The following is a 51,449-nucleotide window of genomic DNA, read 5'->3' as shown; positions in this document are numbered from 1 at the left end:
CCCTCACCGTCATCCCGGTGAAAACCGGGATCCACCGCGGTGCGTTCGGTTTTCGCCACACGACCGCATCGGGTTTCTGCCGGACGCCCAAACGCACGTCGGTGCGACGCCGTCGCTTGGGCCCAAGATCGAGGCGGTGGGCACCGGTGTGCGCCGTTGCGACGACGCTGCTCCACGTAGCGGCAACGCCAGACGCGCTCGGGCCGCAACACGGTGGCGCAGCCGAGCCCGCCACAACGAAAAAGGCCGCGATCGCTCGCGGCCTTCTTCGTATCGCGTCGACCCGCCGTGGCGGGCCTCGCCTTACACCGCCTGGGCGGGATGGGCGTAGGAGATCGGCGCCTTGGCCGGATCCTTGAAGCTGACTTCTTCCCATGCCGTCACGTCGGCCATCAGGCTGCGGAGCAGCTTGTTGTTGAGCTCGTGGCCCGACTTGTGCGCGGAGTACGCGCCGATCAGGCTGTGGCCCAGCATGTAGATGTCGCCGATGGCGTCCAGGATCTTGTGCTTGACGAACTCGTTGTCGTAACGGAGGCCGTCTTCGTTGAGCACGCGGTAGTCGTCGAGCACCACGGCGTTGTCCATCGAACCGCCGAGCGTGAGGTTCCGCTCGCGGAGCATCTCGATGTCGCGCATGAAACCGAACGTGCGGGCGCGGCTGACTTCCTTGACGAACGATGTCGTCGAGAAATCCATCTCGGCCTGCGAATTGCGCTTGTTGAACAGCGGATGGTCGAACTCGACGGAGAAGCCGACCTTGAAGCCGTCGAACGGCTCGAGCTTGGCCCACTTGTCGCCGTCCTGCACGATCACCGGCTTCTTGATGCGGATGAAACGCTTGGCGGCATCCTGTTCCTCGATGCCGGCGGACTGGATCAGGAACACGAACGGACCCGCGCTGCCATCCATGATGGGCACTTCCGGCGCGGAAAGGTCGACGTACGCGTTGTCGATGCCGAGACCGGCCATCGCCGAGAGCAGATGCTCAACCGTCGAGACGCGGACGTCGCCATGGATCAGCGTGGTCGACAGTCGCGTGTCGCCCACGTTTTCCGGACGAGACTTGAGCTCGACCGGCGGATTGAGGTCGGTACGGCGGAACACGATGCCCGTGTTCGGCGCCGCCGGACGAAGCGTCATGTACACCTTGTCGCCGGTGTGGAGACCGACGCCCGTGGCGCGAATGATGTTCTTGAGCGTGCGCTGCTTGATCATGTTGGGTCAAACCTTGTTGGCAGCAGCCTAAAGTAACCGACATGCTAACACAGTCTTAACCTCGGAATAAACAAACCAGACAGTACAGTTCACGATTCCTTTCACTATCCCTTCAGCATCGGCCGCGACCCGTTCTCATTTCGCTTGCGACTGAAATGCGGGGCGAGTCAAGCACTTGCAAGTAATTGATATCACTTGCAGGTTTTCCTGAGGGGACACGGAGGCGTTCCGCCGCCCGGACGGGAGCGGCGGCGGAACGCCTGTCGATCCTCGCGTCCTGCAGGATCGTCCGCACGTTTTCCTTAACGTGCCCTGGCGTGTCTTTGGATCAGTCGGCCTGGCGACGCAGGAAGGCCGGGATGTCGAGGTAGTCGATCGCCGGCTCCGCGTTCTTCTGCGGGGCCGCCTGCTCGGTACGGACCGACGGCACGGCATCGGCCTGCGCGTAGTCGACGACCTCGTTGCCGGTGCCCGTGCGCAGCACGACCGGGCGCGGACGCTGACGCATCTCGACCTGCTGCTGGACCGGCGGGCGGATCGGCTGCTTCGCCGCGACACCGCGGTTCAGGCCCGTGGCCACGACCGTGACGCGGACGTCGTCCTGCATTTCCGGATCGAGCGAGGTGCCGATCACGACGGTCGCGTCTTCCGAGGCGAAGTCGTGGATCACGCGGCCGATCTCGTCGAACTCGCGCATGGTCAGGTTCGGACCGGCGGTGACGTTGACCAGGATGCCGCAGGCACCGGCCAGGTTGACGTCCTCGAGCAGCGGGTTGTTGATCGCCGACTCGGCGGCGGCCTGGGCGCGATCGTCGCCACGGGCGGTGCCCGAGCCCATCATCGCCATGCCCATCTCGCTCATGACGGTGCGGACGTCGGCGAAGTCGACGTTGATCAGGCCCGGGGCCGTGATCAGGTCGGCGATGCCCTGGACCGCGCCCTGCAGGACGTCGTTGGCCGCCTTGAAGGCGTTCAGCAGCGTCACTTCGCGACCCAGCACCGAGAGCAGCTTCTCGTTCGGCACGGTGATCAGCGAATCGACGTGCTGCGAGAGGTCCTCGATACCCTTGAGGGCGACCTGCATGCGACGGCGGCCTTCGAACGGGAACGGCTTGGTCACGACGGCGACCGTCAGGATGCCCTTCTCCTTCGCCAGCTGCGCGACGACCGGCGCGGCGCCGGTACCCGTGCCACCGCCCATGCCGGCGGTGATGAACACCATGTCGGCGCCTTCGAGCATTTCCTCGATGCGCTCGCGGTCTTCCAGCGCGGCCTGGCGGCCGACTTCCGGATTCGCGCCGGCGCCGAGGCCCTTGGTGACGTTGCCGCCGAGCTGCAGGTGCGTGCGCGAGCCGCAGCTCTTCATGGCCTGCGCATCGGTGTTGGCGACGACGAATTCGACGCCCTCGATGTTGGAGTTGACCATGTGGGCCACGGCGTTACCGCCGCCACCGCCCACGCCGATGACCTTGATGACCGCATTCGGTGCCAGTTTTTCGATCAGTTCGAACATTTCCCGTCCTCCGCAGAACTTTGGTTTTTTTTGGTTTATGTCCCGAGTCCGACTCCTGTCGGCCGCGGGTTGCGGGCCTTCCTCTTGCCCCGGCGCCCCCCTTCCGTCGGGCACCGACTATCCGGTGAAGCGAAACTCAGAAATTCTTGGTGAACCAGCTCCGGAACTTCTCCACCACGCTGCCCACGTTGCCGACCGCGGAACCCGTGTGCCGCGCGCCGCCGCTCGAACGCGAGCCGTGCAGCAGCAGGCCCACGCCCGTCGAATGCAGCTCGCTGGACACGACGTCGCCCAGGCCCGAGACGTGCTGTGGCACGCCGATGCGGACCATCTTGTGGAAGATCTCCTCCGCGAGTTCGAGCGCGCCTTCCATGCGCGAGGCGCCACCCGTCAGCACGATGCCCGCGGCGACGAGGCTCTCGTATCCCGAGCGGCGCAGTTCGTCCTGCACCATCTCGAAGATCTCCTCGTAGCGCGCCTGCACCGACTGCGCGAGCGCCTGTCGCGCGAGACGGCGCGGCGGACGGTCGCCGACGCTCGGCACCTGGATGGTTTCTTCCGCGTGCGCGAGCTGGGCGAGCGCACACGCGTATTTGATTTTGATCTCTTCCGCGTGAGCGGTCGGTGTGTGCACGCCGTACGCGATGTCGTTCGTCACCTGGTCGCCGCCGACCGGCAGCGACTTCGTGTAGCGGATCGCACCCTGCGTGTAGATGGCGATGTCCGTCGTGCCGGCACCGATGTCGACGAGGCACACGCCGAGCTCGAGTTCGTCCTCCGTCAGCACGGCCTTCGCGCTGGCGACGGCGGCGGGCACCAGCTCGTCGACCGAGAGGCCGCAACGCTGGATGCACTTGGAGATGTTCTGCACCGCGCTGGCGGCGCCGGTGACCAGGTGCACGCTGGCCTCGAGGCGCACGCCGCTCATGCCGACCGGATGGCGGATGCCGTCCTGTCCGTCGATGCGGTATTCCTGCGATTCCTTGTAGAGCACCTTGCGGTCGGCCGGGATCGCGACGGCGCTCGCGGCTTCGAGCACCTGCTCGAGATCGGCCGACATCACCTCGCGGTCGCGGATCGCCGCGGTGCCGTGCGAGTTGCGTGTCTCGAGGTGGCTGCCCGAGATCGAGGCGTACACCGAGCGGATGTCGCAGCCCGCCATCAGCTCGGCTTCCTCCACCGCGCGCTGGATGGAATGCACGGTCGATTCGATGTCCACCACCGAACCGCGCTTCATGCCGCGCGAGACGTGCGTGCCGATGCCGATCACCTCGATCGGTTCGCCCGGCTCGTACTCGCCGACGATGGCGACGACCTTCGACGTTCCGATGTCGAGGCCGACGACGAGCTGTTTGTCGTTCTTGTTTCTCATGGTTTAGCTCAGGTTCCGACCTTGGGTGTGGCCGTGGTTTCCGGTTCCGGCCACCGGATGGCGAATCCGTTGGTGTAACGCAGGTCGGCATAGGCGAAACCGCCGTGCCGGCCCGCGACGAGTTGGGGGTAGACGTCGAGGAAGCGCGCGAGGCGACGATCGGCCTGGTCGCGGTCGCCGATCACGATCTCGGCGCCGCTGTCCGTCGTGGCGCTCCAGCTGCCGCGATCGCTCAGGCTGACGCCGACGATCGACAGGCCGGTGCGGCCTTCGAACGCCTTGCGCGCCTGCGCGTAGAAGCTGACCACTTCGGCGAGGCGCGAGTCCGGACCGCGCAGGCGCGGCAGATCGCCCATCTGGTCGGCACCCGGCGCCTCGAACACGAGGCCCTGGCGGCTGATCAGGCGATCCTCGTTCCAGCGCGCGAACGGCTGGCGTTCGTAGATCCGCACCAGCAGCGTGTCGGGCCAGCGCTTGCGCACTTCCACCGACTCCACCCACGGCAGCGAACCGATCGCCTTGCGCACGTCTTCCAGATCGGTGGCGAAGAAGCCCTTGCCCAGACGCGGCAGCACGGCGCTACGGATCTGCTCGGCGCTGACGTGCGCGAACTCCGCCTCGACCTTCAGCTGCGTCACCGGCCAGCGGCCGGCGGCGAACCAGCCCTGCATCACGCCGACCACGGGCAGCGCCACCAGCGTGATGGCGATACCCCAGGCGACGATTCGCGTGGCGGCGGCTCCCTTCATGCCTTCGCACCCTCCCGCTGCATGGAGGTTTCGAGGACGCGCCAGCACAGCGCCTGGTAATCGAGGCCCGCGACGGCCGCGGCTTTCGGGACGAGCGAGTGCGACGTCATGCCCGGCGCCGTGTTGACCTCGAGCAGCCAGTTCCTGCCGTGGCGGTCGCGCATGATGTCGACGCGGCCCCAGCCGAAGCAGTCCAGCGCGTCGAACGCCCGCAGCGCGAGCGCCCGCATTTCGTCCTCGGCGGCGCCGTCCAGACCGGGCACGATGTAGCGCGTGTCGTCGGCGATGTACTTGGCGTTGTAGTCGTAATAGGCGCTGTTCGGCACGATCCTGATGGTCGGCAGCACCTCGCGGCCGAGCACGCCGACGGTGAATTCGCCGCCCTCGTTCGCGTCGCCCTCGATCAGCGTTTCCATCAGCAGGTCGCCCGGATACCGGCGCGCCAGTTCCACGGCGGCGTCGAGGCCCGCTTCGTCGAACACGCGCGTGATGCCCACGCTGGAACCTTCCCAGGCCGGCTTCACGATCAGCGGGAAACCGATCTCGCGCGCGGCGGCATGCACGTCGGCACCGCGCGGCAGCGCTTTGAACTTCGGCGTGGGCAGGCCGAGCGCGATCCACACCTGCTTCGCGCGCACCTTGTCCAGCGACAGCGCCGAGCCAAGCACGCCCGAACCGGTGTACGGAACGCCGAGGGACTGCAGCGCGCCCTGGAGCTCGCCGTTCTCGCCACCCGCGCCGTGCAGGATGTTGAACACGCGCGCGAAGTGGCCGGCGCGCACCGCGTCGAGCAGGGCGGGAATGCCGTCGATCGCATGGGCGTCGACGCCGCTGGCGCGCAGCGCGTCCAGCACGCCCTGGCCGGAATTGAGCGAAACCTCGCGCTCGGCCGAGTTTCCGCCCATGACCACGGCCACGCGGCCGAAGTCGGCGGCGTCGGTGACCAGGCGCGGGAAACGGGTGGTGCTCATCGGTTCGGGGTCCTCAGGTTGCCGGCGTTCGCCAGCTCGATGGCCGCCGCGCCGATGTCGCCGGCGCCGAGCAGCAGGATCAGGTCGCCGTCGCGCGCGAGCGCGGGCAGCGTGGCGCGCAGGTCGCGCGGGTGGTCGACCAGCACCGGGTCGGTCTTGCCGCGCGCGCGGATGGCGCGAGCGAGCGAGCGGCCGTCCGCGCCCGCGATCGGCGCTTCGCCGGCGGGATACACCTCGGTCAGCACCAGCACGTCGACCTCGGCCAGCACGTTCGCGAAATCGTCGAGCAGGTCGCGCGTGCGGCTGTAGCGGTGCGGCTGGAACGCGACGACGAGGCGGCGATCCGGCCAACCGCCGCGGGCGGCGGCGAACACGGCGGCCAGCTCGCGCGGGTGATGACCGTAATCGTCGACGAGCAGCGCATGGCCCTGGTCGAGCGCGATTTCGCCGCGACGGTGGAAGCGGCGACCGACGCCTTCGAAGCGCGCGAGCGCGCGGGCGATGGATTCCGCGTCGACGCCGAGCTGCCAGCCCACGGCGGCCGCGGCCAGCGCGTTCTGCACGTTGTGGCGACCCGGCAGGTTGAGCGTCACGGGCAGCGTGCCCGCCATGCCCGGCAGGTGCAGGTCGAAATGCATCTCGAAACCGACCTGGCGGACGTTCGACGCCGAGACGTCGGCACCCGGTTTGTCGATACCGTAGGTCAGCATGCGGCGCGAGGTGTCCTGCGCCAGCTTCGCGGTTTCCTCGTCGTCGATGCAGAGCACGGCCATGCCGTAGAACGGCAGGCGATGCAGGAAATCGCCGAACGCCTTCTTCACCTGCGCGAAGTCGTTGTTGTAGTTCTCGAGGTGGTCCGCGTCGATGTTGGTCACCACCGCGATCACCGGCGACAGCATCAGGAACGAGCCGTCCGATTCGTCCGCTTCCGCCACCAGGTACTGGCCGGTGCCGAGTCGTGCGTTCGCGCCGGCCGCGTTGAGCTGGCCGCCGATCACGAACGTCGGATCGTAGTCCGCCTCGGCCAGCACGCTGGCGACGAGGCTGGTGGTGGTGGTCTTGCCGTGCGTACCGGCGATCGCGATACCGCGGCGGAAGCGCATCAGCTCGCCGAGCATTTCGGCACGCGGCACCACGGGAATGCGCGCGGCGCGCGCGGCGACGAGTTCCGGATTGTCCTGGCGGATCGCGCTCGACGTGACGATCACGTCCGCGCCGTCGACGTTCGAGGCTTCGTGACCGATGTGCACCTCGACACCGAGGCCGGCGAGACGGTCGGTCGTCGGCGACGGCGCCCGGTCGGAGCCGGACACGCTGTAACCGAGGTTGCATAGCACCTCGGCGATACCGCTCATGCCGACGCCGCCGACGCCGATGAAGTGGACACGGCGGAACGAGGTCATGAAATCTTCGTGGGCGCGCAAACGACCGGGCGTCATGCGGAAACCTCCATGCAGTGACGGGCAATCGTTGCTGCTGCGTCGGGCTTGGCCAGCGTGCGGGACGCATTGGCCGCGGAAAGGATGCGCTGGCGATCCAGCAGCATGTCGAACAGGACGAGCGCGAGCGCTTCGTGCGCCCCGGGTGCGTTGAGCATGGCGTCGGTCGCGATGCGCGCGCCGCCGGCGTTGACCATGGCGCGCGCGTTCACCGTCTGGTGATCGTCGACCGCGTGCGGGAACGGCACCAGCAGCGCTTCGAGGCCCGCCGCGCACAGTTCGGCGACCGTCAGCGCGCCGGCCCGGCACACGACGATGTCCGCCCACGCGTACGCGCCGGCCATGTCCTCGATGAAGGGCACGATGGTCGCCGCCACGCCCGCCTCGGTGTAGGCGGCATTGGCTTCTTCGAGCCCACGCTCGCCCGTCTGGTGCACCACTTCCGGATCGAGGGTGTCGAGGTCGGGATTGGCACGCAGGTGAGCGAGGGCCTTGGGCACGATCAGGTTCAGCGTGCGCGCGCCGAGGCTGCCGCCCAGCACGAGGATGCGCGCGCGGCCGTCGCGCCCCGCGAAGCGCTCCGCCGGAGGCGGCAGCGCGGCGATGCGGGCGCGCACCGGGTTGCCGACCCATTCGCCGTTCGGCAGGACGTTCGGAAAGCCCGTCAGCACCTTCTTGGCGAACCCGGCCAGCTTGCGGTTGGTGAAACCGGCGACGGCGTTCTGCTCGTGCACGACGAGCGGAATACCGGCCAGTCGCGCGGCGACACCGGCGGGGCCGGCGACATAGCCACCCATCGAGATCACGCAGCGCGGACGGAGCTTGCGCAGCAGTCTGAGCGAGTCGAGCAGCGCGCGGACGAGCATGAAGGGGGCCTGCACGCGGGTCTTCATGCTCTTGCCGCGCAGGCCACCGACGGACACCGTGTGCAGGTCGAGGCCATGCGCCGGCACGACGCGGGTCTCCATGCCGCCCTCGGCACCCAGCCAGGCGACGGGCACGCCGCGCGAGCGCAGCTCATCGGCGACGGCGAGACCCGGGAAGATGTGGCCGCCCGTACCGCCGGCCATGATCAGCACGGGGCCGCTCATGCGACACCGCCCGTGGGGGCCGCCGAATCGGGTACCGCGCTCGCCGGCATGCGCACGGCGGTCTGGCGCGCGTCCTCGGCGCGGTTGATCTCGAACGTCGCGCGCAGGAGCACGCCGACCATCGCGCAGGTCATCAGCACGGACGAACCGCCCGAGCTGATCAGCGGCAGCGTGAGGCCCTTGGTCGGCAGCACGCCCAGGTTCACGCCGATGGAGACCATCGCCTGGAAACCCATCATCAGCGAGATGCCGTAGGCGACGTAGCCGGAGAAGCGGTGGCCGAGTTCGACGCCCTTGAGGCCCATGTAGAGGCCACGGCCGACCAGCACCACGTAGAGGAAGATCACCAGCATGATCCCCGCCAGGCCGAGTTCCTCGGCGAGCACGGCGAGGATGAAGTCGGTGTGCGCTTCCGGGAGATAGAACAGCTTCTGCACGCTGGATCCCAGGCCCACGCCCGTCCACTCGCCGCGGCCCACCGCGATCAGCGCCTGCGTGAGCTGGAAGCCGTCGTTGAACGGGTCCTTCCACGGATCGAGGAACGACGTCAGTCGCTTGATGCGGTAGTCCTCGGCGGTCGCCGCGTAGATGAGCGCGGGAACCAGCGGCGTGCCGAGCAGCAGCAGGTTGCGCATGCGCGCGCCGGCCAGCCAGACCATGCCCACCGTGGTGGCGACCACCAGCGCGGCCGAGCCGAAGTCGGGCTGCGCGAGGAGCAGCAGCACGATGAAGCCGGCGACGCCCACGGGCTTCACCACGCCGAACAGTTCGTACTCGACGCCCTCGCGATGACGCACGAGATAGCTCGCCAGGTACGCCACGAGGATCAGCTTCACCGCCTCGACGGGCTGGAAGCTCGTCACGAGCAGGTTCACCCAGCGACGCGCACCGTTGATGCGCATGCCGAAGACCGGCAGGAACACCATCAGCAGCATGATGATGCCGATCAGCAGGAGCAGGAAGCTGTGCTTCTCGAGCGTCTTCAGCTCCGTGCGCATCGCGGCGCCCGCGAGGCACGCGCCGAGCACGAGGAAGACGAGGTGGCGCTTGAGGTAGTAGAACGCGCCCTGGTGCGAGCCGTCGGCCACGGCGATCGAGCTCGACGTGACCATCACGACGCCCAGGGCGGCCAGCGACAGCGCGGCCACGAGCAGCGGGAGATCGAAGCTTCCCCGCGGGCCCTGGCGGCGTTTCGCCTGCTTGTTGCCGAAGCCGAACATCGTTCTCAGCGCACCTTCAGGGTTGCGAGGCCAATGAGCACCAGCACGACGCTGATGATCCAGAAACGGACGATGACCCGCGGTTCGGGCCAGCCCTTCAGTTCGAAGTGGTGGTGGATCGGCGCCATGCGGAAGATGCGCTTGCCGCGCAGCTTGAAGCTGCCGACCTGCAGCATCACCGAGGCGGTCTCCATCACGAACACGCCGCCCATCACCAGCAGCACGATTTCCTGGCGCACCACGAGCGCGACGGTCCCGAGCGCGGCGCCGATCGCCAGCGCACCGACGTCGCCCATGAAGACCTGCGCCGGATAGGTGTTGAACCAGAGGAAGCCGAGGCCCGCGCCGGCCAGCGCGCTGCAGAAGATCGCCAGCTCGCCCGCGCCCGGGATCGCCGGGATGCCGAGGTATTCGGAGAACAGCTTGTTGCCGGCGAGGTAGGCGAAGATGCCCAGCGCGCCGGAGACCAGCACGCTCGGCATGATCGCCAGGCCGTCCAGGCCGTCGGTGAGGTTCACGGCGTTCGAGAACCCGACGATGATGAAATAGCCGATCACCACGAAGAGGATGCCCAGCGGGATCGCGACCTGCTTGAACAGCGGCACGTAGAGCGCCGTCTCGGCCGGGAGCTGGTGCGTGTGGTAGAGGAACACCGCGGCGCCGAGGCCGAACACCGACTGCCAGAAATACTTCCAGCGGCTGGCGAGGCCGCGGCTGTCCTTCAGCACGAGCTTGCGGTAATCGTCGTAGAAACCGATGGCGCCGAACGCGAGCGTCACCGCGAGCACCACCCACACATAGCGGTTGCCGAGGTCGGCCCAGAGCAGCGTGGCGATCGCCACGGCGAAGATGATCAGTAGGCCGCCCATCGTCGGCGTGCCCGCCTTCGACAGGTGCGTCTGAGGACCGTCGCTGCGCACGACCTGCCCGGCCTTGAGCGCGGCGAGCTTGCGGATCAGCGCGGGACCCAGCAGCAGCGACACGGCGAGCGCGGTCAGCGCGGCCATGATCGCGCGGAAGGTGATGTACTGGAACAGATGCAGCGACGTGAAGTGCCGAGCCATCCATTCCGCCAGTTCAAGCAGCATGGGATGCTCCTTCAGCGTACTTCTTCATCGCAGCCGCGACCCGGTCCATGCCGGAGGAACGCGACCCCTTCACGAGGCACGTCACGCCCTCGTGGATCTGCGCGCAGGCGGCTTCGATGAGCTCTTCCTGCGTCGCGAAATGTTGCGCACCCGCGCCGAAGGCCTCGACCGCCGCCGCGCTCTTCGCACCCGTGGCGAGCAGCCGCTCGATGCCACGTTCGCGGGCGAGGCGACCGATGCCGGCGTGCAGCCTGACGGCGTCGGGGCCGAGCTCGGCCATGTCGCCGAGGATGAGCCAGCGCTCGCCGCGCGCGAGCGCGAGCGTGTCGATGGCCGCCGCGGCGGAGCCGGGATTCGCGTTGTAGCTGTCGTCGATCAGCGTCCAGTTGCCGGGCATCGGCTCCAGGTTCAGGCGGCCCGCCATGGCGGGGACCTGCTCCAGGCCCTCGACGATGGTCTCGACGGGCACGCCCAGCGCCGTCGCGATGGCGGCGGCCGCCAGCGCGTTCGCCACGTTGTGGCGGCCCGGCATCGGCAGATGCACGTCGCCATCGCCATGCGGCGTCGACAGCACGAAGTGCGTGCCATCGATGCGCTCTTCGACGATGTCGGCACCGATGTCCGCGCGATGATCGAGCGCGTAGCGCAGGATCGTGCGCGACCCGGCGAGGTTCGCGAAGAAGCCGGCGAAGCGCTCGTCGTCGGCATTGACGATCGCGATGCCATCGGGAGGCAGCGACTGATAGAGCGCGCCCTTGGTTTCGGCGACGCCTTCGATCGTGCCCATCCGCTCAAGGTGGGCGGGCGCGATGGAGTTGACGAGGCCGATATCGGGCCGTGCGATGGCGGCGAGGTAGTCGATGTCGCCCGGCTTGCCGGCGCCCATCTCGAGGACGGCGTACTGCGTGTCCTCCGGCATCGCCAGCAGCGTGAGCGGCATGCCGATCTCGTTGTTGAAGTTGCCGGCGTTCACGTGCGTGCGGCCGTGACGGGACAGGATCGACGCGGTCAGGGTCTTCACGGTCGTCTTGCCGTTCGATCCCGTGATGCCGACGACGCGGACGTCGCGCTGCGCGCGCACCGCGCTGGCGAGATCGCCGAGCGCCGCCTGCGTGTCGTTGACGATCACCTGCGGGATCGGCGCGTCCACGGGGCGCGTGACGAGCGCCGCGACCGCGCCGCGTTCGGCGGCGGCGGCGACGAAATCATGGGCGTCGACGCGCTCGCCGGGCAGCGCCACGAAGAGGTCGCCGGCCCTGAGCGTGCGGGTGTCGATGGAAAAGCCGCCCACGTCCACGTCGGCGCCCTGCAGGCGGCCACGGGTCCAGAGGGCGACGGCGGACAGGCGCATCATGCGCGGACTCCTTTCTTGCCGGATGCCATCGCCTCGCTGGCGACGGCGAGGTCGTCGAAGGGACGCTTGCCCTCCGGACCTTCCTGATAGGTTTCGTGGCCCTTGCCGGCGATCAGAACGACGTCGTCGGCCTTCGCGTCGGCAAGCGCCAGGGCGATGGCCTGCGCGCGGTCGCGCGTCACCATGACGGTTTCGGGATGGACGAAGCCGGCGACGATCTGCGCGACGATGGCATCGCCATCCTCGGTGCGCGGGTTGTCGTCGGTGACGATGACGACGTCGGCGAGACGTTCGGCGATCGCCGCCATGAGCGGACGCTTGCCCTGATCGCGATCGCCGCCCGCGCCGAACACGCAGATCAGCCGGCCCTTCGTATGCGACCGCAGCGCCAGCAGCGCCTGCTTCAGCGCGTCGGGCGTGTGCGAGTAATCGACCACGACCAGCGGCTTGCGGCCGTCGCCACCGAGGCGACTCATGCGGCCGTTCACCGGCTGGAGCGATTCCAGCGCGGCGTGGATGCGATCGAACGGCTCACCCAGCGCGCCGAGCACGGCGGCGACGGCGAGCAGGTTGGCCACGTTGAAGCGACCAAGAAGCGCGCTGCGCACGGTGCGCATGCCCCACGGTGTCGTGAGGTTGAACGACAGGCCCTTCGCCGACGTCACGACGATGTCGGCGCGAACCTCGGCGTCCTTCTCGGTGGCGTCCGTCGCCATCGACGTGCGCAGCTTCGCCACGCCCTCGGGCAGGCCTTTCGCCAGCTTCGCGCCGAACGGGTCGTCGACGTTGACGGCGGCGGCACGCAGGCCTTCGAAGGCGAAGAGCTTCGCCTTCGCGGCGCCGTAGGCTTCCATCGTGCCGTGGTAGTCGAGATGGTCGCGCGTGAGGTTGGTGAACACGGCGACATCGAAGGCGATGGCGTTGACGCGGCCCTGCTCGAGCGCATGCGACGAGACTTCCATCGCCACGTGCGTGGCACCCGCATCGCGGAATTCGCCGAGCAGCGCCTGCATGCGGATCGCATCCGGCGTCGTGCGCTCGCCTTCGGCGATCGCGCCATGCAGGCCCGCACCGAGCGTACCGACCGTCGCCGGCTTTCGACCGAGGAACGCGAGCGCCTGCGCGACGAGCTGCACCGTGGAGGTCTTGCCGTTCGTGCCGGTGACGCCGATCACCTCGAGCGCGGCCGAGGGATCGTCGAAGAAACGTGCCGCGATGGCGCCGGTCTTCTCGCGCAGACGTTCCACCGCGAAGACCGGGACGCCCGCGTCGACGGCGTCGAACGGCGGCTCGGCGAGGATCGCGGTCGCACCGTTCGCCACGGCCTTCGCGGCGAAGGCGATGCCGTGATCCTTCGTGCCGCGCAACGCGACGAACGCGTTACCCGGCTGGATCTCCCGCGAATCGATCGCGAGGCCCGAAACAGCGAGATCGCCGGCGCCTGCGGCGTCGGCGAATCCGTCGAGCAGGTCGGCCAGACGCATCGTCATGGCACCACCTCTTCGGCGGCGCTGTCGTCGGCGGCCGGAGGCGGCGCGTTCGTCGTGCCGATGAGTCCGCCCTGGCTGGGACCGCCCGCGTACCATCGGCCGACGTTGTCCGGCGCGATGTCGAGCAGGCGCACGGCCCCTTCCATCACCTGCGCGAACGCCGGACCCGCCACCGAACCACCGAAGTAGCGACCACCCTTCGGATCGTTGATGACGACGACGGTGACGAGTCGCGGCGCGCTGGCCGGGATCATGCCGACGAACAGCGAGATGTAGTTGTTCGAGTAGTAGCCGCCGACCGAGTTCTTGTGCGACGTACCGGTCTTGCCCGCGACGCTGTAGTTGGCGACGGAAGCGAACCCGTAGCCCGTGCCGCCAGGCGACACGACGGTCTCGAGCATGCGAACGAGCTCGTGCGCGACCTCTGGCGTGACGACCTGCACCGGATCGTTGTCGGCGCCCTTGATGAAGGTCGGGGAGCGCAGCCCACCGCCATTGCCGATTGCGGCGTAACCGGTGGCCAGCTGCAGCGGCGTGACGTTGAGGTTGTAGCCGTAAGCAAGGCGCGACTTCTCGATCGGCTTCCACGTGCGACCCACCGGCAGGTAACCCGCCGCTTCGCCGGGAAAACCGCTGCCGGTGCTGTTGCCCAGCCCGAACGACTTGTAGACGCCGTAGAGGAAATCGGTGTCGAGCGTCATCGCGATTTTCGCGGCACCGACATTCGACGACTTCGTGATCACGCCGGTGGGGGTGAGCGTGCCCCAGTTATGGGTGTCGCGCACCGGATGGCCGCCCATCATCCACGTGCCCGGCGACGTCTCGATGAGCGGCGAGGTCGGCGTGTATTTGCCGCTCGTCAGCGCCGCGGCCATGGTGAAGGCCTTCATCGTCGAGCCCGGCTCCACGACGTCGGTCACCGCGCGGTTGCGGCGCTCGGACGGCGTGCTGCCGCGCACCGCGTTCGGGTTGAACGACGGCAGGTTGGCCATGCCCAGCACTTCGCCGGTGTGGACGTCCATCACCACGATCGACCCGGAATCGGCCTTGTTCTTTTCCAGGGCGTCCTTGAGCGCGCTGTACGCGAGGTACTGGATGCGGCGATCGATCGACAGCGTGAGGTCGCGGCCCGGCTGCGGCTCGCGAAGCAACTCGACGTCCTGCACCACGTGCCCCATGCGATCGCGGATCACGCGCTTCGCGCCCGGCTTGCCGGCCAGCCATTCGTCGAACGCGAGTTCCAGGCCCTCCTGGCCGTGGTCGTCGATGTTGGTGAAGCCGAGGATGTGGCTGTTCACCGCGCCCGACGGGTAGTAGCGGCGGTACTCGCGCTGCGCGGCGATGCCGGGAATCTTGAGGTCGACGATCGCCTGCGCGTCCTCGGGGCGCAGCTGGCGCGCGATGTACATGAACTCCTTGTCGGCGCGCTGCGCGATCTTCTGCTTGAGGTCGTCGGCATCGACGTGCAGCGCTTTCGCGAGCTCCGGAATGCGGTCCTCGTTCTCGAGCACTTCCGGCGGATTGGCCCAGATGGACGCCACCGGCGTCGAGACGGCCAGCGGCTCGCCGTTGCGGTCGAAGATCGTGCCGCGCGACACGGCGATGGGCATCTCGCGCAGGAAGCGCGCGTCGCCCTGGTCCTGATAGAACTGCTTGCGGACCACCTGCAGGTCGAACGCGCGCACGACGAGGCCCGAGGCCGCGACGCAGAGCACGGCGACGATGACAGTCATGCGCTTGCGCGGGCTCGGGCCCTGGCCGCGACGGCGGGTGGGCACGACCGGCTTGCCGTGACGGGCCCTCATCGGCGCACCAGCTGGATGTCCTGCGGCTTCGGCGTGAGCATGCCGAGCTTGCCGCGGGCGTCGGCGTCGATGCGGCTGGGTTCGGCGTAGGTGGCCTGCTCCAGTTCGAGGCGACCGTATTCCACACCCAGGTCGTCTTTCTGCGCCTGCAGCTTCGAGAGCTCGATGAACAGCTGGCGGCTCTCGTGGCGCGTCCACACCACGCCGATCGCGCTGGCGATGACCGCCAGCAGCAGGATCGAGAGGCAGATTGCGCCGAAGACCTTCATGCGAGTTTCTCCGCGATGCGCAGCACGGCGGAGCGCGAACGCGGGTTCGCGGCGACTTCGGCGTCGGAAGGGAAGATGGCCTTGCCCACCGGCTTGAGGCGGGCCAGCTTCGCTTCCGTCGGCGGCGCGCGGCGACTGCCCTGCACGCGTCCTTCGTGCGAGCGGATGAACTGCTTGACCGTGCGATCTTCCAGCGAATGGAAGCTGATAACGGCGAGCCGTCCGCCGACCTTGAGAAGCTCGAGGGCGGCGTCGAGGCCACGTTCGACGGATTCCAGCTCGGCGTTGACGCGGATGCGCAACGCCTGGAAGGTGCGTGTCGCGGGGTTCTTGCCGGGCTCGCGACGACCCACGCAGCGAGCCACCAGCTCGGCGAGTTCGCCGGTGCGCAGGATGGGCGCGGTCGCGCGACGCTCGACGATGGCCTTCGCGATGCGTCGGCTGAAGCGCTCTTCGCCGAAGGTCCACAGCACGTCGGCGATCTCGGTCTCGTCGGCGTCGCGCAGGAAGTCGGCGGCGCTGATGCCGCGCGTCGTGTCCATGCGCATGTCCAGCGGCGCGTCGGCCATGAAGCTGAAGCCGCGGCTGGCGTCGTCGAGCTGCGGCGACGACACGCCCAGGTCGAGCAGGATGCCGTCGAGGCCGCCTTCGAGCGCAGACCACTCGCCCATGGTGGCGAAGTTGTCGTGGCGGAGCGCCACGCGGGCATCGGTGGCGAGACCGGCTTCGGCGACCGCGATCGCGGTCGGGTCGCGGTCCATCAGGTAGAGGCGGCCGGCGTCGGAGAGACGGGCAAGGATCGCCCGGGCGTGCCCGCCCCGGCCGAATGTCCCGTCCAGATAACGCCCGTTCTCGCGCAAGGCGAGGCCCTCCACCACTTCGTCGAGCATCACAGGGATGTGCACATCGCGCCCCGCCGTCGCCACATCCCACTCCCGTTCCACCGAAAACCTCGAATTAGTTCGTCACAACCGTAGTTCCGCCATGTCGTCGCTGATCTCGTCCTCGCCGATCGTCTGGCGGATCTTCGCGAGGTGAGCCTGTTCGCTCCACAGCTCGAACTTGTTGCCCATGCCCAGCAGCACCGCTTTTTTTTCTATGCCCGCCGCCGCGCGCTGACTCGATGGAAGGAGGATGCGGGCCGCCCCGTCGGGTTCGACGATCGCCGCGGCACCCACCAGCTTCATCTGCAACGCGCGATGGACGGCCTTCACGCTGGGCAGCGCGTTGACCTGATCGCGCACCTGCTCCCACTCCGCGTACGGGAAGATCCAGAGGCAACCGGTCTCGAAGGGGTTGTAGGTGACGACCAGACGATTCGCGCAGGCGACGGCCACCTGATCCCGATACGAAGTCGGAATCGTCAGACGACCCTTGTCGTCGACCGTGATGGCTGTCTCGCCCTGGAACATATTCGTTGGTTGCCCCACCAAATCCCACGATTTCACACTGGGGCCCACGATAGTCTCGCCCCCTGAGACTGTCAAGGAATTTTTTCTTGTGAATCAAGGAGAAAGCTCACGTTCATCACCATTTCCAGCCGTTTCTGAGGAACGGGCGCAAGGTGATTGAATCGTTGGGGTTTTTTGCGATGGACTTCGCGCTTTCGGGAGGCAGGTGAAGGGCAATTCACGCAGGCCGATGAACTCACGTTCATGGAAGATGGGGGAAATCGCCGCAGAAACGAGTGAAGCGCGCTGGCGCCCGAATGGGCGCTCGAGGCAAGCACCCATTCGCGCGCCAGCGCTTCCCACATACCGCGAAGAAGTTGGAGTCGGCCGATAAGCCGGGTTCTGTGCGTCTTGCGACGTGACAGTCATTCTTCTCGGCCTGGCGTCGCCGCCAGGCTCTAGCAACCTACCCGGGAACGACGCGGGCCGCGTCATGGTTCCCTTATTTGGTCTTGCTCCGGGTGGGGTTTACCGTGCCGTGCGACGTTAGCCCCGCACGCGGTGCGCTCTTACCGCACCCTTTCACCCTTACCTGATCCCCTCGCGGGGCCATCGGCGGTCTGCTCTCTGTTGCACTGGCCGTCAGCTCACGCTGCCCAGGCGTTACCTGGCACCCTGCCCTGTGGAGCCCGGACTTTCCTCGAAACGCACACGGCGTCTCGCGACTGTCTGGCCGACTCCGTGGGGGAGTATAGCGGGGGGAGGGGGATCGCGGTGCGCGGGCGTAAGGGAAACTGGGCGCGGCGCGGCACGGGTGGGAGATGGGGGATGGGAATGGGGGGCGTGATCCCGGCGAACGCCCGAGGGGACCGGAAGCCGCCCGTCGGCGTCGTGGCCGGCGCGGAATGTCCAGCACCCTCATGCGCCCGCCGGCTCTGTCGCCCCCAATTCCCAACCCCCACCCCCCACCCCCCACCCCCCAACTCCCGCCCCATCCCACCAGCCGCACCCTACAATCCCCCTCCCGCCCCACCCAACGAACCTCCTCATGTCCCAGCCCCGCCCCGGCACCCTGCACGTCGTCGCCACGCCGATCGGTCACCGCGACGACATCGGCGCGCGCGCGATCGAGACGCTGCGGCGCGTGGCGGTGATCGCGGCGGAGGACACGCGACATACGCGTCCTCTGCTCCAGCACCTGAACATCGACACGCCGCTGGTCGCGCTGCACGACCACAACGAGCGCACTGCCGTCGACGGCCTGGTCGAGCGCCTGCGCGGCGGCGACGACGTCGCGCTGGTTTCGGACGCGGGCACGCCCCTGATCAGCGATCCGGGTTTCCGGCTGGTGCGCGCCGCGCGCGCGGCCGGCCTTCGGGTGAGTCCCGTGCCGGGACCCAGCGCGGTGATCGCCGCCCTGTCGGTGGCGGGCCTGCCGAGCGACCGGTTCGTGTTCGAGGGCTTCCTGCCCGCGAAAGGCGGCGCACGGCGTTCGCGCCTGACCGAACTGGCCGGCGAATCGCGCACGCTGATCGTCTACGAGTCCTCGCATCGCATCCTCGAATCGCTGCAGGACATGCGCGACGTCTTCGGCGCCTCGCGCGAAGCGGTCGTGGCGCGTGAACTGACCAAGATGTTCGAAACCGTGCTCGACGGCACGCTGGAGGCGCTGGTGGCGGCGGTGGCCGCCGATCCGAACCAGCAGAAGGGCGAGTTCGTGGTGATGGTGGCCGGCCGCGACGCCGGCGAGGACGAGCGCCTCGCCGAGGGCCTGCGGGTGTTCGGCATCCTCAAGGAGGAACTGCCACCCGCCAAGGCCGCCAAGCTCGCCGCGGCGATCACCGGCGCGCCGCGGAAGGCGCTCTACGGACCGTAGGAGCGCGCCCTGCGCGCGACATCTTTTCGCGAGGAGCCGCAGGGCGGCCGCTTCCGCCTCCACGCCGGCCTCGCAAACCGATGGGCTATGATCCTGTCGTTTCGGCGCCGCCAGGGGCGTCACCGCGCAGCCAAGGAATCCTTTCGATGCGATCGATCCGTGCCACCACCCTCGGCATCCTGCTTTCCGCCGGCCTCGCCGGCTGCGTGACGCAGGGCGGCGTCCAGCATGGCACGGCGCCGTCGGGCGAAGCGACGCAAGCGGCGCAGACGCTCTACATCAAGGGTCAGTTCGACCAGGCGGCGCAGGCGTACCTCGCGCTCGCCGCGCAGGACGCCACGCACCGCGACTACTACAAGCTGCTTGCCGCGGAGTCCTACCGGCAGGAAGGCGCGCTCGACCGCGCCGCGCCGGTCGTCGCCGACGTGCGCCGCTCCCGCCTCGAAGGCGAGGATGCCCTGCGCCTCGACGCCCTGCGCGCCGAGATCGCCCTGAAGAACAACGACGCGAAGACGGCGCTCTCCCTCACGGGCAAGCCGGCGACGCGCGTGTCGCCGCAGATCGACCAGCGCCTCGCCGAACTGCGCGCACGATCGCAGGCCGCCGCCGGCGATCCCTGGAGCGCCGCGCAAACCCGGGTCGAGCTCGACGGGCAGCTCCGCGGCATCGACCGGGAGGAAAACCGCAAGCAGATCCTCGCGTTGCTCACCGGCCTGGGCGCTCAGCCGCTCGCCGACCGCGGCGCCGCTCTCGCGGCGAACGATCCGCTGAAGCCGTGGGTGGTCGAGGCGCAGTCCCAGCTGGGCAGCATCACCCGCTCGCCGGCCGTGCTCGACCAGGCGGTCGGCACCGTCAGCGGCGATAAGGGCGTGCGCGAAGGCTACAAGGTGCCGACCAAGGTCGCGCTGCTGCTGCCGCTGTCGGGTCCGCTCGCCGGCGCGGGCGCCGCGATCCGCGATGGCTTCTTCACCAATTACATCGAGGCGGCGCATACCGACGCGCCGCGCCCCGAGGTGGTGGTGTACGACTCCGGCAACGACGCGGCCCATGCGGTCGCCGCGTACGACAAGGCCGTCGCGGAAGGCGCGCGCTTCGTCGTCGGCCCGCTCAACCGCGACGGCGTCTCCGCCATCTTCGCCAAGGGCGCCCTGCCCGCGCCGATGCTCACGCTCAATTACCCGAACGACAACCGCAACCTGCCGCCGGCGGGTGCGAACGAGTTCGGCATGCTGCCGGAGACCGAGGGTGCCCAGGTCGCCGATCACATGGCCGACCGCGGCATCCGCACGGCGACCGTCATCGTCTCGACGGACGATTTCGCGCGCCGCGCCGGCAACGCCTTCAAGGCCGAGTGGCAGGCGCGTGGCGGCACGCTCGCAGGTCAGGTGACGCTCGATTCGGCGAGCATCGATTTCGCTTCGCAGCTTTCGGAGCCGGTCGGCGAGGATCCGGCGACGAGCGGCGTGTTCATCAGCATGAAGCCCCAGCAGGCGCGCCTGCTCCTGCCGCAGCTGCGCCTGGCCAAGAACACGCTGCCGGTGTTCGCCACGTCGCACGTGTACGGCGGCGGCGACGATCCCTCCGCCGACCGCGACCTCGACGGCGTGGAATTCTGCGACGCGCCGTGGCTGTTCGACGCGCAGCCGGGCCTGCCCCGCCGCGCGGAACTCGGCAACGCCATTCCGGCGACCAAGGGCGTCACCGCGCGCCTGTTCGCGTTCGGCATGGATGCGTGGGGGCTGGTGCCGTACATCGACTGGATGCGCGGCCATCCCGGCAGCTACCTGCCGGGCGCCACGGGCCAGCTGGTCGCCGACGAGTTCGGACGCGTGCGTCGCGTACTCATCTGGGCGCGCTTCGCCGACGGCGTCGCACGTCCGGTCGCGGGTAGTCTCGAGCTCGAAGCGCCGGCCGCGGCCCCGACCGTGGAAAGCGGCGGCGGCTGATCCCTCGCCGGCGCGGGCCTGCAACGAGGTTCGCGTGACAACGAAGATCCCACCCCGCCGCGCCACCGGTGACCGTTTCGAAGCGGCGGCGCGGCGATTTCTCGAAGCCCGCGGCCTGCGCGTCGTGCAGACCAACTTCAACTGCCGTCACGGCGAGATCGACCTCGTCATGCGGGACGGCGACACGGTGGTGTTCGTCGAGGTGCGCTATCGCCGCGGCCAGGCTTTCGGCGGCGCGGCGGCGTCGGTCACCGCGGCGAAGCGACGCCGCGTGATCAGCGCGGCGCACGTATGGATGGCGGGGCGACCCTACGATGCGCGCCGCCCCTGTCGGTTCGACGTCCTGGCGTTCGAGGGCGACCGGGTGGAATGGATTCCGAACGCGTTCGAGGCGTGAACGCGCATCGCTCGGCTCGATCCTGCTCCGTAGGAGCGCGCCCTGCGCGCGACATCGTTTCGCGAGGGCCGCCGGGCCTGAGCTCACAGCCTTAAAACATGTCGCGCGCAGGGCGCGCTCCTACGCCACGAGCATGGGCGATGGGGCCGCTCAGGCGGACGCCAGGAAATCCTCGCGGGTCAGGGTCGCCAGTTCCGCCACGGTGTCGACGACGATGTCCGGCGGGGTCTCTTCGAGTTCCTTGCCGGCGGCCGCCGCGTAGTGACCCTGCTTCACGAACACCGTGGTCACCTTGTCGCCGAGCAGCTTCTTCAGCGCCACCAGGATGCGCGGCTTGTCGTCGACCATCACGTAGTGGTCCGCGGGATAGCGGCGCCGCATGTCGTCGAGCATCTCTTCCTTGTGCACGTAGATCAGCACGTCCTCGCGGAAAAGGTCCCACAACCCCGCGCGGCGGATCTTGCGCGGCTGGAAGACGGTGTCGCCGTCGGACATGATCACTGGCCGACCGAGGGTGCGCAGGTGCGCGATCGCCTCCGGCACGCCAGGAAAGCGGCGCTCGTCGAACGGGTAGTCGAGCAGGAAGAACGACAGCGCCATGTAGGCCGGACTGCTTTCCTTGCCACGCAGCCGCTGCAGGGCGCCGAGGTAATCGGCGTAACCCACCTCGGCGCGGATCGACTTGTCGATGGCCGTGTAGCGTGCGCGCCCGTCCTCTCCGAGCTCGCTCTCGAGGCGCGCCGCCAGATCGGCGCTGAAACGGTCGTTGTCGATCAGCGTGTTGTCGACGTCGAACAGGAAGACGATGGCATCGTGGGTGGACACGGGAAATCCTTGCACGGGAACGATCACCGCTATATGGGGACGCCAAGTGTCGACGGAAGATGCCGCTTGCGTATTGTAGGAGCGCACCTGGGCGCGATGGGTGCTCGCGGCAAGCACCCATCGCGCCCAGGTGCGCTCCTACAGACAGACCTCACGCCCGGCGGGGCGGCACCAGCGAAAGGCGCTTGCCGCCCGTGGCCTTCGGCGCCAGCAGGCGCTCGATCTCGTCCGGCGGCAGCGGCCGGGAATACAGGAACCCCTGCCCTTCCTGGCAACCTGCGCGCACGAGGAACTCGTGCTGGCCTTCCGTCTCGATGCCTTCGGCGATGGTGTGCAGGTCGAGGCTGCGGGCGATGGCCACCATCGCCTCGGTGATCGCGACGTCGTTGCCGTTCGTGGGCAGGCCGGTGACGAACGAACGGTCGATCTTCAGGTACGCCACGGCCGGCAGCTTCAGGTAAGCCAGCGACGAATAACCGGTGCCGAAATCGTCGATGGCAACGGCGACGCCGAGATTGTGCAGGGCCTGCATCGCGCGCTCGGTGTCTTCGCCAAGGCGCAGGATCGCGCTTTCGGTCAGTTCGACGAGAAGACGGCTCGGTGGCACGCCCGTCGCACGCAGCGCCTGACTGATCCCCTGCAGGAAGTCCGGGTGACCGAACGATCCCGCGGACACGTTGACCGCCATGCGCAACGGCGGGAGCCGCGCCTCGTCCCAGCGGACGAGCTGGCGGCAGGCGTGTTCGAGCACCCACTGGTCGATCTGGCGGATCAGGCCGAGGCTCTCGGCGATGGGGATGAACTCGTCCGGGCCGACGTTGCCGCGATCCGGATGGCGCCAGCGGATCAGCGCCTCGACCGCCACGATGCGGCCCGTCTTCATCTCGATGCTGGGCTGGTAGACGAGGTGGAACTCGTTGCGGACCAGCGCCTGGCGCAGCTCGGAGGCGAGCTTGAGGCGGCGGCGCGCGTCCGCGTGCATCTTCGGCGTGTAGAAGCGCAGCGCGTTGCGCTCTTCGGTCTTGGCCACGTACATCGCGGCATCGGCGTTGGCGATGAGCGTGACGGCGTCGTTGCCGTCGAGCGGGTAGCCGGCGATGCCGATGCTCGCGCTGACGAAGAGCTCGTAATCGCCCAGATCGAACGGACGCGAGAGCGCGGCGAGCATGGCCTCGGCCACGAGCAGCGCTTCCTCGCGCGAACGCAGGTCGGCGAGCAGCACCGTGAATTCGTCGCCACCGATGCGGCCCGCGACGTCGTGCGGCGCGAGCTGCGCGCGGATGCGTTCCGCGACGCGCATCAGCAGGGCGTCGCCGATCGCGTGGCTGTAACTGTCGTTGACGACCTTGAAGGCGTCCAGGTCGACGAACAGCACGGCCACCGCGCCGCGCTCGTGCGCGGCGCGCGTGATCGCCTCCGCGCAGCGGCGCTCGAACTCGGAGCGCGTGACCAGGCCGGTGAGCGGATCGTGCGTGGCGAGGTGCTGCAGGCGCTGGCGATCGGCCTTGCGCGCCGTGATGTCCGAGACCACCGCGACGTAGTGCTGCGGACGCCCTTCGCGGTCGCGGATGGTGCTGATGCTCATCAGTTCGGGATAGGTGCTGCCGTCGGCGCGGCGGCTCTCCACCTCGCCCAGCCAGTTCTCCCCGCGAGCGATGTCCTCCCACAGCGTCTGCGGCAGCGGTCGGCCGTCGGGCAGCGTGCGCGTCGCGTCGAAACGCGTGCGCCGAAGCGCGTGCGGCGGGAATCCGGTGAGCTTGGTATGGGCCATGTTGACCGTGGTCACGCGACGATCGGCGTCGGCGATGATCACGCCCTCGGCGATGCTCGCCAGCGCTTCCGCGGCGATCTTGCGCTCCTGCTCCATGGCGACGCGGTCGGAGATGTCGCGCACGATCGCCTGCGACACCTCGCGCGAACCCCACGAGACGAGGCTGCTGTGCGTTTCCACCGGCCGCAGGCCGCCGTCGGCCGTCCGCAGGTGCCCTTCGCCCGCCAGCGCCGATCCTTCCACGAACAGGCTGGACAGTTCGATGCCGATGAGATCGGCGCGGTTGCATCCGAGCCACGTCGCGGCGCGATCGTTGGCGTCGAGGATCCGGCCGCTTTCCTGGTCCACCATGAAGATGGCGTCGGCGGCGCTGTCGAACAGCAGGCTGTAGCGCTCCTCCGTGCCGCGGATGCCGGCCAGGATGCGCTGCGCGAGGCGCAGCCAGAGCAGCGAGGCGAGGGCCGCCACCCCGAGCACCGTGAAGAAGAGGACGCGCCCGAGCCAGGAGGCGCCGTTGGCGATGTAGAGCGAGAACGCCTTCGCCCGTGGTTCGATCGTGTTGTTCAGCGCCGCGATGCGCGCGCGCTCGGCCACGATCGCCTCCGGGGAGGGCGTGCCCGTACCCCAGGCGCGCTCGAGGCGGTTCGCGGTGGCGTCGAGCGCCAGGAGGCTGCCGTCGACGGAGCGCCACTCGGTGACGGCCTCGCGGACGTACGGCAACCCGGAGAAATACTGGAAGATGAAGACCATGCCCGGAATGGCCTCGCGGATCACCCCGCCCCTGGCGAAGGCCTCCTCGACCTCGGCATGCGAGAAGTCGCCGCTGGCGATCGCGTCGCGGGCCCAGCGATCGGCCACGAGGACCGCGTAGTTCCGGCGGAACCCCGCCAGGTCGGAGGGGCGGCCATGACCGGCATATTCGTCCAGGTCGATGACCGCCTGTTTCTGCGCTTTCGACCAGAGACTCTCGCCGTTGAGGAAACCGGCGAGAGTCACCTGGGTCTGGACCGCCACCCACGTCAGGGCCAGCACGAGCCCGACGACAGCCACCAACGCCCATGCCAGGGGCCGGAGGCGCCTGGTCAGGAGTTGATGATGACTGGCTTCGAACCGCATCGAACCCTCATTGATCGATCAAACGGACGTGATAGTGCGCCAGAAGGCGTCCAACTTGCGAGTTACGCGGCCGCCTCGTTCCACTTGCGGACCGTCCCGGCCCCGTCCATGCAGCGATCCAGCGTGATGCTCATGCTGACGTAGCTGCGCCGGACGCATTCCTTGATGTGCTCGATCTGGTCGGCCGGGGGGTTGGTCCCCATCAGCGTGCAGACGATCTCCAGTGCTTCCCACGGATGGGTATCGTCATACGCGGCGTGAAGCTGAAGCCAGCGAAGGCCGGCTTTGCGGCCGGAAATCGGCAAACTTTCCGCGTACGTCTTGCTTTCATAGATCAACTGGGACCAATCGCCGGTCGCCCCCTCCACCGCGTAGTTCGTCGCGGCGATGCCCGCGGCCAGCGAATCGTTGCGGCTCACCTCCTCGCACCAGTCGGCCAGGGCCTGGGTGCCCTTCGGCGGCTCGGCCGACAGCACCTCCTCGCGGGACACCCCCGCGCTCTCCGCCCAGTTCAGCCAGTACTCCGCATGGTTCTGCTCCACCCGGATGTTGCGGACGAGCCAGCGCCGGGCGAGGTCGTCGCCGGCACTGCGGCCGTAACGGGTCTTCAGGAGGCTGTGCGACATGTACCCCGGAAAGCGCTCGATGACGGGCCAGACGCCGACCATGAAGTTACGGGTGGTCTGCGGGTCGAGCGTGGCGGCGCGCATGGCGTCCCACATCTCATGCTCCACGATACCCCGCCGCGCATCCGCACAGGAAGACACCATGTCCTGTGCCCAGATCGGATAGCTGGCGATGTCGGTCTGCGAGCCGGTCAGTTCGAAACGTGCGTTCATATAGATCTCCCTAAAGATCTTCTGCCAATGATGGATAGGCGGACCCGGGCGACCCGCGGCCCGCCCTCCCGGCGCCGTTGCGGCACCGGAAGACCATTAGGGCACATCCCCCCGGCCGCTTTCGTGGAACGGACGGAACCGGGCCTAGTCCATCGGTCATGGACAAAAGTGCGGAGGGGAGGTCTATCGTGGGCTCCCCAACCACCTAGGGATTCGTCCATGGCCACCATCCACCGGCTCCTCGCCGCCTCGATCGCCTGCGGCCTCGCCTCCACGGCCGCCCTCGCGGCCGACGCGCCCTCCGGCATCGACCTGAAGGGCATCGACCGGGCGGTGAAGCCGGGCGACGACTTCAACGGTTACGCCAACGGGGCCTGGGAGAAGACGGCGCAGATTCCCGCCGACCGTGCCAGCACGGGCGTGTTCCTCGAGGTGTTCCAGAAGGCCGAGAAGCGCAACGCCGAACTGATCAAGGCCGCCGGCGAGGGCAACCCGGCGGCGGGAAGCGAGCAGCGCCTGATCGCGGACTACTACAAGGCGTACATGGACGAGGCGGGCATCGAGAAAGCCGGGCTGAAGCCGCTGGAACCGGCGCTGGCCGCCATCGACGGCATCAAGGACAAGACGGCCCTGGCCACGGCGCTGGGCGCGCAGCTGCGCGCCGATGTCGATCCGATCAACGCGACCAACCTCGATACCGAGCACCTGCTGGGGCTGTTCGTGGCGCAGGGCCTCGAAGACCCGTCGAAGAACGTGCCCTACCTGCTGCAGGGCCGCCTCGGCATGCCGAACCGCGATTACTACCTGAAGACCGACAAGGACATGGTCGAGACACGCGAGAAATACGCCGCCTACGTCCAGGCGATCCTGACCCAGGCCGGCACGCCCGACGCCGCGGGCAAGGCGAAGGCCGTCCTCGCGCTGGAGACGAAGATCGCGCAGGCCCAGCTGTCGATCGTCGAGAGCGAGGACATCCACAAGGCGAACAATCCGTGGCCGCGCACCAGCTTCGCGACCAGGGCGCCCGGTCTCGACTGGAACGCCTACTTCAAAGCCGCGGGGCTCGACGACCAGCCGACCTTCATCGTCTGGCAGCCGGCCACCGTGACGAAGTTCGCCGCGCTCGTCGCCAGCGAACCGCTCGACACCTGGAAGGCGTGGCTGCGCTTCCATGCGATCAACGAGAACGCATCCGGACTGCTGCCGAGGGCGTACGACGAGCTCTCGTTCGGGTTCTACGGCAAGACCCTCACGGGCACGCCGAAACAGCGCGACCGCTGGAAGCGCGGCGTGAGCCGCACGAACGTCGACCTCGGCGACGCCGTCGGGCAGATCTACGTGAAGCAGTACTTCCCGGCGTCGTCGCGCAAGGAAGTGCAGGACATGGTCGCCAACATCCTGAAGGCCTTCGACCAGCGCGTCGACACGATCGAATGGATGTCGGCCGCCACCAAGCAGAAGGCGAAGGCGAAGATCGCGACCATCAAGGTCGGCGTCGGCTACCCGGACACCTGGCGCGACTACTCGAAGGTCGTCATCAAGCCGGACGACGCGCTCGGCAACCACGAGCGCGCCGAGCTCGCCGAGTACCGCCACCAGGTCGCGAAGCTGGGCAAGCCCGTCGATCGCAACGAATGGTGGATGACGCCGCAGACCGTCAACGCCGTGAACCTGCCGTTGCAGAACGCCCTCAACTTCCCGGCGGCGATCCTCGAAGCGCCGTTCTTCGATCCGAAGGCCGACCCGGCCGCGAACTATGGCTCGATCGGTGCCGTCATCGGCCACGAGATCAGCCACAGCTTCGACAACACGGGCGCCGAGTTCGACGCCCAGGGGCGCCTCGCGAACTGGTGGACGCCGGAAGACGAGAAGCACTTCAAGGAAGCCGGCCAGAAGCTCGTCGCGCAGTACAACCAGTACGAGCCCCTGCCGGGCCTGCACATCAACGGACAGCAGACCCTGGGCGAGAACATCGCCGACGTGTCGGGCCTCGCGATCGCGCACGCAGCCTACAAGGAAAGCCTGGGCGGCAAGCCCGCGCCGGTGATCGACGGCCTGACCGGCGACCAGCGTTTCTTCCTCGCGTTCGCGCAGTCGTGGCGCAGCAAGACGCGCGACGCGGCCCTGCGCCAGCAGGTGATCGGCGACGGTCACTCGCCCGGTCCCTACCGCGCGCAGACCGTGCGCAACCTCGATCCCTGGTACGACGCGTTCAAGCCGGCGCCGGGCGAGAAGCTGTACCTCGATCCGAAGCAGCGCGTGCGGATCTGGTAGCGTCACCCCCGGCGGATGCGGCGCTCGATCGCGCCGAGCACCGCATCCACGCTCAGTGCGAGCGCGCCGACCAGCAGCGCGCCCTGCACCACGTAGGCGGTGTTGTTGCCGACCAGTCCTTCGACGATGGGCGAGCCCAGCGTGGTCGCGCCCACCGCGGAACCGATCGTCGCCGTCCCCACGCTCACGATGGCGGACAGTCGCACGCCGGCCATGATGGGCCCCGCCGCCAGCGGCAGTTCCACCTCGCGCAGGCGGCGCCAGCGCCCGTAACCCATGCCGTCGGCGGCGTGCAGCGTCGCGGCCGGCACGTGTTCGAGCCCGGCGATCGTCTGACCGAGGACGGGCAGCACGCCATAGAGCACGAGCGCGAGCAGCGTGGGCGCCGCGCCGAAGCCCAACAGCGGCACCGCGATCGCGAGGACGGCGACGGGCGGGAACGTCTGGCCGATCACGGCGACGGCGCGCACGGTCGGCAGCAGCGAGCGCCCGGACGGGCGCGTGGCGAGGATACCGAGCCCCAGACCGATCGCCACGGCGAACAGCGTGGCGATCGTCACCAGCGCCAGATGCGCGAGCGTCAGAGCGCCGAACGACGTGCGCGTGTACAGCGGATGCGAGAGCTCCGGTAGCCAGGCGTGGAACCACGGACCGGATCGCGGCAGCACGAACAATAGCGACGCGAGCACCGCCAGCGGTGCGGCGACGCGTATCACGCCATGCGTATGCCGGGCTTTCGTCACGGTCCGTTCGCCACGAGGTCGGCGAGGACGATCGCGCCGACACGCTCGCCCCGCGAGTTCACCGGCAGCCGATCGCGCCGCTGCGCCAGCATGGCCGCGAGCGCGTCCTGCAACGAATCGGCCACGTCCACCGCCTCGCCTTCCGCGGGCTCGCCGACGCGCATGCTGTCGCGCACGGTGCGCACTGCGAGTTCGCGCAGCCGGGCCCGCGTGCCGCCGACGAAGTCGCGGACGCGGTCGTTGGCGGGACGATGCAGGAGATCGAGCGGCGCCCCCACCTGCGCGATCCTTCCGTCCAGCATCAACGCCACGCGATCGCCGAGCCGGAACGCTTCGTCCATGTCGTGCGTGACGAACAGGATGGTCGTTCCCGTATCGCGCTGGATCGCCTTCAGACTGCCCTGCAGCGACTCCCGCGTGATGGGATCGAGCGCGCCGAACGGTTCGTCCATCAACACGATGCGCGGCCGCGCCGCGAGCGCCCTCGCCACGCCCACGCGTTGCTGCTGCCCGCCCGACAACGTGGCGGGATAGCGATCCGCGATGCCGGGCTCGTCGAGCCGGAGGAGTTCGACGAGTTCCGTCACGCGCGCGCGGATGTCGCCCTCCGGCCAGCCGAGGAGGCGAGGGACCGTCGCGATGTTCTCGCCCACGGTGCGATGCGGGAACAGACCCACCGACTGGATGGCGTAACCGATACCGCGGCGCAGCGTCTCGACGTCGCGCGAAAGCACGTCCTCGCCGTCGATGCGCACCGCGCCCGCGTCGACCGGCACGAGCCGGTTCACCGTGCGCAGCAGCGTGGACTTGCCCGAGCCGGACGGACCGACGAGGACGAAGAACTCGCCGTCGTCGATGCGCAACGACAGGTCGTCGATCACGAGGTGCCCGCCGAAGCGCTTGGTTACGTGGTCGAACTCGATCATGCGCGACGCTCCGTCCATGCGAGGACAGCCTGAAAGACGAAATCCACCAGCAGCGCCAGCACGATGATGGCGAGCGTGCCCAGCAGCACCATGTCGGTGGCTCCCTGTCCGATCCCGAGGAAGACGAAACGCCCGAGCCCGCCCGCGCCGATCAGCGCGGCGACGGCGGCGAGACCGATCGTCTGCACCGCGACGATGCGCAGGCCGGCCAGCAGCACCGGCCATCCCAGCGGAAGCTGCACGCGCATGAGCAGCTGCGTGCGACTCATGCCGAGGCCGCGCGCGGCGTCGCGTGTATCGGCCGGCACGGCATCGAGGCCGGCGGCGGTGTAGCGCACGACGGGAAGCAGGGCGTAGAGCCACAGCGCGAAGACCGCGGGCGCGGCGCCGGTGCCGCCGAAACCCAGGGTGCCGAGCGCCGGCCACGCGCGCGCGAGCCACGCGAAGGGTCCGATCAGCAACGCGAACAGGGCGAGCGACGGAACGGTCTGCAGGAAGGCGAGAATGCCGACGACGACGCCATCGGCGCGTCGCCTCCGCCAGACCCACCAGCCCAGCGGCGCCCCCGTCAGCAACGCCAGCACGAGCGTGGTCCCTGCCAGTCGCAGATGTTCCGCGACGGCGGCCGCGAACGGTGCGCGCTGCGCCCGCCATTCGCGGACGAGCGAGAGTCCGTCGAACGCGCCGGCCGCCGCGAGAACGACGATGGTGAAACCGGCCACGATCCACGCGGCGACCTGCACCGCCGGACGCCGGCCGCGCAGGCCGTCGAGCAGGAGCAGCGCGGCGGCGAGCCACATCAGCCAGAACCCCGCACCGGGCTGCACCCGCGTCGTCGCCGACGCGTCCGAAAGGATGCGCTGGGCTTCCGCGCCGGCGAGCCACGGCAGCCCCGCGATCCCAAACCAGGCGGTGGCCGTGACGACGACGCGCTGCATGGGAATGCGGACCGCGGTGACGGCGATGACGGCAAGCCAGGCCGCGGCGAGCGGCCAAGCGAGCGGACTGACGGCGTGACCCGAGAGCAGGCGGTTCGGGGCGACGTGCAGGAAAGGCAGGCACGCCGCCGCGACGAGCGCCATCGCGGACAGCACGAATACCGGCAGCGCCCGCGACATCATTTCAACAGCCCCTCCGACCGCAGGTAATCCGCCGCGACCGCTCCCGCGTCCTCGCCACCGATCTGCGTCCGCGCGTTCAGCCGCCGAAGCACGTCCACCGTCAGCGGACGGAACGCCGCCTCCAGCGCCGCGCGCATCGCCGGGTGGGCCTGCAACACCGCCTCGCGAACGACCGGCGCGGGCTGGTACACCATCTCCACGTGTTTCGGATCGTCGAGCACGACCAGTCCGGTGACCGCGATCGCGCCGTCCGTCGAATAGACCATGCTCGCGTTCACACCCGACGTACCCTCGGCGGCCGCCTTGATGGTCGCGGAGGTATCCCCGCCCGCCAGCACGAGCAGCTGGTCGCCGCGCAGCGCGAATCCGTAGGCGGACTGGAACGCGGGCAGCGCCGCGTCGCTCTCCACGAACTCGGCGGAACCGGCGAGGAGGACGTCGCCCCCGCCCGTCACCCAGCGCGCGAAGTCCACGAGGCTGCGCAGACCGCGACGTTTCGCGACGTCGCCGCGGACGCCGATCGCCCAGTGGTTGTCGGCCGGCGCCGGCGCGAGCCACACGAGGCGGTTGGCGGCGAGATCGAGCGACGACGCGAGCGCATGGGCTTTCGCGGCGTCGCGGAACGCCGGATCGGTTTCGCGATGGAAGAAGTACGCCGCGTTGCCGGTGTAATCGGGATACACGTCGAGATCGCCGTTGAGCAGCGCGCGGCGCACGATCGACGTCGGGCCGAGCTGCGTCCGGTCCACCACCGGAATGCCTTCGTGTTCCAGCACCTGCAGCACGATCTGGCCGAGGAGCGCGCCCTCGTTGTCCGCCTTGGAGCCGACCCGCACGGCACCCTGCGCCTGCGCGGCCAGGGCGGCCAGGGCGAGCGCGAAGCCCAGCAGGCGACGCAACGGTCAGCGCCCCAGCAGGTCGATGAACCCGCGCTTGAACGCGTCGTCGATCGGCGTCGCCGAGACGCTGTCGGGCAGGGCCGCGAAACGTGCCTCGAATGCCTGCACCGCCTGGGTGAAACGCTCCGCGCGGCCCTCGTCGTCGCCCTCCTCCACCGCGTACTCGATCACGCGCGCCGCCTGCCCGGCGAGGTCGACGTCGTCCGGCAGCGCCGAGATGTCGCCCCAGACCTGCTTGAGGTACTTCACCGCGTCGGCGGCGCGCCGCATGCGGTGCAGCAACGCCTTGGGCGGCGCGTGCTCGGGGGCGAAGCGGGCGACGACGTCCTGCGCCTCGCAGACCGGCACATGGCCGAGGTCGACGCGGATGCATAGCCACGCGGCGTCGAACAACCAGGTTCCCGGCTTCGGCGTCGGGCTGTACGGCAGCGCTTCGCCGTTGACCTCGACGGTCTCGGGGATGCCCGCGTCCAGGAACTGCACGACATAGGCGCGTGTTTCCGGCCGCCCGCGATACCGCCCTTCCATGCCGTCGATGTGCACGCGATGCGCGCGATCGCCGCGGCGGCTGCGCACCGGCGTGCGCGCGAACTCGCCGCGCTGGTAGCCCTGGGTCGTTCCGTCGTCGTCGTAGAGCACGGTGCTGCCCTCGTCGCCGGGGAAGACCTGCAGGATGATCGAGTCCGGCACGGTCGCGAGGTCACGCATGCCTTCGGGGTAGAGCGGGACGACACTGCCCGGGCGGACGAAGATCGGAATCTCCTCCAGCGTGTAGGAACGCTCGAGGATCGCACCCCCTTCGAACGATTCCGCGCCGTCGCGGGTGTACCACAGGCCCGGCGGCAGCCAGACGGGGAACGGCGCTGTGCCGTCGGCACCGACCGGCGTGGTGACCGGCGCGACCAGGATGTCGTTGCCGAACATGTATTGCGCGGGGTGCGCGTACGCTTCCTCGTGCTCCGGCCAGTGGTAGTACATGGGACGCACGAGCGACACGCCGGTGTCGTACGCATGGCGTGCCGCCGCGTAGATGTACGGGGCCAGCTGATAGCGAAGACGGATCGCGGCGAAGATCGCATCGCCGCAGGGCGGCCCGAAGTGCCATGGTTCCTTGTGCAGGCTCGCTTCCTTCGCGGAGTGCGTGCGCAGCACCGGACTGAACACGCCCAGCTGCATCCAGCGCGCGTAGAGCTCGGGCTCGAGATGGCGCTCGGGACGCGGGATGTGCTTGTGGAACGTATGGCCGCCGATGTCGTGGCTCCAGTAGCCGTACAGCACGTTGGAGGCCATCGCCGTGAAGTGCGGCTGGTACGCGAGCGACGTCCACGAGATCACGCTGTCGCCGGAGAAACCGATCGGATAGCGATGGTTACCGAGGCCGCCCCAGCGGTGATAGATCAGGCCGCGTTTCTCGCCATCGCGCTGCATCTCGGTGAAGAACGCATGGTTGAGCCACCACGTGTTCGAGAGGCCGGGATGCGCCTTCGATTCCGGCCATTGCTGCCAGTCGAGCCACCAGAAGTCGACGCCATCCTCTTCCAGCGGGTGCAGGATGGTGTCGAACAGCGCGCGCATGTACGCGGGCGAGGTGCCTTCGAACGGGATCGGCGCCTGCGTGCTCGTGTCCCACGACAGCGCCGCGGCCATCGCTTCGTAACGTTCCTCGTGCGGCATGACGCCCGAGGCGGGATGAAGGTTGAGCGTGATGCGCAGGTTCTGGCCGCGCGCCCAGCGCATGAAGGCCTTCGGATGCGGAAACAGGCTGCGATTGAACGTGTAACCCGTCCAGCCCGATGCTTCGCCGAAAACGTCCTTGTGCTCGTGGCCGGGGCGCAACGAAAGACCCGGCGTGGTATGCCAGTCCATGTCGAGCACGAGCACGTCCAGCGGAATGCGCTCCTTCTCGAAACGCGCGCCGAGCGTGCGTAGCTCCGCGTCGGAGTAGTTCCAGTAACGCGACCACCAGTAGCCGAAGACGAAGCGTGGCGGAATCGGCTGCGGCCCCGCGATCGACGCGAAGTCCGAGAGCGCCGCCATGAAGTCGCGGCCGTATCCGAAGAAATACAGATCCTGCCGCTCGCCCCGCGGCCGCTCCAGCACCCAACCGTCGTCGTCCAAACCGAAGGCGTGCGTGTCGTCGACGACGTGCCAGCCATCGCGCGCGATGAGGCCTTCCTCCAGGGGGAGTTTGCTGCCGTCCTGCCACGTGTCGCCGTCGTAGCGATCGAGCGTGCGATAGGTGCCGCCGAGGTTGGCCTGCTGCGCATCGCCGGGGTGCCAGGTGATCTCGCCGTCGGCGGTGCGCACGACGATCGACAGGTTCGCGGCGTCGAAGCGGCCGCCGCCTTTCGTCCAGCGGAGCCGGAGCCGGCCCGTGTCGATGGCGAGCCCGTCGGCGTCTTCGGTGAGCGTGAACGGCGGTACGTCCACCGCGCGATGGACGACGACCTGCGTCCGGTCGTCACGGAAGACACGGGCGGCACTCCATTCCAGGCGGATGAGGCGCGGCGTGAGGACGGTGAACCGGACCTCGCCGCGCTCGACGATGGCCTCGGGCCGGGCTGCCGCTCCCGTGACGGGACGGCTCTGAGTCGTGGCTTCCATGGGCTTGCGTCACCCCTTGTCGGACCGGAGGCGGACCATTATGACGCGTTGCCGCATCGAACCGGTGAACGGGCTCGCATTCTTGAAGGAATCGATGGTGGAGCGTTTCTACGATCGGTGCCTCAGAGCACCACGCAGCAATTGCGTCCGGCGCGTTTCGCGGCGTAGAGCGCGCGATCGGCGCGGTCAAAGACGGCCGCGGCACGCTCCGCCGCGGTGAAGCGCGTCAGCCCACCCGACATGGTCACGGTGACGGGTTTCGAGCTCGCGTGGAACGCGAGCTTCTCCACCGTGGCGCAGAGGCGTCGCGCCAGTTCCTCGGCGTCGTCGGGCCCCATGTCGGAGAAGAGGACCACGAATTCCTCGCCACCGTAGCGTGCGACGAAGGCGCGGCCGTCGAGTTCACGCGCGAGCGTCTGACCCACGATGCGCAGCACGGCGTCGCCCGCCGCGTGGCCGTACGTGTCGTTGATCGCCTTGAAATGATCGATGTCGAAGGCGCCGACGCAGGCCACGCCGCCCTCCTCGCGCACCTGTCGCTCGACGTCGGCGACGCGGCGATCGTAAGCGAGGCGGTTCGGCAGTCCGGTGAGGCCATCGGTCAGCGCGAGCTCGTGCTCCCGGCGAAGCGAATCCTGCAGGCTGGATGCCTGCGACTCGAGCTGCTCGACACGATCGTGCATGCGCTCGGCGCGTTCGCGGTACGCCGAAAGCCTCGCGTCTTCACGCTCGCGAAAGTCGCGGAAGTGGCGGTCGATGACCGAAAGCCGCTCGTCGACCTCGGCCTGTAGGCTCGCCAGATCCGTGGCCGCCTGCGTTTTCTCGCCGAGCAGGCGCATTTCCTCGCGCACCTGGGCGTCGAGCCGGTGGCCTTCCGTCGCGCCGGCGTCCGCTTCGTCACGCTCGCCGGCGAGGTAACGGGTCATGTCGCCCAGCCGCGCGCTGACCGTTCCGAGCAGTTCCTGCAAACGCGCCACGTCGGCGCGCAAGGCGTCGACGACCGCATCCTCCGTGGTGTCGGATGCACGGGCGGCACCCGGCGGCGCGGCGTCCAGGCGGGTCACGGCCTCGGCGAGTCTTTCCAGGAGCGGCTCGACGGTCGCCGGCGACGGCGAACCGCGCAGTTCCGTCGTCAACCGGTCGAGCAGTTCGTCGAGTTCGCCGCCATCGCCCCGGACCAGCACGGCCAGCCGCAGCGAAAGCCGGCGCAGCACGTCGCCGACGGCTCGCGACGCCTCTTCGTCGCGCTCCATCCGCTCCAGCGCAAGATGGTACTTGCGCTCCCAGATCCCCTCGTCCAAGTCGTCCCGCCGTCGCTCGTTGCCCTGGGCGGATCGTACGCCGTGCGGGCGCGCCGTGGGAGCGGACCTGACGGCGACATGTTCCGGGGCCGTTCGCCACAGGCCCTGCGACTCTTCGCGAAGAGCCGTCGCGGCCAGGTCCGCTCCCACATGGTTCCGAGGCGTCAGTAGTAGACGCGCGCCATCAGCTGCCACTGCTCGCCGCCCTGTCGCGACGGATCGCCGATCACGGCGGACGCGTCGCGATCGACGTGCACGTGCAGCCATTCCGCCGTCAGGCGCAGCCAGTCGCGCGGTCGCCAGTTGAGCGCGGCGGTGACGGCGTGGCCGCGCTCGCGAGGGTTGTCGGTGCCGAAACGCTCGACACGGAGCGCCGGCCGCCAGGCGCCACGGTTCCAGCCGGCCAGCAGGAAGGCCGAACGGAACGGCGTCCGGTAGCTCACGCCGTCGGGCCGCACGTCCGTATCGCCGTCCATCGCCTGCGCGATGAGGGTGACCGGGCCGCGTGTCCACACCGCGCCCGCCGACCAGAAACGCGTTCGCCAGGCGAACAGCTTCTCGCCGCCGGCGTAGAGCCTGTAGGCCGAGGGATCCGCGCGGTTGTCGTAACGCAGGAGGCGCAGCTCCCACCCCGCCGGCGCCTTCCACGCCGCATCGGCGTACCAGCCGGTACGGCCGCCTATCGCGTGGAAGGGATCGTAGACCTCGCGCTCGCCGGCCTCGGCGGGTTCGCGCAGCCGGCCGCCCAGCCCGTAGGTCACGTCGCTGAGCGACCATCCACGCAGCGCGAGGATGTTCCCGGCCACGTCGTTGTGGCGGAACAACCCGCCCCCCGCCGTGAACGTGCCGGCGACGCCGCGCCACTCCTCGCGCGCCTCCGCGCCGAAGCCGCGGATCTCCTCGCCTACCCAGCTGTTGATCGCCGATGGCGTGACCGTCCACGGGCTGGTCCAGCCGATACCATCGTTTTCCAGCGATATCGGCAGGAAGTAGAGTCCCGCCTTCATGGAGCCGCGCCACGCGCTCGTCGACACCGGCCGGTAACGCAGGAACGCCTCGGGAACCTGCAGATCGGTGCGGTCGGTGCGCTGCGCCTGCACGTCGACCAGCGCGAACAGGGCCGGTGTCAGCTGCGCCGTGACGACGACACCCGCCGCGCCGAAGCGGACACCGCGCTCGCCGTCGCCGTAACGCGTGTGGCCGCTACCGCCGTCGATGAACGATGTCGGTGACGGCGCATCGACGAGCCTCGCATCGGCGAAGGCGTGCAGTTTCACGTCCCGCGCGGAGGCGACGGACGCGCACGCCCCCAGAAGGACGAATGCGAAGTGACGGCGCATCACGAGTCGCCGCTGGCCGGTGCCATGCATCGCGCCACGAAGTCCGCGAACGGCATCGGCCGGCCGACGAGGTAACCCTGCGCGTGATCGCAACCGACTTCGGCGAGGAACGCCAGGCTGCCTTCGTCCTCCACGCCCTCGGCCGTCACGCGGTAGCCGAGACGGTGGCCCAGCTCGACCAGCGACTGGACGATGACGCGGTCGGTTTCATCGGTGGCGAGGTGCTGCACGAACATCCGGTCGATCTTCAGCTCGGTGACGGGGAGGCGGCGGAGGTAGGCGAACGACGCCTGGCCGCTGCCGAAGTCGTCGATGGCGACGTCGATGCCCATATCGGCCAGCTGGCCGAGGACCTGAAGCGCCGCGGCGGGTTCGTGAATCACCGCGCTCTCGGTCACCTCGAGGCTAAGCGCCTGCGCAGGCAGGCCGTTGGCGCGAAGCAAGGCTTCCACCCGGCCGGCGAGTTCGGGGTCGCCGACGTCACGGGCGGAAAGGTTCACGGCGACGGTGACGTCGATACCCGCCGCCGCCAGGGCCGTCATCTCCCGGATCGCGCGCGCCAGCACCCAGCGCGTGAGCCGGCCGATGGTGCCGGTTTCTTCCGCGACGGCGACGAAGAGCTCGGGCGATACGGCGCCCCGGCCCGGACGATGCCAGCGCACGAGCGCTTCGGCGCTGTCGATGACGCCGTCGGCCATGCGACGTTTCGGCTGGTACCAGAGCTCCAGCGCGTCGGCCTCGATCGCCGCGCGCAGCTCGCCCATCAGCGAGAGACGTTCCGGCCGGTGCGGATCGGCTTCGGGATCGTAGACGTCGACGCCGCGCGTCGATCCCACCGCCGCGAACTCGGCGACCTCCGCGCGCCTGAGCAGGATCGCGGCGCGCTCGCCATGTCCCGGCGTCAGCGCGATGCCCACGGCGGGCCCCAGGTCCATGCGGATGTCGGCTTCCAGGTACGGGAGGCCCAACGCGTCCATGATCCGGAACGCGGTGTCGATGGCCTCCATCCTGCCGGTGTCCCGCAGCCAGACGGCGAACTGCGTGTCCGTCGCGCGAGCCACGAAGTGCGTGCCGGCGACCTGTCCGAGACGCACCGCGGCTTCGCGCATCAGGCGATCGGCCAGCGCGTGGCCGACCGTCTTCACGATCTCCGGAAGCCGATTGACGCCCACGATCAGCAGGGCGCCCTGCATGCCGGGCGTCGTGGCCAGATCGTCGTCGACGGCCGACTCGGCGGCCGCCCGGTTCGGCAGGCCCGTCACGCCGTCGTGCGACGCCTGGTGGAGGATGCGCCGCTCGCGCTCGCGGATCGCGTCGGTCATCGTGTGGAACGCGATGGCCAGGTCGCCCACCTCGTCGCCACGGCGCACGTCGGGCACGTCGTCGTAATCGCCCGCCGCGATGCGTCGCGCCGATCCGGCCAGCGCTTCGACGGGACGCGCGACACCGCGCGCCACGAGCCACGCGACGAGGAAGCCGCCGGCGAGTCCGACCAGCAGCACGGCCAGCCAGGCATTCCAGACGGGAAGGTAAGGACGCAACGCGTCGTCGAGCGAATAGCCGAGCACGGCGTAGACCGCGCCGCCGCCCTTCGGCTGGCGCAGCAGCTGGGCGAGCACGAGGTACTCGCGACCGCCGATGGCGGCGAGCGTCGGTGTCGACGGCAATGGCTCGCCTCGCGCGGAGAGGCTCTCGGTCAGTCCGGAATCATGGCTGCCCCGCGCGATCACCGCGTAGCGCCCTTCGCCGACGGGCGTCGCCAGTTCCACGTCGCGCGGCAGCGCGGAGAGTTCCTGCATGTGCGCGAGCAGCGCGTCGTCCACCGGAATGCTCGCGACGACGAGCCCGACGGGCTGTGGCGCGTAGATCGGCACGACGACCAGCCAGTACGCCTTGCCTTCTGACACGATCACGGCCGCGCTGCGCCTGTCGTAGGCGCTGGCGAGCAGGTCCGGGAACGCGAACGGTTCGCCGTCGCTGGCCGGCGCCAGTGTGTCGGCCTGCACGCGTCCGTCGAGGCCGAGCAGCTGCATGCGCGCGGCACCGACGCGGCGGCCGTGGTTGCGCAGCACCGAGAGCACCGTCTCCTTGTCGCGCGCGCCGATCGCGGAACGAAGCCCGTAATCGAGCGAGAGGATCTGCACGCCGTTCGCGACCCGAACGGAGAGATCGTTCATCTGCGCCACGAAAGCGCCCGCGTTGACGCTGAGCTGCCGGCCACCTTCCGCCACGAGCTGGCGATGGGCGATGCCGTACGTCAGAAGCGCGGTCAGCCCCTGGACGAGGACCAGCGAGGCGACGAAGAACAGGGCAAGCCGCGAGCGGAACCCGGGAGCGCGCATGCGTCGGGTCAGTAACCGATGTGTTCGCGGTCCGACATGCCCCGTGGATCGGGCAGGAGGGCCAGCGTGAACGTCACCTTCCCTGGCGTGGAGTCGTCGACCTGCAGGCCCTGCACCGGCAGCGCGATGCCGGGCCGCATCTGGGGGTGCCATGCGTGGGCGCGATAGCGGCCCGCGCCGACGCCGTCGAGCACGGCCTGCCCCTTCGCGTCCGTAGTCGCCATGTCGGCGTCCTTCGTCACGTAGAGGTAGGCGATCATCATGTCGTGGATGTTGCAGCCCACCGCGATGTTGCCGGGGCGCGGCAGGACCAGCGGCGGCGAGCTCTCGCCCGGCTTGAGCACGAATTCGAACTTCGCCAGGTCGGAGAAGGAGTAGACCTGGTGCCGCGTGCCGTCGCTGTTGCGGAAGACGATGCTGTCGCCCGCGTGAAGCGCGGTCACGTACGGGAGGAAGGTTTCGTTCTTCTGATCCACGTAACGCGTGGCCGGGACGATGGGCTTCGCCGCGGTGCCCGGCAGGGGCTCGAGGCTGACGACGGCGTCGCGCACCGGCCTGCCCTCGACATCGACCACCTCGACGGCGACGCGACCGGCATGGGCCGGCCCCATGGCGAGCGAAAACAGGGTCGCCGTGGCGATCAGCAGACGTGGCATGGACTTCCCCCGGGAATGAGGCAAGCCTAGCCCAGATCGACGCTCAACCGCGAACAGGGCGCAGCAACCGGCAGACCCCGACCATGTGGCGGTGCGACCCGCAGGGGTCGGTGCTCCAGATATCGTTGTGCGGCCGGGTCGCGGCCACCTCGTCGAACGACGGCCGCCCCGCCCCGCCGGCCACGCCGCAGGCCAGCGACAGCGCGATACCCGCAAGGATCGCCACACTCCGGATCGTGCTGCGCATGGTTCCACCTCCCCTTTCGTCGCTTCCGACGTTAGGGCGTGGCATGTGAAGGGACAATAGACCGAATGGCGGGATGGCGTTTGGGGGAGTCCATCGGTCCGTCGCCGACGCACGCCTGCGGCGAATGTCGTAAAATCAACGGCATGCGTATCGGCCCCTACTCCATCTCGCCCGCCGTGGTGCTCGCGCCGATGGCCGGCGTCACCGACAAGCCGTTCCGGCTCCTGTGCAAGCGCATGGGGGCAGGCCTGGCGGTGTCCGAAATGACGACGGCCGATCCGCGACTGTGGAACACCACCAAGTCGCTGCGCCGCATGGATCACGATGGCGAGCCGGAGCCGGTCAGCGTCCAGATCGCGGGTTATGACCCGGGGATGCTCGCGGAAGCGGCGAAGTACAACGCCGACAACGGCGCGCAGATCGTCGACATCAACATGGGGTGTCCGGCGAAGAAGGTCTGCAACGTCTGGTCGGGCTCCGCCCTGCTCCAGGACGAACCGCTCGTCGCGCGCATCCTGCAGGCGGTGGTCAAGGCCGTCGACGTACCGGTGACGCTGAAAATCCGCACCGGCTGGGATCGCGAGCACCGCAACGCGCTGACCATCGCGCGCATCGCGGAAGACGCCGGCATCGCCGCGCTCGCCATGCATGGCCGCACGCGCGCGGACAAGTACGAAGGCGAGGCCGAATACGCGACGATCGCCGCGGTGAAGGCCAGCATTTCGATACCGGTGCTCGCCAACGGCGACATCGTCGATCCGGTGAAGGCGCGCGAGGTGCTGCGCCAGACCGGCGCGGACGCCGTGATGATCGGACGGGGTGCGCAGGGTCGTCCGTGGATCTTCCGCGAGATCGCGCACCACCTCGAGACCGGCGGCTTCCTGCCGGAGCCCTCGCCCGCCGAGGTGCGCGACATCCTCGCCGGGCACCTGGAGCACCTCTACGCGTTTTACGGCGAGCGGATGGGCGTGCGCATCGCGCGCAAGCATCTCGGCTGGTACGCGAAAGATCGTCCGGAAAACGCCGCGTTCCGCCACGTGGTCAACCAGGCCGAGGATGCCGCCACGCAGCTGCGGCTGACGCGCGAGTATTTCGACGCGCTCGCCGCCGGCGTGTCGCTGGCGGCGTAAGGCGCTCACCGGTACGGCAGTTGGAGCGGACCTGGCCGCGACGGCTTTTCGCCGCAAGTCTCGATCTCACGCGCCAGCTCCCAGGTGTTCGCGAAAAGCTGTCGCGGCCAGGTCCGCTCCCACAACAGCGACGTCGCGGTCAGGTCCACTCCAACAAGCAGCGATGATGTGGCCAGGGGCAGTCCCACAATGGGTCATCTAGCGGCCTACAGCGCTTAGGGAACGTCCGTGCGTCGTGGCGAGGGCTACACCGCCTGCGTCGCCGTGGGCTCGCCCGCAAAATGAGCGCTTTCCAGGCGCACGGATGCCCGCATGCTTCGCTTCATCGTTTTCCTCGGCCTCGTCGCGGTGTCGTTCGCGTGCCACCCCGAGCGTTTCCTCTACCGCATGGACATGCGGCCACCCGACGTGATCTTCGCCACCGGCTTCGTGCCACCCGGCGCGAACACCAACCTGTACCGGCACGTCACCGGCCAGACCTGCTACTTCAGCGAGCACAGCGGCGCGTTCGTCGCCACCACGTCCGATCCGCAGTTCGCGCTCGACTGGGGTAGCGAACTCGTCCGTAGCGGACGCAGTTTCTACATCTACCGGATCCGCCAGACCGCGCACTTCTACAACACGACGACCAGCCTGATGCACGCGTATGCGGTCACGGGCACGGAGGCCTACCGAAGCACGGCGGCCACGTTCGTCGAGCAGAGCGAGTGGGCTTCACGCGGCGCCATCCCGCCGAGCACGATCATCGATGCGACCCACTACATCGCCCGCGGGTCGATGGAGGCGCCCGAACGTATCGGCACGACGTCGAATCTTCGCTACGTCGCCGCGCCCGCCACGGTCGTCAACACGCCATACCGCTGGGACTACCGCGAAGACGCGCCGGCGGCGCCCGACTCGCCAGGCGCCATGTGCGGCAGCTCGTGCTTCAGCTTTTCGCTTTTCAGCGGCCGCACCAAGCGGCACGCCCCGGTCGAAATCATCCACAACGTGCTCGCCTGCAGGAAGAACGTGGCGAACCGGACATCCGCGCTCGTGAACCTGTTCGACGAGACACCCATCATCGAAGAGAAGATAAAGGACGAAATGTGATTCCGAAGAAGACCCACTCCGCCGCGCGCTCTGCCTGGCTCGCCTGCGTCCTCGCGCTGTCGCCCCTGACGGCCGGCGCACAACAACACAACGCCGTGCCGGCCGCCGACAATCCCTACAACACGCCGATCGACCGCAGCGCCCGGTCGAGCGGTTTCCGCTGCGGCGTCACGGTGGAGTCGGTCTGGAGCACCGCGTCCGACGACATCTACGCCGCCTTCTCCGACGACAGGATCTGGTACCGCGTTCCCCGCGCAGGCATGCAGCCGCTCCTCTACACCGCCTATTCGCTGGGCCGGAAGGTCTGTTACCAGACCAAGGGTTACCCGCATGCCGACATCGGCATCAACGTCGTCTTTCTCGATCCCCTCAACTGACGCGAGCACGGCACGCCCCTGACGCGGGGCGAGCCCGCACGTACAGCTCACCGGGATCTTACGGGCGGCACGATGAGGCTCGCACCGCCTGCGGGCGTGAGGGCGGATACCCAGAATACCGCGCTTCCCACGGTTTCCGGACGCCACATGAAAGCCTGGCTGGTCCTCCTTGCTCTGTTCGCGTTGCCGATCGCGGGCCATGCGGAGAACTTCCTCTACCGCATGGACCATCGCGCGCCCGACGTGATCTTTTCAACGGGGTTCGTCCCTGCGGGCGACAACGCGAACCTGTTCCGTCATGTCACGGGAGAGACCTGCTATCGGGGCGAGCGCACGTCTGGCTTCGTGGCGACCACATCCAGTCTGCAGTTCGCCCTGGACTGGGGAAGTGAATTCGCGCGACGCGGCCACCGGTTCTTCGTGTACCGGATCAGGCAGACGGATCAGTTCCACAGCACCACGACGAGCCTCATGCACGCGTTCGCGTCGACGGGAAACTCGCCATATCACCAGGCGGCACGCACGTTCGTCGACCAGGGGGAATGGGCTGCCCGAGGCGCCATTCCCCGCGACACGATCGTCGACGCCGTCGAGTACATCAGTCAGGGACGTGGAGCGGCACCCGACCGGGTGACGAGCCATGTGAACCTGAACTACATCGCCGGACCATCCATTGTCGCGACCGAACCTTTCATCTGGCGGTACCGCGAAGACCAGCCGGCCACACCCGATTCGCCGGACGCCTGCAGCAGCTCCTGCTTCAGTTTCCTGCTGTCCCCCGACCGCGGCAGACGCCAGGCGTCCCGCGACGTCATCGGGAACGTACTCGCATGCCGAAGAAGAATGGCCGATCGCCTTGCCGTGCTGATCCGGCTGTTCGACAAAAAACCCGTCGATTATGAATGGAGAGAAGACCCGTGAATCCTGAGAACAAGTCGCGACCACTGACGATCCCCATTGCATGCGCCATCGCCCTGCTTCCGATAGGCGCCATCGCACAGCAGCACAACGCGACTCCCGCGGAGGACAACCCGTACAACACGCCCATCGAGCGATCGGCCCGGTCGCCCGGATTCCGCTGTGGCGTCACCGTCGATTCCATCTGGACCAGCGGTGCCGACGATGCCTACGCGGCCTTCTCCGATGACAGGAACTGGTATCGCGTCCCGCACTCCGGCATGCAACCGTTGCTCTACACCGCGTACTCACTCGGCAGGAAGGTCTGTTACCAGACCAAGGGTTACCCGACCGAGGACATCGCCATCAACATCGTTTTCTTCGACCCGCTGAACTGACAAGGCAGCGGCCCGCCGTTGGCCGTAGAATCGCTTCCGGCACCAGAGCGGAAGCATTCATGAGCGAGAAGCAGGTCTCCGGGATCGATATCCAGCGTGCGGTCGCCGGTGCGCCGGCGCCGCACCGGACGCCACCCGTCGGCTGCGCCACGCGGCCCGTCATCCGCTTCGAGCGCGGCAAGCGCGCCGAGGACGACGACCGCCTCGCGGAAGAAGTCCCGGTCGCCATGCATTTCGACGGCCAGCCGTTCGCCGTAATGATGACGACACCCGCCGACCTCGACGACTTCGCGCGCGGCTTCGCCTTCACCGAGGGCAAGGTCGGATCGGTCCTCGACATCGTCGACATCGAGGTACGCGAGGTGCTCGAGGGCATCGTCGTCGACATCCGCACGGCGACCGGGCTCGCCGCGCGACAGGACGCACCGGCCGTCACGCACGAACCGGCCGCGCGCGAGCTGCCGGGCCGCAGCGGCTGCGGCATCTGCGGTAGCCGCGAACTGGAAGACGTCGTGCGCCATCCGGCGCCGGTCGCGGCGGGGCCGACCGTCCCGGTCGACGCGATCGAACGCGCGCTGGAGGCGTTGCGCGCCCGGCAGCCGATCAACGCGTTCACCGGCTCGGTGCATGCCGCCGCCTGGTCGCTGCCCGACGGCAGCATCGTGAAGGTGCGCGAGGACGTCGGCCGGCACAACGCGCTCGACAAGCTCATCGGCGCGATGCTCGTCGACGGTACCGATCCGCGCGACGGCTTCCTCGTGATCACGAGCCGCGCGAGCTACGAGATGGTGACGAAGGCCGCGGTCGCGGGCATCACGATGGTGGTCGCGATCTCCGCGCCGACCGCGCTGGCCGTGCACCTCGCCGCCGACTGCGGCGTGACGTTGCTGGGGTTCGCGCGACCGGGGCGGTTCAACATCTACACGCGAGCCGAGCGCGTGATGGGCTGAGTCAGCCCCGGCGCCGGCGCAGGCTGTCCTTCACGTCGACGTCGAAGCGCACGGTGGTCGCCACGGTGTCGTAGCCGGGAATGTCGAAGACGAGGCCGTCCTTGCTGGGCAGGCGCGACTGCAGGTCGCGCAACGCGCCGCGCGGCACGCCCATCCGCCACTCGTGCGCGTTCCCCGAGAGCGTGCAGGCCGGCCCGTCGGTGGCATCGATGGCGTAGCGCATCGTGAACGCGGTGCCGAAGGCCGTCGATCCGAGCAACGCGATGTCGTCGAGCAGTTCGGCCAGTTCGTCCTCGTCGATGCGGACGCGGACCGTATCTTCTTCGAGCTGTACCCTCATGCGTTCGCCTCGCGCCAGTCGTCGGGGGTGTTGCAGTTCATGAGTCGCCGCGGATCCAGACGATCCAGCGGCAGTGTGGTCGCACCGAGGCGCGCCTGCAACGCGGCGATCGAGCATTCCCTTCCGGGAAGACGCATCAGATCGTCGAGCGCCGCGCGGGCGGCCGCGTCCATCCTGATCCGCATCGGCAGTGGATGACCCTGCCAGCACGTCGTCGCTCGCATGCGCTCGGCGAGGAGCGGGGACAGGACCGCGTCGTCCAGGCGCGGCATGTCGACGGGCACGACGAGCCATTCGCCGTCCGGCAGCGCGAGCGCCGCGCTGGCGATGCCACCGACGGGGCCCGCGGCCGGCCAGCGATCGGCGATGCCGCCCTCGCGACCGCCGCTGATCGCGACGTGATCGGCGCCGGCGGCGACCAGAGCGCGCGACGTCCGGTCCAGCAACGTGAGCCCGTCGATCCGCAGCAGCGCCTTGTCCTCGCCCATGCGCGAGGATCGGCCGCCGGCGAGCACGAGCCCGAGGATCACGCGGCGTCCGCCGGATCGAGCGGCCACGCGTCGGCCGTGGCGCCGGACGCGGCGACGTTCGACAACCACGTCGTGGCCTGCGTGTAAGGAAGGATGCGGTAAGCCGCCTGCCCTTCCGCCAGATGCGCGACCTGCTGCCCGTCGCCATCGCAGGCGAGCGTGCCGAGCCCGAAATGGCGCGTGCCTTCCTTCGCCGGCATCGACGCCGCGAGGCGCACGCACGTGGGCGACTCGGGCGGGAGCCCGGCCATCGCGCGCAGCACGGGGCCGACGAAGAAGCGATACCCGACCGCCACGGCGATGGGATTGCCCGGCAGCGCGAGGACGAGCGGGCCATCGGCGAAGCGCGCGGCGAGCAGCGGCTTGCCCGGTCGGATGGCCACCTTGTGGAAGAGTTCGCGCGCGCCGAGGGAGGCCAGCGCCGCGGGGACGAAGTCGAAACGTCCGGCGGACACCGCGCCCGTGGTCACGACGAGGTCGGCGCCCTCCTCCAGCGCACGCCGCATCGCGAGGACGAACGCGTCGCCGGTGTCGGGCACACGGGTACGACCCAGCCACTCGACGCCCCAGTGCGCGAGGCTCGCGGCAAGGAAGGGTCCATTGGAGTCGTGAATACCCGCGGGCGGCAGCGGTCCGGGCGCGTTGAGCTCGCTGCCCGTCGTGATCACCGCCACGCGCGGTCGCCGCACGACGTCGACCTCTTCGATACCGAGCGCCGCCAGCAGCATGATCGCCGCGGCGTCGATCCGGCGTCCCGCCGCGAAAGCGCGCGCACCCACCGCGATGTCGGCGCCCGCGTGACGCACGTTCTGGCCGCGACGTTCGTCGGCGAGGAAACGCACACGCTCGCCCTGACGCTCGCTACGCTCGACCGGAACCACGGTGTCGAAGCCCTCCGGCATCCGCGCGCCCGTGGCGATTTCGCAGGCCTCCGCTCCCGGCAACGCGTGCGCCGTATCGCCCGCCGCCTGCATGGCCGCGACGGCGAACGAGGAACCCGCGGGAACGATGTCCGATGCAGCGCGCAGCGCGTAGCCGTCCATCGCGGCGTTGTCGAACGACGGCAGGGCCAGGGGACTGATCACGTCACCTGCGAGGAAACGTCGCGCGGCCGCGTCGATGGCGACGGTTTCGCGACCGAGGGGCGCCGCGGTATCCAGTAGCAGCGCGAGGGCGTCGGGATAGGAAATCATGGAGCGCAGCGTAACCCGCCGGCGCATGATTTGGGCGGGTTGGGCGGCACGCGAAGAACGCATCCGCGAGCGCGCTTCCCGCTAAACGCGGGTGAACTCGCGCAAGACAGAACGTGCCGGGGTGCTCTCGCACCCCGGCACGCCTTCATTACGCGCTACGACGCGCCGCGTCCTGCGTCGCGGCCGGGCGGTACGCGTGGAACGCCACCGTCGCGGACGCGCGGCCCTGGCTGAGCGACCGCAGCGCGGTGCTGTAGCCGTCCAGTTGCGCCAGCGGAACGTCGGCATCGATCTCCGTGCGCTCCTGCCGATCGACCAGGTTGACGATCTGGCCGCCACGACGCTGCAGGTCGCCCAGCACGTCGCCCACCGCCGCGCCCGGCGCGCTGACCGACACCCGCATCACGGGCTCGAGCAACACGGTGCCGGTCGCCTCCAGCGCCGCCTTCACCGCGAGCTGCGCGGCGCGATGGAACGCCATCTCGTTCGAGTCCACCGCGTGCGCCTGGCCGTCCAGTACCGCCACCGCCGCGCCCACCACGGGATACCCGCGCGGACCCTCGATCAGTGCCGACGACACGCCCTTCTCCACGGCGGCCTGGAACTGCTTCGGGATCACGCCGCCCGTCGTGCGGTCCTCGTACGCGTTCGCGTCGTCGCCCGTCGGGGCGATCGACAGCACCACGCGCGCGAACTGACCGCTACCACCGGTCTGCTTCGCCAGCTTGCCTTCGACGGGTCCGGAAGCCCGGGCCGGCGTCTCCTGATAAGCCACGCGTGGCGAGCCGGTGCGGACCTGCACGCCCCATTCGCGACGCAGGCGCTCGACCATCACCTCGAGGTGCAGCTCACCCATGCCCCAGACCAGCGTTTCGCCGGTATCGGGATCGGTGCCCACGCGGAAGGACGGATCCTCCTGCGCCAGGCGAGCCAGGCCGTTGCCGAGCTTGAGCAGGTCGGCCGAACGCTCGGGCGAGAGGCGCCAGGACAGCACGGCCGGCTGCGCCTGGATCGTCTCCAGCCGCACGGGGTGATGCGCATCCGACAGCGTCTCGCCCGTGGCCACATCCTTCCAGCCCGCGATGGCGACGATATCGCCCGCTTCCGCGACCTCGACGGCCTCGGTGTCTTCCGCGCGCACGACCGCCAGCCGACCGATGCGCTGGACACGGTCGGTGCCGCTGCGCCACACGGCGTCGCCGACGTGCAGGCGGCCCGAGTAGACACGGATGAACGCCAGCGGGCCGTGCGCCTGGTTGACGACCTTGAAGACGAGCGCCGCGAGCTTCGCGTCCGCGTCGGGCGCGATCGTCTCGTCGCCGTGGTCCGTATGCGCGACGACCGCGGGGCGATCGACGGGCGACGGCAGGTACGCGACGAGCGCGTCGAGCAGCGGCTCGATGCCGACGTTGCGGAACGCCGAACCCGGAAGCACCGGCGAGCCGGTACCGGCCAGCGTGCCGCGGCGCAACGCCGCGGTCAGCGCCTCCGCGTCGATGGGCTGTTCGGCGAGCCACAGTTCGGCGAGCGTTTCGTCGCGATCGGCGACCGCGGCCACGAGTTCGGCGCGCGCGTCGGCGTGCGCGGCACGCTCGTCGGCGTTCCACGCGTGCACGGACGGCGTGCCGGCGTCGTCGAAACGCCAGGTGCGCTCGGCGACGAGGTCGACGAGACCCACGATGTGTTCGCCCTCGATCACGGGACGCGCGACGACCCACGGATTCGTACCGAGCTTCTCGCGCATCTGCGCGACGACGGCGTCGAAGTCCGCGCCGGGGCGATCCATCTTGTTGATGAACGCCATCAACGGCACGCCGTGACGGCGCGCCTGGTGCCACACGGTTTCCGATTGCGGCTGCACGCCGGCGACGCCGGAGAACACGGTCACCGCGCCGTCGAGCACGCGGAGCGAACGCTCCACCTCGATGGCGAAGTCGATGTGCCCGGGCGTGTCGATCAGCGTGAGGCGATGCGGAAGGCCGCCTTCCGGCGTCCAGTTCGCGCGCACGGCGGCGGCGCCGATCGTGATGCCACGCTCGCGCTCGAGTTCCATGTGGTCGGTGGTGGTCGCGCCGTCGTGCACCTCGCCGGTGCGATGGATCGTGCCGGTCTTGTAGAGCAGGCGCTCGGTGAGCGTGGTCTTGCCCGCATCGACGTGCGCGATGATGCCGAGGTTGCGCCAACGGTCGACGGGGATACGGGTTTCGCGGGTGGTACTCATGACAAACGGATTCCTGTTCGGGGTTCGCCAGGGATAAGCATCGACGTCGGGCGAGGCACTCCCCGGATCCGTCGCCGCCCCTGGCTCGAGCGCGGCGATCAGGTCCGGGGGTCGCGGCAGTTCTTCATGACACGGACACTCCGGTGTGGGCTTGCATGGAAAAAGGACAAAAAAAAGCACCCTCGCGGGTGCTTTCGGTGTTCTTCGAGGACGAGAGACGTCTTACGACGATATCCCGCCTGGCACGGAACGCGCGCACCCGCGACGCGCCCATGGGGCGATCGGTGGGACGTTCAGCAGATCGTGCTTGCAGCGGAACATGGTGGGTCTCTTCGGCTCGGGAGGCGACGCGTGTCGCCAGGGTAGCAGCAAGATGGGGTGGCCCGAATCCGTTTCAAGCCCCCCGAGAATCGACTCGTCGCGGTCATGGCAGGGCGTACGCCACGACATAATCGCCGGACTTCGTGCCCAGCCCGCTGTGGCCGCCCGCGGCGATGACGATGTACTGCTTGCCGTTGACCGAATAGGACATCGGGTTCGCCTGGCCGCCGGCCGGAAGGCGCGCTCGCCATAGCTCCTTGCCGGTGCGCTCGTCGATCGCGCGGAGGTAGTTGTCGGCGGTCGCGCCGATGAATACGAGGCCGCCGCGCGTCGTCATGTTGCCGCCGATGTTGAAGATGCCGGTGGGCAGCGGCGCGTTGACGTGCGTGCCGAAGGGGCCCGTGTCGCGCGTCGTGCCGAGCGGATGTTCCCAGACGAGCTTGTGCGTGACCAGATCGATCGCCGCGAGCGTGCCCCACGGCGGCGGATTGCAGGGAACGCCGAGCGGATTCAGCCACGGATGGACCTTTCCGACGTACGGCGTCCCGTATTGCGGCGCGAGGCCGCCACCCACCTTGGGCTCGTTGCCGGACCCGTCCCACGGCTTCACCAGACCGCGTTCTTCGGCCGGACCGCGCGGCGCGAGGCTGATGATGAACGGAATGTAGTTCGCGTTGGCGATGAGCAGCTTGTTGTACGGATCGATCGACGCGCCGTGCCAGTCGATCACGCCGTCGAACGCGGGATACACGATCGTATCCTTCAGTTGCGGTGGCGTGAACTGCCCCTCGTACGCCGCCTTGCGGAACTCGATCCGGCACATCAGCTGGTCGAAGGGCGTCGCGCCCCACATCTGCTGTTCCGTGAGGTCCTTCGGCGTGAGCGACGGCATGCCCACCGAATACGGCTGTGTCGGGGACGTCCTGTCGCCCGGCACCGCGTTCTGCGGCACCGGCTTCTCCTGGACCTCGGTGATGGGCGTACCCGTGCGACGGTCGAGCACGAAGAACTCGCCCCGCTTCGTGGTCTGCACCAGCGCGGGGATCGTGCCTCCCTTGGGATCGGGCAGGTCGACGAGCGACGGGCCGACCGGCACGTCCATGTCCCACAGGTCGTGGTGCGTGTTCTGGTAAACCCATCGCGGTGCCCCGGTTTCGATGTCCAGCGCCACCGTGGAGCTCGACACCTTCTCGTCGAAGTCGCGCCGATGGCCGCCGAAGTAATCCGGGGTCGCGTTGCCCATCGGCAGGTACACCATCCCGAGGTCGGGATCGGCGGTGTAGACGCCCCATGCGTTCGGCGTGCCGCGTGTCAGCTGCTCGTTCGGGCCGGGCGTCCAGTTCTGCGGATCGTGGCCGACGTCCCAGGCCCACACCAGCTTGCCGCTGAGCGGATCGAACGCGCGCACGGCGCCGGACGGCTCGCCCTCCGCCTGGTTGTCGTAAACCCAGCCGCCCAGGATCACGCGATCCTTCAGCACGAGCGGCGGCGAGGTGACGAAATGGAAGCCCGCCGGCACGTGACCGAGGTACTGGGTCAGCGACACGAAGCCGTGCTCGCCGAAGTCCTCGCAGGGTTTTCCGGTCTCGGCGTTCAGCGCCATCACGCGCGCGTCCAGCACGGGCGCGATGATGCGGCGCGGACAGTCGGTCGCCGTGCCCGGCGGGGCCTCGTAATAGGCGACGCCACGACATGCGAGGTAGACGTCGGCGTCGGTATTCGCCTTCGGATCGAAGGTCCACTTCTTCTGACCCGTCGCCGCGTCGAACGCCACGACCCAGCTGTGACCCGTGCACACGTAGAGCGTGTC

43 protein-coding genes and 1 other RNA gene (1 of these 44 running past the window's edge) are annotated in these 51,449 nt (G+C 68.9%); 10 read left to right on the top strand and 34 right to left on the bottom strand.

Annotation, left to right across the window (positions count from 1 at the left end; all coding sequences use genetic code 11):
- Positions 1-303 precede the first annotated feature (303 nt).
- The 16 genes from lpxC to rnpB all read right to left on the bottom strand — a co-directional run bounded on the left by lpxC (position 304) and on the right by rnpB (position 17,708).
- Complete coding sequence (gene lpxC / locus BMY69_RS04310; RefSeq protein ID WP_090056549.1) at positions 304-1,215, bottom strand: UDP-3-O-acyl-N-acetylglucosamine deacetylase; 912 nt, start codon at positions 1,213-1,215, stop codon at positions 304-306.
- Between the two features lie 328 nt (positions 1,216-1,543).
- Complete coding sequence (ftsZ, locus tag BMY69_RS04305) at positions 1,544-2,728, bottom strand: cell division protein FtsZ (protein WP_090056547.1); 1,185 nt, start codon at positions 2,726-2,728, stop codon at positions 1,544-1,546.
- 136 nt (positions 2,729-2,864) lie between these two features.
- Entirely contained in the window at positions 2,865-4,100 is a 1,236-nt protein-coding gene (gene ftsA, locus BMY69_RS04300) for a cell division protein FtsA (RefSeq protein ID WP_090056544.1), read from the bottom strand.
- Between the two features lie 8 nt (positions 4,101-4,108).
- The gene (locus BMY69_RS04295) at positions 4,109-4,849 is read right to left on the bottom strand and encodes a cell division protein FtsQ/DivIB (protein WP_090056542.1); all 741 of its coding nucleotides are present in this window, start codon (positions 4,847-4,849) and stop codon (positions 4,109-4,111) included.
- Positions 4,846-5,820, bottom strand: coding sequence for a D-alanine--D-alanine ligase (locus BMY69_RS04290; protein WP_090056540.1), 975 nt, complete (start codon positions 5,818-5,820; stop codon positions 4,846-4,848). The genes BMY69_RS04295 and BMY69_RS04290 overlap by 4 nt, the downstream gene beginning before the upstream one ends.
- Complete coding sequence (gene murC / locus BMY69_RS04285; RefSeq protein ID WP_090175496.1) at positions 5,817-7,259, bottom strand: UDP-N-acetylmuramate--L-alanine ligase; 1,443 nt, start codon at positions 7,257-7,259, stop codon at positions 5,817-5,819. Before murC ends, BMY69_RS04290 begins: the two co-directional genes overlap by 4 nt.
- Positions 7,256-8,350 (bottom strand): undecaprenyldiphospho-muramoylpentapeptide beta-N-acetylglucosaminyltransferase, encoded by a 1,095-nt coding sequence (murG, locus tag BMY69_RS04280; protein ID WP_090175494.1) that lies wholly within the window; start codon positions 8,348-8,350, stop codon positions 7,256-7,258. Before murG ends, murC begins: the two co-directional genes overlap by 4 nt.
- On the bottom strand, positions 8,347-9,570 hold the full coding sequence (ftsW, locus tag BMY69_RS04275; protein WP_090175493.1) for a putative lipid II flippase FtsW: 1,224 nt from the start codon (positions 9,568-9,570) through the stop codon (positions 8,347-8,349). Before ftsW ends, murG begins: the two co-directional genes overlap by 4 nt.
- A gap of 5 nt (positions 9,571-9,575) precedes the next feature.
- The gene (gene mraY, locus BMY69_RS04270; RefSeq protein WP_090056532.1) at positions 9,576-10,658 is read right to left on the bottom strand and encodes a phospho-N-acetylmuramoyl-pentapeptide-transferase; all 1,083 of its coding nucleotides are present in this window, start codon (positions 10,656-10,658) and stop codon (positions 9,576-9,578) included.
- Positions 10,648-12,012, bottom strand: a complete 1,365-nt coding sequence (gene murF / locus BMY69_RS04265) for a UDP-N-acetylmuramoyl-tripeptide--D-alanyl-D-alanine ligase (protein ID WP_090175491.1) — start codon at positions 12,010-12,012, stop codon at positions 10,648-10,650. The genes mraY and murF overlap by 11 nt, the downstream gene beginning before the upstream one ends.
- On the bottom strand, positions 12,009-13,502 hold the full coding sequence (locus tag BMY69_RS04260; RefSeq protein WP_090175490.1) for a UDP-N-acetylmuramoyl-L-alanyl-D-glutamate--2,6-diaminopimelate ligase: 1,494 nt from the start codon (positions 13,500-13,502) through the stop codon (positions 12,009-12,011). The genes murF and BMY69_RS04260 overlap by 4 nt, the downstream gene beginning before the upstream one ends.
- Positions 13,499-15,307, bottom strand: a complete 1,809-nt coding sequence (locus BMY69_RS04255; protein ID WP_255364452.1) for a peptidoglycan D,D-transpeptidase FtsI family protein — start codon at positions 15,305-15,307, stop codon at positions 13,499-13,501. Before BMY69_RS04255 ends, BMY69_RS04260 begins: the two co-directional genes overlap by 4 nt.
- Positions 15,304-15,576: a cell division protein FtsL gene (ftsL, locus tag BMY69_RS04250; RefSeq protein WP_090175488.1), complete on the bottom strand. Its 273-nt coding sequence runs from the start codon at positions 15,574-15,576 to the stop codon at positions 15,304-15,306. The genes BMY69_RS04255 and ftsL overlap by 4 nt, the downstream gene beginning before the upstream one ends.
- Positions 15,573-16,481: a 16S rRNA (cytosine(1402)-N(4))-methyltransferase RsmH gene (gene rsmH, locus BMY69_RS04245; RefSeq protein ID WP_255364451.1), complete on the bottom strand. Its 909-nt coding sequence runs from the start codon at positions 16,479-16,481 to the stop codon at positions 15,573-15,575. Before rsmH ends, ftsL begins: the two co-directional genes overlap by 4 nt.
- 60 nt (positions 16,482-16,541) lie before the next feature.
- A complete protein-coding gene (gene mraZ, locus BMY69_RS04240) occupies positions 16,542-16,988 on the bottom strand; it encodes a division/cell wall cluster transcriptional repressor MraZ (protein WP_090056523.1) in 447 nt (148 codons plus the stop codon).
- A 354-nt stretch (positions 16,989-17,342) separates the two neighbouring features.
- An RNA gene (gene rnpB / locus BMY69_RS04235) (RNase P RNA component class A) lies at positions 17,343-17,708 on the bottom strand.
- A gap of 307 nt (positions 17,709-18,015) precedes the next feature.
- Between rnpB and rsmI the strand changes: the two genes are divergently transcribed.
- The 3 genes from rsmI (at position 18,016) to BMY69_RS04220 (ending at position 21,186) form a co-directional block, all read left to right on the top strand.
- The gene (gene rsmI, locus BMY69_RS04230; protein ID WP_090175487.1) at positions 18,016-18,843 is read left to right on the top strand and encodes a 16S rRNA (cytidine(1402)-2'-O)-methyltransferase; all 828 of its coding nucleotides are present in this window, start codon (positions 18,016-18,018) and stop codon (positions 18,841-18,843) included.
- A 146-nt stretch (positions 18,844-18,989) separates the two neighbouring features.
- On the top strand, positions 18,990-20,789 hold the full coding sequence (locus BMY69_RS04225) for a penicillin-binding protein activator (RefSeq protein ID WP_090175485.1): 1,800 nt from the start codon (positions 18,990-18,992) through the stop codon (positions 20,787-20,789).
- 34 nt (positions 20,790-20,823) lie between these two features.
- Positions 20,824-21,186, top strand: coding sequence for a YraN family protein (locus BMY69_RS04220; protein ID WP_255364450.1), 363 nt, complete (start codon positions 20,824-20,826; stop codon positions 21,184-21,186).
- 150 nt (positions 21,187-21,336) lie between these two features.
- On the opposite strand, the gene BMY69_RS04215 is transcribed toward BMY69_RS04220, so the two are convergent.
- The 3 genes from BMY69_RS04215 to BMY69_RS04205 form a co-directional block, all read right to left on the bottom strand.
- A complete protein-coding gene (locus BMY69_RS04215) occupies positions 21,337-22,011 on the bottom strand; it encodes an HAD family hydrolase (RefSeq protein ID WP_090056517.1) in 675 nt (224 codons plus the stop codon).
- A gap of 151 nt (positions 22,012-22,162) precedes the next feature.
- Positions 22,163-24,832, bottom strand: a complete 2,670-nt coding sequence (locus tag BMY69_RS04210; protein WP_343124090.1) for a putative bifunctional diguanylate cyclase/phosphodiesterase — start codon at positions 24,830-24,832, stop codon at positions 22,163-22,165.
- Positions 24,833-24,960: 128 nt separating this feature from the next.
- Positions 24,961-25,737 (bottom strand): TenA family transcriptional regulator, encoded by a 777-nt coding sequence (locus BMY69_RS04205; RefSeq protein WP_090056513.1) that lies wholly within the window; start codon positions 25,735-25,737, stop codon positions 24,961-24,963.
- Between the two features lie 219 nt (positions 25,738-25,956).
- Here BMY69_RS04205 and BMY69_RS04200 point away from each other — a divergent pair, with 219 nt between their 5' ends.
- Positions 25,957-28,011 carry a M13 family metallopeptidase gene (locus BMY69_RS04200; RefSeq protein ID WP_090175481.1) on the top strand — a complete coding sequence of 685 codons (2,055 nt, stop codon included), beginning with the start codon at positions 25,957-25,959 and terminating at the stop codon, positions 28,009-28,011.
- 2 nt (positions 28,012-28,013) lie between these two features.
- Here the strand turns inward: BMY69_RS04200 and BMY69_RS04195 are convergent, their stop codons facing one another.
- The 10 genes from BMY69_RS04195 to BMY69_RS04160 all read right to left on the bottom strand — a co-directional run bounded on the left by BMY69_RS04195 (position 28,014) and on the right by BMY69_RS04160 (position 40,190).
- Positions 28,014-28,754 (bottom strand): ABC transporter permease, encoded by a 741-nt coding sequence (locus tag BMY69_RS04195; protein ID WP_218143118.1) that lies wholly within the window; start codon positions 28,752-28,754, stop codon positions 28,014-28,016.
- Complete coding sequence (locus BMY69_RS04190) at positions 28,751-29,680, bottom strand: ABC transporter ATP-binding protein (protein WP_090175480.1); 930 nt, start codon at positions 29,678-29,680, stop codon at positions 28,751-28,753. The genes BMY69_RS04195 and BMY69_RS04190 overlap by 4 nt, the downstream gene beginning before the upstream one ends.
- Positions 29,677-30,801, bottom strand: coding sequence for an ABC transporter permease (locus BMY69_RS04185; RefSeq protein ID WP_090175478.1), 1,125 nt, complete (start codon positions 30,799-30,801; stop codon positions 29,677-29,679). The genes BMY69_RS04190 and BMY69_RS04185 overlap by 4 nt, the downstream gene beginning before the upstream one ends.
- Positions 30,798-31,700, bottom strand: coding sequence for a glycine betaine ABC transporter substrate-binding protein OsmF (locus BMY69_RS04180; RefSeq protein WP_090175477.1), 903 nt, complete (start codon positions 31,698-31,700; stop codon positions 30,798-30,800). Before BMY69_RS04180 ends, BMY69_RS04185 begins: the two co-directional genes overlap by 4 nt.
- Before the next feature lie 3 nt (positions 31,701-31,703).
- Entirely contained in the window at positions 31,704-34,304 is a 2,601-nt protein-coding gene (locus tag BMY69_RS04175) for a glycoside hydrolase family 31 protein (protein ID WP_090175475.1), read from the bottom strand.
- A 122-nt stretch (positions 34,305-34,426) separates the two neighbouring features.
- Positions 34,427-35,605: a GGDEF domain-containing protein gene (locus BMY69_RS19525; RefSeq protein WP_177191070.1), complete on the bottom strand. Its 1,179-nt coding sequence runs from the start codon at positions 35,603-35,605 to the stop codon at positions 34,427-34,429.
- Positions 35,606-35,769: 164 nt separating this feature from the next.
- The gene (locus tag BMY69_RS19520; RefSeq protein ID WP_177191069.1) at positions 35,770-36,882 is read right to left on the bottom strand and encodes a porin family protein; all 1,113 of its coding nucleotides are present in this window, start codon (positions 36,880-36,882) and stop codon (positions 35,770-35,772) included.
- Positions 36,883-36,944: 62 nt separating this feature from the next.
- Complete coding sequence (locus BMY69_RS04165; RefSeq protein WP_177191068.1) at positions 36,945-39,287, bottom strand: putative bifunctional diguanylate cyclase/phosphodiesterase; 2,343 nt, start codon at positions 39,285-39,287, stop codon at positions 36,945-36,947.
- An 8-nt stretch (positions 39,288-39,295) separates the two neighbouring features.
- On the bottom strand, positions 39,296-39,943 hold the full coding sequence (locus BMY69_RS19515; protein WP_177191067.1) for a cupredoxin domain-containing protein: 648 nt from the start codon (positions 39,941-39,943) through the stop codon (positions 39,296-39,298).
- Positions 39,944-39,986: 43 nt separating this feature from the next.
- Positions 39,987-40,190, bottom strand: a complete 204-nt coding sequence (locus tag BMY69_RS04160) for a hypothetical protein (protein WP_090056493.1) — start codon at positions 40,188-40,190, stop codon at positions 39,987-39,989.
- A 143-nt stretch (positions 40,191-40,333) separates the two neighbouring features.
- Here BMY69_RS04160 and dusB point away from each other — a divergent pair, with 143 nt between their 5' ends.
- The 6 genes from dusB (at position 40,334) to fdhD (ending at position 45,034) form a co-directional block, all read left to right on the top strand.
- The gene (gene dusB, locus BMY69_RS04155; protein WP_090175619.1) at positions 40,334-41,320 is read left to right on the top strand and encodes a tRNA dihydrouridine synthase DusB; all 987 of its coding nucleotides are present in this window, start codon (positions 40,334-40,336) and stop codon (positions 41,318-41,320) included.
- A 312-nt stretch (positions 41,321-41,632) separates the two neighbouring features.
- Positions 41,633-42,412 (top strand): enterotoxin A family protein, encoded by a 780-nt coding sequence (locus BMY69_RS04150; protein WP_090175472.1) that lies wholly within the window; start codon positions 41,633-41,635, stop codon positions 42,410-42,412.
- Positions 42,409-42,789 carry a hypothetical protein gene (locus tag BMY69_RS04145; protein ID WP_090175470.1) on the top strand — a complete coding sequence of 127 codons (381 nt, stop codon included), beginning with the start codon at positions 42,409-42,411 and terminating at the stop codon, positions 42,787-42,789. The genes BMY69_RS04150 and BMY69_RS04145 overlap by 4 nt, the downstream gene beginning before the upstream one ends.
- Positions 42,790-42,936: 147 nt before the next feature.
- The gene (locus BMY69_RS04140; protein ID WP_218143117.1) at positions 42,937-43,710 is read left to right on the top strand and encodes a hypothetical protein; all 774 of its coding nucleotides are present in this window, start codon (positions 42,937-42,939) and stop codon (positions 43,708-43,710) included.
- Entirely contained in the window at positions 43,707-44,084 is a 378-nt protein-coding gene (locus BMY69_RS04135) for a hypothetical protein (RefSeq protein WP_090175467.1), read from the top strand. The genes BMY69_RS04140 and BMY69_RS04135 overlap by 4 nt, the downstream gene beginning before the upstream one ends.
- 59 nt (positions 44,085-44,143) lie before the next feature.
- Positions 44,144-45,034 (top strand): formate dehydrogenase accessory sulfurtransferase FdhD, encoded by an 891-nt coding sequence (gene fdhD, locus BMY69_RS04130; RefSeq protein ID WP_090175465.1) that lies wholly within the window; start codon positions 44,144-44,146, stop codon positions 45,032-45,034.
- Between the two features lies 1 nt (position 45,035).
- Here fdhD and BMY69_RS04125 read toward each other — a convergent pair whose 3' ends face one another.
- From BMY69_RS04125 to BMY69_RS04105, 5 genes are all read right to left on the bottom strand, one after another.
- On the bottom strand, positions 45,036-45,374 hold the full coding sequence (locus BMY69_RS04125; protein ID WP_090056477.1) for a hypothetical protein: 339 nt from the start codon (positions 45,372-45,374) through the stop codon (positions 45,036-45,038).
- A complete protein-coding gene (locus BMY69_RS04120; RefSeq protein WP_143070379.1) occupies positions 45,371-45,904 on the bottom strand; it encodes a molybdenum cofactor guanylyltransferase in 534 nt (177 codons plus the stop codon). The genes BMY69_RS04125 and BMY69_RS04120 overlap by 4 nt, the downstream gene beginning before the upstream one ends.
- Positions 45,901-47,097 (bottom strand): molybdopterin molybdotransferase MoeA, encoded by a 1,197-nt coding sequence (locus BMY69_RS04115; protein ID WP_177191066.1) that lies wholly within the window; start codon positions 47,095-47,097, stop codon positions 45,901-45,903. Before BMY69_RS04115 ends, BMY69_RS04120 begins: the two co-directional genes overlap by 4 nt.
- Positions 47,098-47,245: 148 nt before the next feature.
- Positions 47,246-49,318 (bottom strand): elongation factor G, encoded by a 2,073-nt coding sequence (gene fusA / locus BMY69_RS04110; RefSeq protein WP_090175459.1) that lies wholly within the window; start codon positions 49,316-49,318, stop codon positions 47,246-47,248.
- A gap of 424 nt (positions 49,319-49,742) precedes the next feature.
- Positions 49,743-51,449, bottom strand: the 3' portion of a protein-coding gene (locus BMY69_RS04105) for a membrane-bound PQQ-dependent dehydrogenase, glucose/quinate/shikimate family (RefSeq protein WP_255364449.1). The gene runs 681 nt beyond the window's last position; only the last 1,707 of its 2,388 coding nucleotides appear in the window; its start codon lies beyond the right edge, outside the window — the gene reads right to left on this strand; it ends in the stop codon at positions 49,743-49,745.

The sequence above is a fragment of the Luteibacter sp. UNC138MFCol5.1 genome (assembly GCF_900110505.1).
Classification (GTDB): Bacteria; Pseudomonadota; Gammaproteobacteria; order Xanthomonadales; family Rhodanobacteraceae; genus Luteibacter.
The sequence above is the reverse complement of the archived record's forward strand: the minus strand, read 5'-3'. Positions and strand labels throughout refer to the sequence as shown.

Coding starts and splice junctions, on each gene's coding strand:
- lpxC (WP_090056549.1), bottom strand. CDS start 1,215: ATGATCAAGCAGCGCACGCTCAAGAACATCATTCGCGCCACGGGCGTC.
- ftsZ (WP_090056547.1), bottom strand. CDS start 2,728: ATGTTCGAACTGATCGAAAAACTGGCACCGAATGCGGTCATCAAGGTC.
- ftsA (WP_090056544.1), bottom strand. CDS start 4,100: ATGAGAAACAAGAACGACAAACAGCTCGTCGTCGGCCTCGACATCGGA.
- BMY69_RS04295 (WP_090056542.1), bottom strand. CDS start 4,849: ATGAAGGGAGCCGCCGCCACGCGAATCGTCGCCTGGGGTATCGCCATC.
- BMY69_RS04290 (WP_090056540.1), bottom strand. CDS start 5,820: ATGAGCACCACCCGTTTCCCGCGCCTGGTCACCGACGCCGCCGACTTC.
- murC (WP_090175496.1), bottom strand. CDS start 7,259: ATGACGCCCGGTCGTTTGCGCGCCCACGAAGATTTCATGACCTCGTTC.
- murG (WP_090175494.1), bottom strand. CDS start 8,350: ATGAGCGGCCCCGTGCTGATCATGGCCGGCGGTACGGGCGGCCACATC.
- ftsW (WP_090175493.1), bottom strand. CDS start 9,570: ATGTTCGGCTTCGGCAACAAGCAGGCGAAACGCCGCCAGGGCCCGCGG.
- mraY (WP_090056532.1), bottom strand. CDS start 10,658: ATGCTGCTTGAACTGGCGGAATGGATGGCTCGGCACTTCACGTCGCTG.
- murF (WP_090175491.1), bottom strand. CDS start 12,012: ATGATGCGCCTGTCCGCCGTCGCCCTCTGGACCCGTGGCCGCCTGCAG.
- BMY69_RS04260 (WP_090175490.1), bottom strand. CDS start 13,502: ATGACGATGCGTCTGGCCGACCTGCTCGACGGATTCGCCGACGCCGCA.
- BMY69_RS04255 (WP_255364452.1), bottom strand. CDS start 15,307: ATGAGGGCCCGTCACGGCAAGCCGGTCGTGCCCACCCGCCGTCGCGGC.
- ftsL (WP_090175488.1), bottom strand. CDS start 15,576: ATGAAGGTCTTCGGCGCAATCTGCCTCTCGATCCTGCTGCTGGCGGTC.
- mraZ (WP_090056523.1), bottom strand. CDS start 16,988: ATGTTCCAGGGCGAGACAGCCATCACGGTCGACGACAAGGGTCGTCTG.
- rsmI (WP_090175487.1), top strand. CDS start 18,016: ATGTCCCAGCCCCGCCCCGGCACCCTGCACGTCGTCGCCACGCCGATC.
- BMY69_RS04225 (WP_090175485.1), top strand. CDS start 18,990: ATGCGATCGATCCGTGCCACCACCCTCGGCATCCTGCTTTCCGCCGGC.
- BMY69_RS04205 (WP_090056513.1), bottom strand. CDS start 25,737: ATGAACGCACGTTTCGAACTGACCGGCTCGCAGACCGACATCGCCAGC.
- BMY69_RS04200 (WP_090175481.1), top strand. CDS start 25,957: ATGGCCACCATCCACCGGCTCCTCGCCGCCTCGATCGCCTGCGGCCTC.
- BMY69_RS04190 (WP_090175480.1), bottom strand. CDS start 29,680: ATGATCGAGTTCGACCACGTAACCAAGCGCTTCGGCGGGCACCTCGTG.
- BMY69_RS04185 (WP_090175478.1), bottom strand. CDS start 30,801: ATGATGTCGCGGGCGCTGCCGGTATTCGTGCTGTCCGCGATGGCGCTC.
- BMY69_RS04175 (WP_090175475.1), bottom strand. CDS start 34,304: ATGGAAGCCACGACTCAGAGCCGTCCCGTCACGGGAGCGGCAGCCCGG.
- BMY69_RS04165 (WP_177191068.1), bottom strand. CDS start 39,287: ATGCGCGCTCCCGGGTTCCGCTCGCGGCTTGCCCTGTTCTTCGTCGCC.
- BMY69_RS19515 (WP_177191067.1), bottom strand. CDS start 39,943: ATGCCACGTCTGCTGATCGCCACGGCGACCCTGTTTTCGCTCGCCATG.
- BMY69_RS04160 (WP_090056493.1), bottom strand. CDS start 40,190: ATGCGCAGCACGATCCGGAGTGTGGCGATCCTTGCGGGTATCGCGCTG.
- dusB (WP_090175619.1), top strand. CDS start 40,334: ATGCGTATCGGCCCCTACTCCATCTCGCCCGCCGTGGTGCTCGCGCCG.
- BMY69_RS04150 (WP_090175472.1), top strand. CDS start 41,633: ATGCTTCGCTTCATCGTTTTCCTCGGCCTCGTCGCGGTGTCGTTCGCG.
- BMY69_RS04140 (WP_218143117.1), top strand. CDS start 42,937: ATGAAAGCCTGGCTGGTCCTCCTTGCTCTGTTCGCGTTGCCGATCGCG.
- fdhD (WP_090175465.1), top strand. CDS start 44,144: ATGAGCGAGAAGCAGGTCTCCGGGATCGATATCCAGCGTGCGGTCGCC.
- BMY69_RS04125 (WP_090056477.1), bottom strand. CDS start 45,374: ATGAGGGTACAGCTCGAAGAAGATACGGTCCGCGTCCGCATCGACGAG.
- BMY69_RS04115 (WP_177191066.1), bottom strand. CDS start 47,097: ATGATTTCCTATCCCGACGCCCTCGCGCTGCTACTGGATACCGCGGCG.
- fusA (WP_090175459.1), bottom strand. CDS start 49,318: ATGAGTACCACCCGCGAAACCCGTATCCCCGTCGACCGTTGGCGCAAC.